Below are 57040 nucleotides of genomic sequence, written 5' to 3'. Positions count from 1 at the left end.
CTGACAAGGAATTTTTAAGGTAGTATATCATAAATAAGAAAATCGATGACCCCCGACCTTCTTCAGCTTTCCTACTCCGTCGCTGGCCTCTGCCGCCAGGCCGGCGCTTTCATCCGCCAGCAAGTGAGTAGCTTCGACCAATCAAAAATTGTGACCAAGGGCCTGCACGACTTGGTTTCCTACGTCGATAAGGAATCAGAAAAAATGCTGGTCGAAGGCCTGCAGAACCTATTTCCCGAGGCCGGCTTCGTGACCGAAGAAGGCACCGTGGCTAATTCCGATGCTAGCGTAGCCTACCGCTGGATAATCGACCCGCTCGACGGCACCACCAACTTCATTCACGGCCTGCCGTGCTTTGCCGTGAGCGTGGCCCTAGCCAGGGGCAACGAGCCGGTACTGGGTGTGGTGTACGAGGTGAGCCGCGACGAGTGCTTCCGCGGCGCGCAGGGCCACGGCGCGTTTTTGAACGACCAGCCTATCCACGTAAGCTCAGCCACGCAGATGGATGATACACTCATTGCCACCGGCCTGCCGTTCTACAAGTTTGACCATATGGATGCCTACCTGGCCATCCTGGCCGAGTATGCGCAGCACTCGCGTGGCATCCGGCGCTGGGGCTCGGCGGCTACCGACCTGGCCTACGTGGCCTGCGGGCGCTTCGACAGCTACTTCGAATTCAACATCAATGCCTACGACGTGGCGGCGGGCATTCTGCTGGTGCGCGAGGCGGGCGGCCGCGTCACGCAGTGGCTAGCCGACGGCGACCCCGTTTTCAACCGCGAAACCCTGGCCACCAACGGCCACGTGCACGACCAGATGCAGGCCGTGCTGAAGCAGCATTGGAAGGAAAGCTATAAGTCGTAGCTTAGGGCGCTCTTAATTCCGCGCCTTATGAAAACCCTGCTACCCCTGGCCTTAGCTGCGCTACTGGCTAGCCCTGCTTGTGCCCAAATCCAGCTCATCGGCGACATTACCGGCATGGGCACCCGCACGGCCGAGTATCACTACACCCGCCAAGGTAAAGATTACACCGATACGCTACGGGTGGTGAATGGCCATTTTGCGCAGGCCATCCCCGCGACCGACGACGGCATGGGCAATATCATATTTCGTAATGCGGGGGGGAGTTTTGAATCTCAATGGTTCTGGGTAGAGCCGGGCACCGTGCATGTGCGAGGCACGGCGCACCAGCTAAATCGGCTCGATGCCACTGGCACGCCCGAGAACAACGTGCTGAGCGCATATAACCACACCGTGGGCTGGAAGGACTACGGCAAATCACTTAAGCCGACAGCCGATGACCAGCCGCAACAAGCGCAGGCTGCCCGTCAGTTTATTAAGGCGCACCTGGCGGCCCGTACCAGCGCTTACCAGCTCTACCAGCAAACGAAGATGCAGCTTAATTACCCGGGGGCCGAATATGAAAGGCTGCTGCAGTGCCTGACGCCCGCCGTGCGCCAAAGCTGGTACGGGCAGCGGGCTGCCGAGCGCGTTGCTATTCTCCGCAACCAGCCTACTTTGGGCAAGGCAGTGACTACTTTCAGCATGGCCGATACGGCGGGCGTCCAGCATTCGCTGGCTACCTATCGCGGCAAATATGTGCTGCTTGATTTTTGGGGGCACTGGTGCCATCCGTGCCTAGAGGCTATGCCGAAGGTTAAGACCCTGCACCAGCAGTACGCCGACAAACTGACTATTATCGGTGTTGCGCTGGAAGGCCCTAATAGCGCGCCGCTATGGAAAAAGGCCATCCGACAGCACCAGGTGCCGGGCCTACAGCTCTCAGAGCTTCAAGGCACAGATGGTCCCGTTATCATCGGTTATAATATCAATTCCTTTCCCACCTACCTACTGCTCGACCCCCAGGGCAAGCTGGTAGCACGCACCAGCGACGTAGACGAAATCACGCAGAAGCTGGCGACCCTGGGCCGCTTGTAAGCGCGCAGTGCTCCGGCAAACTTTCCGCCCGTCTACGCCGTTTTGCTTGTATCATGGACGTTCAACTGCTCATTATCCTTGCTCTTTTCGCCGCTGCGCTTTTCTATATGGGCCGGCGCTTGTGGCTAGCCTTCGCCGCCAAAGGCCAGGCCGGTTGCGCCAAAGGCTGCGGTGGTGCCTGCGGCGCCGCGCTTGATGTGGAGGCTTTGCAACGCACCATTGAGGCGCGCTCGGTGGCCCGCTAGCTTGCCCATGCAAAAACTGTATCTGCTATTAACCCCCGACCGCCCCGGCTCCGTATAGCCGGGGCGGCCTGCTTCAGGCCAGCCTCATATTTTGCCATTTGAAATACCTATTGCCATGCAGGATAAAGAAGAAATGACTTCGATGACGACCGTCGAAAAGAAGCTCAAAAGCCAGGGCTACACCCACGATTTTACCGTGAAGGACGGCCGCCTGACCACGATGGACAACGACAGCGCCCGCACTTTTAGCCCCGAAGAAGCGACCATCGTCGATTATTTCCGCTTTGAGGGCGAAAGCAATCCCGACGATGCCGCCATCCTCTACGCCGTTGAAACTGCCGATGGGGCCAAGGGTACTATCTCGTCGGCCTACGGCGCCTACGCCAACGGGGACGTCGACCAGTTCATCCTGCAAATAGAGTCGCTGGGCAAAAACCTGATGAAAGGCAAGAAATAGCTCGCAGCTAATCTGCGGCCGGCGCTAGCCCCATACCTTGGTGCCTTCGGTGCAGTTGCGGCACATCTCAATCTGGTCGCGGCCCTTGAGCAGCGCCTGGCGGAAGCCCTGGTATTTCTGGCCGTGCCAGAGGGCACGGAAGCTTTCGTGCTGGCGGTCGCCGAGCCGGTATTCGGCATCTTTGTCGAAACAGCAGGGCACTACTTTGCCGTCCCAGGTGACCACGCACGAGTGCCACATCTTCCAGCAGCCGTTCACGAGTTTGTTTTTGAGGCTGAACGTGCCGTTGCCATTATTCGCGTAGCGTGAGTAATAATCGATGGTCGGAATTAGCGGTGAGCCCTGCTGGTAATCATAAATCTGAGCGGTTTTAAACCACACATCGTCCACGCCCATCGCCTGGGCTAGCGCCCGGGCATCTTCAATCTGGTGCTCATTAGGCCGCACTACCAAAAATTGAAAGATAATGCGCGGTGTGCTGCTATTGAGTTGTTTACGCCACTTCACTACGTTGCGGGTGCCGGCCAGTACTTTTTCCAGCTTGCCGCCCACGCGGTACTGCTGGTACACCTCCTGCGTGGTGCCGTCGAGCGAGATAATGAGGCGGTCGAGGCCACTCTCTACCGTGCGGCGGGCGTTGTCATCGGTAAGAAAGTGGGCATTGGTGCTGGTAGCCGTGTAGAGGCCTTTTTTGCTGGCATATTCTACTAAGTCAAGAAATTGCGGGTGCAGGTACGGCTCGCCCTGGAAATAAAAAATGAGGTACCACAGCCGGCTAGCCACCTCATCCATCGTTTTCTTGAACAGCTCGGCCGGCAGCATGCCCGTGGGCCGCGTAAATGAGCGCAGGCCACTCGGGCACTCGGGGCAGCGCAGGTTGCAGCTCGTAGTAGGCTCAAAGGCCAATGCCACCGGCAGGCCCCAGGCGCGGGCGCGCCCCGTGAGGCGGCTCAGCACGTAGGAAGCCACTACCTGGCTGCCGTTGAGCACGCGGGCAGGAGTGGCCTTGCGCAAAAAAGAAACGGCGTCGCGGAGAGTAGAGCGCATAAGGCAAAGGTCGGCACCAGCCGGCTAGCCCAACAGACACGCAATGCGGCCCGGAAGTTTTGGCCACTGCCCCGCGGCTAGCCTCGGCGGGCGGGCTACTTGGCCGTGTTGGGCAGCTGCGCCACGGCGGCGCTGTACACGCCGGCCCGGCCAAACGACTGGTTTATCTCATCCACGGCGGCGCGGCTGCTCAGGCGCTTGGGCTTGGGGTTGAGGATAGTACCATCTTCGCCGAGCAAAATGTAGGTCGGCACTTCTTGCAGATTATAGGCTTTGGCTACCTCCGAGCGCAGGCCGCCTAGGGCGCGCACGTGCACACCGGGCAGTTTCTTTATGGTCACGAGCTGGCGCCAGGGCAGCTCCATCTCATCAAGCGCTACGTTTACGAACACGATATTTTTGCCCTCGAAGCGCTTGGCTAGGTCCTGGGCGTAAGCTAAGTCGCGAAGACACAGGCCGTTGGTTGTTTTCCAGAAATTCAAATAAACCAGCTTGCCCTGGAAGCTGCTCAGGCGCACTGAGTCGCCGGTAGCGGATAGCAATTTGAAGTCAGGCGCCTGCGCACCGATGGCCAAGGCCTTATGCTTGGTAAAATCGTTGTCGAGCGCTGCGACGTAACGCTTGCGGGTATCGAGCGCGCGAAAATCGGCCAGCATGGCGGCCGACTGCCGCACGTGCCCAAAACGAAAAGATTCTTGCAGGATGCGGCCCAGCGTCAGCAGCTTCATCTGGCCGTTGAGGCGCTTGCTGGCCAAGGCGTAGCAAAACGGGTAAAAGTCGGGGTCGGTGCGCAGGTGCTTCTGCTGCGCGGCCATGTAATGCACATAGTTGAGCAAAAACTCTTGGAACTGCTCGTTGCCGACGGCCGTCTGGTCGTTCAGCAGGTTGGGGTCGCGCAGGTAGTCGAAGTAGCCGGGCGTCATAGTCATGCGGCCCTCGGTGCTCACTACCTGCTCGCGCAAATCGGGAAAAGTCAGGCGGTCATTGGCGTTGGAATAAGTAATCTCCGCCTTGGCATAGTTATAAAAATCTATGGTGAAAGACTGCCGGGCAGCGCGGTCTTCCAGGAAGTTTCGCTCGTGCTTAATGCGGTAGTCGAGGAAGGAGACGAACGGGGCTTCGTACAATTGAATGTTGTCGGGCAACACCTGAAAGCCATCGTTCGATACAAACTGCTCGTCAAACTCGGCCAGGTAAGAATTGGCATTGGCCATCTGCTGGCGGTGGCGCTGCGCGTCGGTTAGGTTAGCGCTGTTGCGAATGCGCGTGGCAAAGCCGGTCGGCACGTCATTGGCCTTGAATTTCACCGTGCCGGGCAAGTCCTCGGCCTTAAAGCGCACATCGAGGTCGGTGCCAGGGTCCAGGTACAAGTCGGCTACTGCGTCACCATACACCAAATCGGCCTTGGTAGAGCCCGCTACCGGGACGCTGAGTCGAAACTCACCTTTCTCATTCAGACGGGCATAGCTGATACGCTCCTTGCTGTCGAACGGGCTGTCGTGAATAGATACGGCGATGGTATCGTTCGTAGGGTTGGCCACGCGGCCCGTTAGCACTGCGGTGCCGCCTGCCTCGGCGGGCCGGCTCGCGGGCGCCTGTGCCTGCGCCGCCGCTACCAACGCCCAGCTTCCTACCCAGGTTAAAAGACACGTAAATGTTAGTTTCATATAGTAGCAGGACGGAGGCCGGAGGGTCTCGATAAGCTAAATAAACAAAAAGGCATAATACGTGTGCCTAGCTGTCTTCTCGGTAAAAGTCAATTATGGCACCGAAGATAAGGCACGTTACGCACTCACTTAGCACAACTTGAGGGCAAAAAAAAAATGCCCTCAAATTGTGCTATTAGCTATTTGATTCAGCCAAAAGATGCAGCAAAATTCTGGCCCTACCGGCTGGTCGTTCTGCTGCCGGTCTGGGCTAGCCAAAGAGCCCATTCAACACCTCATCGAGCCGGCTCACAGCCTGAATGCGCAGCCCGGCGCGGTCCTGCTCGGCCAGGTTGCGACCATTGAATTGCGACACGTACATTTCCCGGAAGCCCAGCTTCTCGGCCTCGGCCAGGCGCTGGTCGAGGCGGGGCACGGCGCGCATCTCGCCGCTGAGGCCCACCTCGGCCGCCAGGCACACATCGCCGGGAATGGGTAAATCGTTGAGGCTGCTGACTACGGCCGCGCACACGGCCGCGTCGAGCGCCGGGTCGTCGAGGCGCAGGCCACCCGCGATATTGAGAAACACGTCGTGCTGGCCTAGCCGCAGGCCGGCGCGCTTTTCGAGCACGGCCAGCAGCATTTGCAGGCGCTTGGCGTCGAAGCCGGTGCTGCTGCGCTGCGGGGTGCCGTAGGTAGCGGGCGTCACGAGGGCCTGCACCTCCACCAGCAGCGGGCGGTTGCCTTCCAGGGTGGCCCCGATGGCCATGCCGCTCAGGCTTTCGGCGCGCTGCGAAAGTAGGATTTCGGAAGGATTACTCACCTGGCGCAGGCCCGTGCCCTGCATCTCGTAAATACCCAACTCGGAGGTGCTGCCAAAGCGGTTTTTGATGGTGCGCAGAATGCGGTAGCTCAGGTGGCGGTCGCCCTCAAATTGCAGCACCGTATCCACCATGTGCTCCAATATTTTAGGCCCCGCGATGCTGCCATCTTTGGTAATGTGGCCGATGAGCAGCACGGGCACGCTGGTTTCCTTGGCATATTTGAGCAGCTCGGCGGTGCACTCGCGCACCTGGCTCACCGAGCCGGCGCCGCTCTCCACCAGCGTCGAGTGCATGGTCTGGATAGAGTCGATGACCACGATGTTGGGCTGCACCTGGTCTATCTGCCGGAAGATATTCTGGGTGTTGGTTTCGGTGAGGATGTAGCAGCCGGGGTGCTGGCCGTCGGCCAGCCGCTCGGCGCGCATTTTTATCTGGGCTTCGCTTTCCTCACCGCTCACGTACAGCACTTTCAGCTTTTTAAGGGCTAGCGCGATTTGCAGCATCAGCGTGCTTTTGCCGATGCCGGGCTCGCCACCGATGAGCACTAGCGAGCCCGGCACCAGGCCGCCGCCGAGCACGCGGTTGAGCTCGCCGTCGGGGGTAATGATGCGCGGCTCTTCTTCGTGCTGAATGTCGGCCAGCGGGCGCGACTTGGCGGCTTTTTGAAGGTTGCCGCCCGGCACCGTGCTGGCGGGTTTCCACTGGCCGGTGGTCGTGGCGGCGGTTTCTTTCTGCACCACCTCCTCCACATAGGTGTTCCACTCGCCGCACGAGGGGCAGCGCCCTATCCATTTTGCCGACTGCGCCCCGCAGTTCTGGCAGAAAAAAACCGTTCTTGCCTTCGCCATTTTTGCTAAAATAATTCGCAAAAATAAGGCGAAAGACGCTAAAAAAGTTGCGGCAGCCAGCCATTGCACCAGTTGCTGAAGCTGAATTTGAACAGCGCTAGCCCGCCACCACCGTGCGCCGGATACCCAGCTTTTTCATGCGGGCCTCCAGAGTCTTGGGGTTGATATCCAGTAAGCTAGCGGCGCCTTGCGTGCCGCTCACGCGCCCCCCCGTGCGGCGCAGCGCCGCCAAAATATGGTCGCGCTCCTGCTCGCGCAGGGTTTTGATGGGCGCCTCGCCAGCCTCATAATGCACCTCCGCGGCGGGGCTAGCCAGCAGCTCAATGGCCAAGCCGGGGCCGGGCGGCAGTGCCTGTGCCACCGGCCCGGCCGCAAAGCCGCCAAACTCCAGCCACTGGCCCTGGCTGACAATGATGGCCTGCTCCAGCACATGCTCCAGCTCGCGAATGTTACCGGGCCAGGCGTAGGCTAGCAGCGCGGCCATGTCGGCGGGCCGAATGGCGCGCGGCGGCCGGGCCAGCCGCTTGCTGAGGCTAGCCAGGTAGTGTTGCACCAGCGGAGCAATATCCTGCGGCCGCTCGCGCAGCGGCACCAGCTGAATCGGAAATACATTGAGCCGGTAGTACAGGTCGGCCCGGAAGCGCCCGGCGCGCACCTCGTCTTCGAGCACGCGGTTGGTGGCGGCCAGCACGCGGGCATCGGTCGTGAGCACGCGGTTGCCACCCAGGCGCTCAAATTCTTTTTCTTGCAGCACGCGCAGCAGCTTGGCTTGCAGGTCGAGGGGCAGCTCGCCCACCTCATCCAAAAAAATAGTGCCGCCATTGGCCAGCTCAAACTTGCCGATGCGCCGCTCCACGGCGCCGGTGTAGGCGCCTTTTTCGTGGCCAAACAATTCGCTCTCAATAAGCTGGGCGGGCAGGGCGGCGCAGTTGATTTTAACCAGCGCCCGGCCGTGCCGGGGCGAAGCCTGGTGCAGTGCCCGCGCTACTACTTCTTTGCCGGTGCCGGTTTCGCCGGTGATGAGCACCGTGGCGTCAGTACCCGCTACCTGGGCAATGCGCTGGCGCACCTGCTGCAGGGCCGGACTGGTGCCCACGAGCCCATCGGCGGGCCGGTCGGTGTTGATTTCGTCAATTAAATACGTGCGCTCTTGCTCTACCTGGGCCTTGAGCTCTTCAATCTGCTCGAAAGCGAACAGGTTTTCGAGGGCCAGGGCAATCTGGGGCACCAGGGCCTGCACGGTGGCCAGGTCGTCGGGGGTGAAGCCGTCGGGGGCGGGCGAGGCTAGCAGCAGCACCGCCGCGCCATCGGGCCGCTGCCAGATGGGCACGATGAGCATGGCCCGCACCCGGTGCTCGTCGTAGGCAGCGCGCATGGCGGGGTAGCGCACGGCCAGCTGCCGGAAATCTTCGCCGCTATACAGGCCCGCTGCTTGCAGTAAGGCGCTCATCTGCCGGTACATATCCACTATTTCGTGCGGGTGGCGGTGGTTGTGCCGGTTGGGGTCGAGCACCAGCAGGGCGCCGCTAGGGTCATCGTCGGGCCGGGCAAACTCGGCAAAACCCTCGAAGGCCTCACGCTGCCCCGCGCGCTGCACCCGAATGCCGAAGTAGTCGAACGGCACTACCTGGCCCAACTCTTCAGCAATGGCCCGAAACAGCGGCTCGCGCTGCTTGATGCTGAGCAAGGCATTGGTTACGTTGAGCTGGAGCGTGCGCTGCTGCTCACGGCGCGCTACTTCTTCAAAATCAAGCGAGTTGCGCACGGCTACCGCTACTAGCGACGTTATTTTTTCGAGCAGTTGCTCATCGGCGGCCGAGTAGGCTGGGGGACGGATGGTGGATAGGATGAGGTAGCCGGTGAGGTGGCCGCTGAGCCACATCGGCACCATCGTCATGTACTGAATGCCTTGGCGCAGTAACCGCTGAAAAGGCTCAAAATCAGTGTACTGGCGTAGGTATTCGCGCAACGCAATGTGCTGAATGCGCGGGTCTTGCAGCAGCAGCTCGACCGGCGAGCCAGCGATGGGCGTAAAAACTCCCACGTTGGCTGGCACAGGTTCGGGTGGGTTGATGGTTGTGTAATCTTTAAAAAACAGACGCTTATTAAGCAGCTCTTTATCAAAAATGCTAATGCCCATCATATCGAACGGAAAAATCAGCCGCAGCTTGCGGGCAATAATCTGAAAAAGCTGGTCTTTGTCGCGAATGGTGGCGATGGCCTCGTTCAGATGAAGCAATAGGGTTTCATCCTGGTTAGCGGTGGGCATCATAATGGTTTGAGAAATTCCTGATATGTAAGGAAACCCTGAAAAGACCATGAAGTTTATTTTCTTTGAGGAGGGTACCGATTATTTTTTAATTAACAGATAGCAAGTGGGTTAGTAGAGATAAACCCAACAATAACCAATTGGCACGGCATTCGGTAAGCTGAGGGCACACTACTACGCCACTTGGCTTATGTTTTCTAGATATCAACTTGCCGGCTTTGCGGGGCTGACGCTGGCGGGCGGCCTGCTTACCCGGCCGGCCTTGGCCCAGAACCTGCCCAGCGTGCCGGCGGCGGCGCAGCCCATCGGGCTAGTAAGCGACTCGCTGACACTCGGCGGCACGGTGCAGGCCGTGCTCGATGCCAACCCCGGTATTACTAACCTCACCGAGCTAGCCAACGCGGCCAGTAGCCGCCTGACTCAGACGCAGGCGGGCTTTCTGCCGCTCGTGACGGGTACCGTCACCTACACCCGCCTCGACCCGGTGGTGAAGCTGCCCTTTAACGGGGAGCTGCTGCAGTTTGCGCCCAACAATAACTTCGACGCGCACCTGACGGCGCAGTACGAGCTGCTGGATTTTGGGAAGCGTGACGCGACCACCAATCTGTCGCGCTCGCAGGTGCAGACGGCGCAGGACAATATTGTGGTGGCCCGGCGCGACCTGGCTTTCAGCGCGGCGCAGGTGTACTACAATATCCTGTTTATGCGCGAAAGTATCCGGGTGCAGGACCAGCAGATTGCCTCGTTGGTGGCGCACCGCGATGAGATGCAGAAGCGCGTGGATGCGGGCGTAAGCACCAAGTTTGACGTGACGACCACCGACGTGCGTATCACGCAGGCTCAGAATACCAAGCTCGACCTGCAAAACCAGCTGCGCAACCAGCAGGTGCAGCTGGCCCGCCTGCTGCACAAGCCCCAGCAGGCCGACGTGCCGGTGAAGGGCCGCCTCAGCTACGACCCCCAGGCCGTAAGCCTGGACGCCGAGCTAGCTAAAGCGGCCGAAAACCGCCCCGAGGTGAAGCTAGCCAAAGATGCCGAAACTACCGCCGAGCTTCAGGCCAAGCTCATTGAGAAAAGCAACCTGCCCAGCCTGGGCGTAGGGGCGCAGGTGGGCGGCAAAAATGGCTACATCTTGCCAAACATCAATACTATACGCTTTAATACTGTGGGTGTGGCGCAGCTTTCGCTGCCCATCTACGATGGCAATAAGAACAAGAAGCAGCGCGTGGAGGCCGCCGCTAACTACCGCGCCACCCAGGCCCGTACCCAGGACACGCAGGAGCAAATCCGGGCCGATGTGCGCCAGGCCGTGAACAACATGGAATTTAGCCGGGCGCGCTACGACAACGCGGTGCAGCAGGTGGCCCAGGCCACCGACGCCCTCAACCGGGCCCGGGGCCGCTACCAGTATGGCGTGGGGCAGAACCTCGACGTGCTCGACGCCGAAACCCAACTTGCCCAGGCCCGGCTAGCCCGCGCCCAGGCCATGTACAACTACACACTCGGCCAGTACCAGCTGCGCCGCGCCACCGGCGAGCAGATTTGGCAGTAATTAATGATAAATGTTAATGGTCAATGGTTAATAAAAGACTAGTGCTTTTAATTAACCGCTAACCATTGATAATTAACCATTACGAAATGACTCTCAGCACCATTCTCTGTCCGCTTGACTTCTCGGCTGCCTCGGTGGCGCTGGTGGCGTATGCCGCCGCGCTGGCCGTGGGCACCGGGGCCGAGCTGCGCCTGCTCTACGTGCAGGAGCCCGCCGTGCCCGCCCCGGCCGGGATGGAAGCGGAGCTGTTTGCCCACCGCGCCGCCGCCGAGGCCGCCGGGGCTAGCCGCGTGTATACCACCATGGCGCACGGCGAGGCTGCCCCCACCATCCTGGCCGAGGCCCAGCGCTACCACGCCGACCTTATCGTTATCGGGGCGCATGGCAAGACCTGCCTCAGCCGCTTTCTGATGGGTAACACCGCCGAAATGGTGGTGCGCACCGCGCCCTGCCCCACCTTACTCGTAAGAGAATAATCCCCTAGCCGCTTGTTGTTCTTCGCAATAAGCAGTCCTTCATTAACTCGTAATCAACTTCTCTTTTTAGTCTCATGGCTACCCAGACCGAACTCCAAGACGCCTCCCCGACCGCCGTGGCCGAGCCGCTGGAACCCGAAAAGAAGCGTAACCCGCTCGTCCTGATTATCGTGGCCCTGGCGCTGCTCGTAGGTGGCTACTTTGGCTGGCAGCGCTACCAGTTTGCCCAGGCCCACGAAAGCACCGACGACGCCCAGGTAGAAGGCGACATCTACCCGGTGCTGCCCCGCGTGAGCGGCCCGGTACTGAAGGTGTATGTTGACGACAACCAGCACGTGAAAAAGGGCGACACGCTCGTGACCATCGACCCGGCCGACTATCAGCAGCGCGTTGATGCCGCCCAGGCGGCCCTGCTGGCCGCCCGCGCCCAGGTAACCGCCGCCCGCGCCGCCGTGGGCACCGCCCAGGCCAACGTGCGCACCGCCCAAACCAGCATCGGGGTGAGCGCCGCCAACCGCACCCGCTTGCAGCAGGACCTGGCCCGCAGCACCAAGCTGCGCAATCAGGACATCATTCCGCAGAGCGAGTATGATGCCGTAGCCGCCAACCTCAAATCGACTACGGCCCAGCAGAGCACGGCCCAGGACCAGGTGAGCGTGGCCCGCAACCAGGTAACGGCCGCTCAGCAGCAGGTAGTCGTGGCCGAGGCCGTAGTGAAGCAGCGCCAGAATGACCTCAACAACGCCCAGCTTCAGCTGAGCTACACTACCATCGTGGCACCCGCCAATGGCATCGTGAGCCGCAAAAACGTGCAGCCCGGCCAGGTAGTAAGCCCCGGCCAGCAGCTAGTAGGCTTGGTGAGCAGCGCCCGCACCTGGGTGGTGGCTAACTTCAAGGAAACCCAGCTTGAAAACATGAAAGTGGGCCAGCCGGTGAAACTCGAAGTGGATGCCTACCCGAACGAAGAATTTGATGGCCACATCGAGTCGCTGTCGGCGGCTACGGGTGCCCGCTTTGCGCTGCTGCCCCCCGACAACTCGACCGGCAACTTTGTGAAAGTAACCCAGCGCGTGCCCGTAAAAATCGTGCTCAACAAAGAAGACCCCGCCCACCCGCTGCGCACCGGCATGAGCGTAAATGCCATCGTGGCGGTGAAGTAAGGCCCATTTTGGCATTGCGAGCGCAGCGAAGCAATCGCCCCAGAACGAAATCGTTCGGGTGCTGTTCGGATGCGATTGCTTCGCTGCGCTCGCAATGCCAAATTTTATACATTCAGTACTAGCTAAATAAGTACTATGGAAACCGGATTTAGAAAGTGGATTATCGTCGTGACGGTAGTTTTCTGCTGCTTGCTGGAGCTCATTGACACCAGCATCGTGAACGTGGCCCTGACCCAGATGATGGGCAACCTCTCGGCCACGCAGCAGGAAGTGAGCTGGGTAATTGCCTCTTACGCCATTGCCAACGTGATTGTGATTCCGATGACCGGCTTCCTGGCCGAGCAGTTCGGGCGCAAAAACTATTACCTGGCCTCGGTCATTTTATTTACGCTGGCCTCCATGGCCTGCGGCCAAAGCACCACGCTGCCCGAGCTGGTTATTTTCCGCTTTATCCAGGGCGTGGGTGGCGGAGCCCTGATGGCGACTTCGCAGGCCATTCTGATTGACACCTTCCCGCCCAAGCAGTTGCCGCTAGGGCAGGCGCTGTTCGGCATGGGTGTGATTATCGGCCCCACCATCGGCCCAACCCTGGGCGGCTACATCGTAGAAAACTACTCCTGGCCCTGGATTTTTTACGTGAACGTGCCGGTGGGCATTCTGGCTAGCATCTTCACCATCCTGTTTATCCGCGACCCCGAGCGCATCAAAAATGCCATTCCGCGGCCGCTGCGCGACATCGACTGGGCCGGTATCGGCCTGCTGATACTGGGCGTGGGCTCACTGCAATACGTGCTGGAGCAGGGTGAAACCAACGACTGGTTCGACGACAACATTATTAAGCTCTTTACCGGGCTAGCGGCCGTCGGGCTCATTGGCTTCGTGTGGCGCGAGCTCACGGCCAAGGCCCCGATTGTGGACCTGCGGGTGCTGGCCAAGAGCCGCAACCTGGCCGTAGGCGCTTTTCTGTCGTTCGTGCTGGGCTTCGGGCTGTTTGCCTCGGTGTTTGTGTTTCCGATTTTCACCCAGCGCATCCTGGGCTTCTCGGCCGAGCAAACGGGCTGGATACTGTTGCCCGGCGCCCTGGCTTCGGGCCTGATGATGCCCATTGTGGGCCGGATGCTGATGGCCGGCGTGCCCCAGAAATTTATGCTGCCGGTGGGCTTCGCCATCTTCTTCGGCTTCACGTTCTGGATGGGCAGCCGCATTTCGCCCACGGCCGGCGAGCACGACTTCTTTTGGCCACTCATCGTGCGCGGCGTGGGGCTAGGGTTGATTTTTATGCCCATCACCACCATGAGCCTGGCCGGCCTGCAAGGGCGCGATGCCGGGCAGGCCGCCGGCCTCACCGGCATGATTCGCCAGCTCGGCGGCTCGTTTGGCGTGGCCATCGTGGGTACTTACCTCGAGCGCAGCATCCAGAACAACCGCGTGGCCCTGCTGCCCAATATCTCGCTCTACAATACCGAAACGGCCCAGCGCGTGCAGGCCTTCACCCAGAGCTTTCTCAACAAGGGGCTAGCCCTCGACCAAGCCAAGCAAGCCGCCTACGCTGCCCTCGAAGGCACCCTGATGAAGCAGGTGTCGCTCATCACCTACACCGAGATTTTCTACGCGCTCGGCTTCTTCTTCCTGGCCTGTGTGCCGCTCATTTTGCTGGTCAAGCGCCCGAAAGTGGGCGAGAAAATCGACCTCAATGCGGCCCACTAATTCTGGCCCGCGTTTTGCAAAAGCCTATTTACGTGGCTTACTTAGGTGACGATTATTAGGCGCTAGGTTATAAAAAAAAGGCTTCCGGCATTATGCCGGAAGCCTTTTTTAGGTGCCAGGGCTAGTCCCGCGCCTATTGATACTGAATGTAAAGCGGCTTGGGGTTGAGCTGGGCCAGCACCTCGGGAGGCGTCATCATGTGGTGCGGCTTGGGCTTGATGTCGTATTCGTAGAAGAGCTTGAAGCCGGTAAACTGCACGGGCTCCTTCTCGATGTAAGCTTTGTACGAATCCTTTTTGAGAGTAGGGTCGCCCCAGCCGTCCATATCCATCACTACCTGCACGCGCGGGTCCAGCTTGATATTCTTAACGTTGGTCACCATCTTGCGAGTGAAGCGGTGCACCATCAGAATCTTGGGCGGCAGGTGGTTTTCGCTCACGATGCGGGCCAGGAAGTTGATGGCAAAATTCACGTCTTTGGCGTCGTAGGTGCCGATTTTCTTGTTGGGCCGCACGTGCATAGTACCCAGCGCAAATTCGGGGTCGATGCCCAGGTGCACCATCGGGTCCTTGAGGTATTCGGTGAGCTTGGGCAACTCGTGGGCGAGGTCGCTCCAGCCCACCTGCACATCCAGAAACAAAATGGCATTTTTCTCCCGGGCCCAGGCGCGGGTTTCCTCGATGGTGCTTTTCGAGTTCATGAGGCGCCACTTGCCATCGGCGCCCGGCGCGCCCTGCGCCGTGATGGTCACGCTGTGAAAAGCCGGCAGCACGGGTAGGCTAGGGTCGGCGGCCTGCCACTCCTTCAGCACACCGTCGAACTTGCGCATCATCTGGGCCTTGGGCTCGCGGCCCAGAATACCCATGCCCTTCGAGCGAATGTTGCCGTAAAACGCCACAATGCGGTGGCCCGGCAGCAGTGAGCCCGGCAGCTGGCCGGTTTTCTTGGCAATGCTGTCGGCCTTGAGCGAGTCGCGCTGCATGGCCAGGCGCTTAAGCTTCAGGGTATCGACGGGGGCCGGCTTGTTGGCGGCGGCTAGGGTGTCGGTTTTGTCGGTGGCCGCTTCGCCTTGCCCCGAGCGGTTGCAGGCCGAAAGGCCCAGGCTGGCCAGCAGCCCCAGGCCCAGCGCGCCGCGCCAAGCCGAATAAAAACGTGAACGCACTACAGTTGAGATAGGTAAATGAGGGCGCAAGTTACGGCCCAGCCAGGGGCCGGCAAGCCCAGCGGGTGAAAGGCTGGTGAAGCCAGCCGGTTAGGTGCTGCTTTTCGCCAATCTCTTACTTTGACTGGGCGCCCGCCGCTAGCCCTGCCGCAGTTGCCGCTTATACAGCTGCACCGTGTTTTCTAGGCCCAGATACAGCGCATCGGCCACCAGCGCGTGGCCGATGCTCACTTCCTGCAAGCCGGGCAGCTCCTGGGCTAGGTAGGCTAGGTTGTCGAGGTCGAGGTCGTGGCCAGCATTCAGGCCCAGGCCGGCGGCCACGGCGGCGCGGGCGGTGTCGCGGTAGGGCAGCACGGCGGCGGCGCGGTCGGCGGCGTAGTAACGGGCGTAGGCTTCGGTATAGAGCTCCACGCGGTCGGTGCCGGTGTGGGCGGCGGCATCGACCAGGCTAGGGTCGGGGTCGAGGAAAATACTGACGCGGGCACCGTAGCCCTTAAGCTCGGCCACTACCTCGCGCAGAAAGCCTTGGTGCTGAATGACATTCCAGCCGGCATTGGAAGTAATGGCGTCGGGGGCGTCGGGCACCAGCGTCACCTGCTCGGGGCGCACCTCGCGGCACAGGGCCAGGAAGTCGGGCGTGGGATTACCCTCCACGTTTAGCTCGGTGGTCACGATGCTCTTCAGGTTGCGCACGTCGTCATAGCGAATGTGGCGCTCATCGGGGCGCGGGTGCACCGTAATACCTTCGGCCCCAAAGCGCTCGATGTCGCGAGCGGCTTGCAGCAAGTCGGGGCGGGCGTGCAGGCCGCGCGCGTTGCGCAGCGTGGCAATTTTGTTGATGTTAACGCTTAGCTTGACCACAGATTCAAACAGATTAAACAGATTTAACGGATGCGCTTGGCGGCGCCAAGCTGGCTACGTAAGTGGGCGCGGCGGGCAGGCTAGGGCGGCGCAGCAGTGCAAGGTACCTTTGCCGGGCCGCTGCGCCGCCTGACTTTTTCCTCCCTAAACCACGCTGCCCATGACTAGTTCGTTGCGCCCACCCGTTCGCCTGGGCCCATTGCTATGGTTCGGGGCGCTGGCCAGCCTGCTGCTGGGTATCGAAAACCTTGTCATTCACCAGCCTGTCTTCAGCCAGCGCCCGGCCCTGCCCGTGGGGGTAGCCTTTGACCTGCTAGTTTGTTTGCCGCTGCTATTCTATTTCCTAGTGATGCGGCCCTATCGCCTGCCTCTTACCAGCCTGGTAGCCGTGCTGGGGGCGTGTTTAGGGCTAGCTAGCTGGCTGCTGCCTGCGGCCCAGCAGGCCCCGTTGCGCGCCCTGCGCCTGCTGCCCGCGTTGCTCGAAGCTGCGGCCCTGGGGCTAGCCGCCACTCGGGCCCGCCGCTTGGTGCATACCTACCGAGCGGCCTACGCCCGGGAGCCCCACGTGTGGCCTAGCGCCCAGGCCGCCATGCGCTCGCTGGGCGCGGTGGGCGAACTGCTGCTGGCCGAGCTCACCGTGCTGCGGTATGCTGGCCTGGGCTGGTGGGCCCGCCCCGAAAGACCGATTCGTGCCACGGCCTTCAGCAGCTACCGCGAATCGGGCTTTGTGGCGCTGGTGGCTACGGCCGCGGGTGTGCTCGTGGTGGAGGCTACCTGCGTACACCTGCTGGCCCAGCACTGGTGCCCCGCGCTCGCGCCCTGGCTGCTGCTGGCCGATGCATACGGCTTGGTATTCTTGCTGGGCCATGCCCAGGCGGTGCGCCTGCGGCCCGTGTTGCTGAGCCCCGACGAGCTACGCCTCCGCATTGGGTTTGTGTGGGAGCTAGCCGTGCCGCGCACGGCCTTGGTAGCTGCCGAAGCCCTGCACGAAGCCCCGGCTGCGGGCTCCGGCGTGCTAGGCCTGAGCAAGCTCTTATTCGCTAGCCCCAATCTGTTGCTCACCTTTGCCAAGCCGGTAGTGGTTGTGGGGCCGTATGGCCTGCGCCGCACGGCCCGTCGCCTAGCCGTATACCTCGACCAGCCGCAGCAATTTATTGCCGCATCCCGGCTTCACTCCTAATTTTTACTGCGCTAACCCGCTCTTTCCCTTTCCCAATGGCTCTCAAAGACACCATCGACGCCGGCATCAAGCAAGCTATGCTGGCCAAAGACAAAACCCGCCTCACCGCCCTGCGCTCCATCAAATCGCAGATTTTACTGGCCGAAACGGCTGAAGGCGCCAGCACCACCGGCCTCAGCGCCGACCAGGAGCTGAAGCTGCTCAACAAAGCCGCCAAACAGCGCCGCGAGTCGGCCGCTACCTACAAAGAGCAGTTCCGCTCCGACCTCGAAGAAACCGAGCTGGCCGAGCTGGCCATTATCGAAGAGTTCTTGCCCCAGCAGCTTAGCGAGGGCGACCTAGTGCAGAAGCTCGTAGACATTATTCAGCGCACGGGCGCCAAAGGGCCTTCTGACCTGGGCAAAGTAATGGGCGTAGCCGCCCGCGAGCTCAGCGGCCAGGCCGACGGCAAGCGCATTTCGGAAGTGGTGAATATGCTGCTCAACAACACAGACTTCTAGTTAGCTTAGCGTGAGGAATGGAAAATTAGCAGAAAGTACTTCTTCATTCCTCATTCCAAATACCTGTAACATGGCTCCGCTCGACGTGCTGTTGCTGTTGCCGCTGGCCGTGGGCACCGTCAAGGGTTACCGGCACGGGCTGGTGCTGGAGGTGGTGTCGCTGCTGGCCTTCGTGCTAGGGGTAGTGGGTGGGCTGTGCTTGCTGAGCGCGGCCATTCCGGTGGTGCGCTCCTACCTGGGCGAGCTGTGGGGCATGCTGCCGCTGGTATCGTTCCTGCTGGTGCTGGTGGGTATTATGTGGGGCGTGCACCTGCTGGGCGGGCTGGTAAAAAAGGCCGTGCACCTCACCCCACTGGGGGTGCTCGACCACCTGCTGGGCGCGGCGGCCGGCGGTCTTAAGTGGCTGCTGGGCCTGAGCCTGCTGCTGCACGGCACGGCCCTGGCCGGCCTGCCGCTGCTGGCGCCCAGCCTCACGGCCGGCTCGGTAGTGCTGCCCTGGGTGGTGAAAGCCACGCCGCTAGCCCTGCAACTAACCGGCTACGTGCTGCCCTTTGCCCAAAACCTGCTGGCTAGGCTCAAAGGGGCAATGTGAATTACTTTGAAATAATAGAATGAGAAATGAAGAATTGTTAGCGGCATAATTTCTCATTCTAACTTCTTCATTCCTCATTTCAACTTGAAAATTCTGCTGCTCGATAGCTTCGATTCCTTTACCCACATGCTGGCCGACTACCTGCGCCAGCTGGGGGCCGAGGTGCTGGTGCGCCGCAACGATGTGCCGCTGGCCGAGCTGCGGGCGCTGGTGTTTCAGGGCATCGTGCTGTCGCCCGGCCCCGGCTCACCCGCCACGGCGGGCAACCTGCTGGCCGTTGTCGAGGCTTACCACCAAGAGCTGCCCATGCTGGGCGTGTGCCTGGGCCAGCAGGCGCTGGGCGAGTTTTTTGGGGCTAGCCTGCGCCGCGCGGCCCGGCCCTGGCACGGCAAGGTGACCGACATTGAGCTGCTCGATGACGACCCCTGGCTGGCTGGCCAGCCCCGGCGCCAGCCCGTAACGCGCTACCACTCGCTAGCCTTAGACGTCGATACGCTGCCCGCTAGCCTGCGCCCACTGGCCGTGACCGCCGATGCCGACCGCGAGCTAATGGCCCTGCGCCACACTGCGTTGCCGCTCTACGGCGTGCAGTTTCACCCCGAAGCGCTGCTCACCACCCACGGCCTGCGCTGGCTGGCAAATTGGATGGCCTGTTGTAACATTGCATAGGTTGACTTTTTATTACGCAGGCTGGTTTCGGGCTGCCTGTCGTTTGGGCAGTTGAGTGCCAGCCCTCAAAAGCGAAAACCTAGAAACGCTAAACCAGAAATTATGGAGCTTCGCCGCCAGCAGCAGCACGGGTTTGACTATGTCGACGAAGGCCAGGGGCCGGTGTTGCTGCTGCTGCATGGGCTTTTCGGCGCGCTCAGCAACTGGCAAGACGTGGTGGCCGAGTTTTCGGCCCAGTATCGCGTAATTATTCCGGTGCTACCCGTCTACGACATGCCGCTGTTGCAAGCCACCGTGCCGGGGCTGGTCGCCTATGTGGAAAGCTTTGTGGATAAGTTGCAGCTGCCCACTGAGTTTACTCTGCTGGGCAATTCGCTCGGCGGCCACGTTGCGCTGGTGTACACGCTCAAAAACCCCGGCCGCGTGCGTCGGCTGGTGCTCACCGGTAGCAGCGGCTTATTTGAGGACGGCATGGGCGGCTCTTTCCCGAAGCGCGGCGACTACAATTTTGTGCGCGAGCGGGTGGGCTACACGTTTTACGACCCTAGCGTGGCCACCAAGGAATTGGTCGATGAAGTATTTGCCGTTACCAATTCCAACGCCAAGTGCCTGCGCATGATTAGCATTGCGCGCTCGGCCCAGCATCACAACTTGGCTGGCGACCTGCACCGCATCACGGTGCCGGTGCTGCTGGTGTGGGGACTGAACGACACCATTACGCCGCCCTCCGTGGCGCACGATTTCGAGCGCCTGCTGCCCCAGGCCGAGCTGCGGTTTCTTGACCACTGCGGCCACGCCCCCATGATGGAGCGCCCGGCCGGCTTCAACCGCTGGCTGGCGGGCTTCCTGCAGCGCACTACCAACCAGCTTTCGCCGATGCTGGCCGCCAGCTCGGCGCGCTAGCTGGTATATTGGCCGAGGCTGGGCTTGGTTTTTGCCTTTATTTAGCAACCTTTCCCACCCGTTAGTAGTCCTATTCGTGGCTTGCCGCGCCATGTGCGGCGTCCTGCTGCTTTTGGCGGCAGTTGGCCCGAATCTAGGCTGGTATGCTGTTGACTGCCCGCTTTCTTAGCTTATGTATTTATGCCTGCTCTACTCGCCGAAGACCTTCTCAATCAGATGATTCCGCCGCTGAAGGGCACCGACACGACCGCCAAGGCCGCGCGGTGGCTGGAAGAGTTTCACGTGGGGCAGCTGCCCGTGCTCACCGGCCGCAGCTACCGCGGCCTCGTCACCGAGCAAGACCTGGCCGACTACGAAAACCCCAATACCCAGCTGGCCGAGCTGCCGCTAGGCTACGCCAACGTGCACGTGCAGCACGACCAGCACTTCTACCGGGTGATGGAGCTGGCTATTGAGCAGAAAATCCAGCTCGTGCCCGTGCTCGACGAGCAGCAGGAATACGCGGGCGTGGTAACGGTGAGCGATGCCCTGGCCGCCTTCGGGCCGGTGCCCGGCGTGGCTGGCCAGGGCAGCATCCTGGTGCTCACGATGGAGGAGCGCGATTATTCGCTCTCGCAAATCAGCCGCTACGTGGAGGAAAACAACGCCAAGATTCTCTCGGCCCACGTCATTGCCGACGAGCACGACCCCTACCGCATCCGCCTCACGTTGCGCCTCAATACCGATAATCTGGCCCGCATCACGGCCACGCTCGAGCGGTTTGGCTACGTGGTATCGGCCCAGTTTAGCGGTACACCCGTGGCGAGTGAAGACGAGCAGGAGCGCTTCGACGCGCTGCTGCGCTACCTCAGCGTCTAACTTTGCGGGGTGAAGCACCACGCCCGGCTTTCTGTTGCTACTGCCGTAGGTTGGCTGCTCCTTACCATGTTGCTGGGGTCGGCGGGCTTATTGGCAGCTCAAACGCCGCTACCGCCGGCCCCGCCCGATGGCTTGCCTCCGCTGCGCCGCGAGGCTCACCCGCCAGCGTTAGCCCCCGTGGTGGTTCCCACCGACACGCTGGTGCGCGTGGGCTCCTGCCCCGGCGCCCGCGTGCGGGTATCGGCCGTTCTTTTTGTGGGCAACAACCGCACCCGTGAGCGCACGCTGCGCGCCGAGCTCGATTTTCACGAAGGCGACTCGCTGACGGTGGCCGACTTGGCCACCCGCCTCGAAGCCAACCGCCGCCGCCTCTACAACTTGCAACTCTTTCATACTGTGCTGGCGCAGGGCAGCTGCGGCGGCACGGGGCAGCTTACGGTGCTGTTCAGCATGCAGGAGCGCTGGTATATTTTGCCTAGCCCTATTTTGTCGCTGGGAGAGGATTTTAACCGCTGGCGCACCCGCCTCGACCGCTGGCAGCGCATTGACTACGGCCTGCATCTGGTCGATGCTAATTTCCGGGGGCGCGCCGAGCAGCTAACGGCCAACATCCAGCTCGGCTTCAACCGCAAGTACGAGTTGTTTTACGAGGCGCCCGGCCTGGGGCGCCGCCGCCGGATAGGAGTGGGGCTAGCCATCTCGTACTACCAAAGCCGTAATCTCGACTACAACACGTTCTTCGACCGCCTGCGTAGCCTCAGCGATGCCGAAACCGATGCCTTTCCTATTCAGCGCTTCTACGTGTCGAGTGGGTTGCGGCTGCGCCACACCGTGCAGCTAGCCTCGGCGTTCGACGTGTCGTATCACCGGGAGCAAATCAGTAACCTTATTGGCCAGCTTAACCCGGACTACCTGCTAGGCTTGGCGCAGCGCGCGTACCTGGATGCCAGCTTCGTCACTACAAACAACCAGCGCAATACTTTTGCCTATCCGCTTACCGGGCAGTTTTTTCAGGCCGGGCTCAATTTTCGCCAGTTTGTAGGCGCCGAGCGTTCGCCGGCCTACGCCACAGTGCGGCTGCGCTACGCGCGCTACCTCAGCCTGGGCCACGGTTTTTACTACGCCGGCGGCCTGAGCGCCCAAACCCGACTCTTTGCCCCCAGCCTGGCTTATGCCGATGCGCGTAGCTTCGGCTACGATGCACTGGTGCGCGGCTACGACATCTACGTGGTCGAGGGCCGCTCCTATGCGCTCGTGCAGCAGGGCCTGAGCCTGCGCGCCTGGGCCCCCCCGCCGCTGGCTCTGCCATTTATTCACAATCCGAAAGTAGGTACGCTGCCCTTGGCCGTATACCTCAACGCTTTCGCCGACGCGGGCGTGGCGGGGGGCAGCGTCGGCCGCTACCAGTCGCCTACTAACCAGCTGCCCGGTCAGTTGCTGGCATCGGTGGGCCTGGGCCTACATTTGGTGACCTACTACGACCGTGTTTTCTGCGTCGAGCTCACTCGTACCCTCACCGTTTACACAAGCACGGGAGTCTTTTTCCGCACGGCTTTCCCCATCTGATTTGCAAGGGTGCCGCAGTATTAAGTTTTTGTTATGAAAATTGCTATCCTGGGTAAGCCATTTGACGAGGCCGTAGCCCCTTTCCTGCAAACTCTGCTCGATGAACTAGTGGCCCGGGGGGCCGAGATGATGATAGTCGAGGCTTTTTGCGACTACCTAGCCAGCCACCTGCGCCTGCCACCCGACATCAGCACTTTTCGGCGCGGCGACTCCTTGCGGGGAGTTCAATTTGTGCTCAGCATCGGCGGCGATGGCACCCTGCTCGATACGGTCACCTATGTCGGCGCGCTTCAGATACCGATTTTGGGTATCAACACCGGCCGGCTAGGCTTCCTGGCTCCCATCAATCCCGACTATATTCCGCAAGCTATCGATGCCTTGTTTAAGGGGCACTTCACCCTCGAAGACCGCAGCCTGCTCCGGGTCGAAACCGACCCCGATGTATTTGGTGCCCTTAACTTTGGCCTCAACGAATTTAGTATTTTAAAGCGCGACACCTCCGCCATGATTGTCGTGCACACCTACATCAACGGAGAATATTTAAACTCGTACTGGGCCGATGGGCTCGTTGTTTCTACGCCTACGGGCTCTACGGGCTATTCTTTGAGCTGTGGTGGACCAGTAATGCTCCCGCAGACAAACAATTTTATCATCGCTCCCGTATGCCCCCACAATTTGAATGTTCGCCCACTTGTTGTATCCGACCAAAGCATTATTTCGTTTGAGATAGAAGGCCGCGCCACCAGCTACTTGCTTGCCCTCGATTCGCGCTCTGTACCGGTCGAAGCAAGCATACAAATGGCTGTTCGGCGTGAAAACTTTAACGCTCGGCTGGTTAAATTAAACCACGTCAATTTCTTAAGTACTTTGCGAAATAAACTAAATTGGGGCCTTGACCGCCGTAATCCAGCTGTTGCATTACAGTTAAAATAGTGCTGAAAAGCTACTAAAAAAAGGCTTGGTTTTTTTTAGTTACCTTTAACTCTTACTTTTGCATTCGTTGCGAACCACGTCCTGTCGCGTTTGCATCCATCTAGCTCGACCAACTCCTTACTCTACGCCTTATGACTAAGTTTTTCACGTACTCAACGGCCGTGCTCGCCGGTCTAGCATTGCTAGGCTCTACGCAACATGCCGATGCCCAGCAGTTCAGCAAGCGTAAGCAGTATACCTCTATCGGGGTGAGCCTGAATGCAATGAACTATTTTGGTGACTTAAACCCACTCACCAACTTCGCCTCATTTCACTTGGGCGATACCCGGCCTAATATTGGCCTTAATATTACGCACCGCTTCTTTCCGCGCGTGTCGGGCCGCTTTGCTATTGCCTATGGCCGCATCACGGCCGATGACAACACCAATGCCAGCAAAGACGATGTGAACGCCCGCTTCCGCTACACGCGAAATATGAATTTCCGCAATGATATCTACGAAGCTTCGGCCGTAGTTATCGTTGACCTGATTGAAAACCGCAACAATTACCTAAAGCGTCCTGACTTCGTACCCTACCTGTTCGGTGGCGTTGCTGGTTTCCATCATTCTCCGCAGGGCAAAGATGCCAGCGGCAACTATGTTGACCTGCAAGCATTGAAGACGGAAGGGGTTGATTACAGCAAATTCCAATTTTCGCTGCCCTTCGGTGTTGGCGTGCGCTACCGTATCAATCGCAACCTGGATGCTGCTTTCGAGATAGGCTTGCGTAAAACCTTTACTGGTTACCTAGACGATGTGAGCGGAAACTATGCTAGTTTGTCGGGTGCTAGCGCTGCTGCACAATATTTTGGCGGTTACGGCGGTGGTACTGCGCCCGGTGGTATCACCAATACGTCGACTGGGGTAGCTGGCGGTTTTCTCCCTGGCGCCAAGCGCGGTCAGGGTAAAAGCGACTGGTACACCGTTACCGGCTTCTCGCTCAACTACATCCTGAACCCGAAAATTAAGAACCCCAAGTTCCGCTAGGCTATTGCTAGCTGGCTGGACCTTACCCTTACAGTCTGCTGCATGACCGTTTTTAGGTTTCTCTTCGCACTTCCCGCTAGTAGCTTACTAGTGGGAAGTGCGTTTTTTTTAGCTACTCCTGCTTTTGCTCAGCATACCAGTGAGGTAGGCATTGGAGTGGGCGCTACCAACTATAAAGGCGAAGTATCGCCGCAGTTTCAGTGGCAGAATAGCCGCCCGGCCTTAACTATCTTTTATCGCCGTGATGTGTCGGTGCCCGTTACGCTGCGGGCTAGCCTGACGACTGGCTTTCTGCGTGCCACCGATGCTAATGTACAAGGCGTGAACGGTGGCGTGCCACCCTTGCAGAGCTATCGGCAACTCAGCCTGAGTGGGGGGCTAGCGGAAGCCGCCGGCGTGGTGGAATACAATTTTTTGGACTATCATGACCGTAGGGACCAGCACCGCGTGCATGTGTCGCCTTATTTATTCGCCGGACTAGGGCTGTATTATGTCAGCACCACTGTTAGCAGCGCCAATGATGCCCTTAAAGCCGATTTTGACCGCAAAGGTGCTAAAGTGGGCCTAGCCATTCCCGCTGGTGCCGGCCTAAAAATCGCGCTCACCGAACACTTCAACCTGGGTTTGGAGATGGGCGCGCGCAAGACCTTTACTGACCAGCTCGACCACACCGGCGACCAGACCCCTCTGCTCGTAAATAGCCACGACCAGGATTGGTACTATTATTCCGGCATCAGCCTGTCGTATACCTTCTATAAAATCCTCTGCCCGGCACCTTACAATAAAAACAAACGCCTCTTGAAATAAGGGTTTGTGCAGTGCTTTTATGGGGTTAATATCTTGACAAATAGTCAATTAAAATCTAACGGCTTTGTTGTCTGCCTCGCTTATAGGGGCGCGGCCGAAGCCAGACTGCAACCCTTTGCGTAACTTGCGGCCTCTTATACGCAAACCGCAAAGATGGCCGAACGGTCCGAAATAGACCTCTCTAATATTCCTGCCCACGTAGCCGTTATCATGGATGGTAACGGGCGCTGGGCCAAGCAGCGGGGAGGACTACGCGTGTTTGGGCATCAAAGTGCTATTACGGCGGTGCGCGACACGGTAGAGGAGGCCGCCGAGTTGGGGGTGCACTACTTAACGCTTTACGCGTTCTCAACCGAAAACTGGAACCGTCCGGCTTTTGAGGTGACTGCGCTAATGCAACTACTGGTGCATACCATTCGACAGGAAACACCTACGCTACTAAAAAACAGTGTGCGTTTGCAAGCAATTGGCGAAGTTGGCAACCTACCTGCTAACTGCCAGCGCGAGCTAGCCGAAGCTATTGAGCTAACGAAGGCTGGTACCCGCATGACCCTGGTGCTAGCCCTGAGCTACAGCGGGCGCTGGGACCTGGCCCAAGCGGCCCGGCGGTTGGCCACTGATGTGGCGGCTGGCCGCCTGCAACCGGCTGAAGTAAACGAAAACACCATAACCAGCTATTTGTCAACGGCTGGTATTCCTGACCCCGAATTACTTATTCGCACCAGCGGCGAGCAGCGCATCAGCAATTTTCTGCTCTGGCAGCTCGCCTATACGGAGCTTTATATTACCCCCGTTCTGTGGCCTGATTTTCGGCGCAGTCACTTTCGCGATGCCTTGCGGGCCTACCAGGGCCGGGAGCGCCGCTTTGGCAAAACCAGCGAACAGCTGTCGGCCTCCTGATTTTATTATTTAGTTAGAATGATGCGTACCTACCTACGTAGTGGATTGTTGAGTGTACTACTGCTGGCTACTGTGCTGGTAGCCCGGCCGGCGCATGCGCAGCAGGTAGAAGCGGCCGCTGAAGAGCCGCGCAAGTACGAACTGGGGGGCATCACGGTGAGTGGCGCCCGCTCACTAGACCCTAATACGTTAATTAGCCTGTCAGGTTTGCGGATTGGGGACGTGATAAATGTGCCTGGCGATGACCTGGGCAAAGCCATCCGCAAAATTTGGGCGCAGGGACTGGTGGCCGATATTTCAGTAAGTGTTGCGCGCACCGAAGGCAGCAAGATATTCCTGGATTTCAACGTGCGCGAGCGGCCGCGCCTCTCCAAGTTTTCGTTTGAGGGTATTAGTAAGGGGCAGGCCACGGATATTGAGAAGAAAATCAAGCTCATCCGGGGTAAGGTCGTGACCGATGCCCTGCTGGCTAACACCCGCACGCAGGTACGCAAGTTCTACACTAACAAAGGTTTCCTAGATACCAAAGTAGTTATCCGCCAAGTAGCTGACTCGGCGCTTTCCAACAGTGTAGCGCTGAAAATTGACGTGGATAAGGGCCAGAAGGTACGTATTCACGACATTGAGTTTGAAGGCAACAAAGCATTCAAGGACGGTAAGCTAGCCAGTCAATTCAAGAAGACCAAGGCCCGCAAGTCGTACAAAATCCTGACGCCTGGTAAATTTCAGCGCTCTGATTTTGAAGATGATAAGAAGAAACTGGTCGATTTTTACAACAACCAGGGCTACCGCGATGCCACCATCCTGTCCGATACCATTGAGCGTGATGCGAAGGGCCTGATTGTAAAACTGAAAGTAGACGAAGGACCAAAATACTACTTCCGCAATATCACCTGGTCAGGCAATTACCTCTACGATAGCAAAACGCTGTCGTCGGTGTTGGGCATCAAGCGCGGGGCACCTTATAGCCACGAAAACCTCGACAAGCGGCTGCATTACAACCCCACGGGCCAGGATGTGGAGTCGCTCTATATGAACGACGGCTATCTGTTCTTTCAGCTCGACCCGGTAGAAACCAAGGTCGAAGGCGATTCCATCGACATTGAGATGCGCATCTCGGAAGGGGTGCAGGCGCGGGTAAAGGACATCAACATCGCGGGCAATACCAAGACCAGCGACCACGTGCTGCGCCGCACGCTGCGCACGCTGCCCGGCGATAAGTTCAACCGGGAGTTGCTCATTCGCTCGCAGCGTGAGATTGCCACGCTAGGGTACTTCGACCCGGAAAAAATTGGTATCAACCCCGTGCCGAACCAGGCCGATGGGACGGTGGACATCAATTATACGGTGGTGGAAAAGCCTTCGGACCAGATTACGCTGTCGGGCGGCTGGGGTGGCTATGCCGGCTTTATTGGTACGGTGGGCCTGGTCTTCAACAACTTCTCGCTGCGTAAGGCCCGTGACTTTCACAACTGGACGCCCGTACCGGCCGGCGATGGCCAGCGCGTGGCCCTAAATGTGCAGGCCAATGGCTTGCAGTACCAGGCTTATTCGTTCAGCTTCACCGAGCCCTGGCTAGGGGGCCGTAAGCCTAATTCCTTATCGTTTAGTCTGAACCGCAGCGTGTCGCGCCTGGGGGTCAATTTTAACCCCACTACGGGCAGCTTTATCAAGGTAAATAGTGCTACCATCGGCCTGGGCCGCCAGCTGCGGGTGCCGGATGACTATTTTTCGCTTAGCAACTCGCTCTCGTTCAGCCAGTATCAGCTGCAAAATTATTCGATTTTCTCGGATTTCAGCACCGGCCGCGCCAATAACATTACGCTCAATACCACGCTGTCGCGCAATAGCATCGATAACCCGACCTACACCCGCCGGGGCTCGTCGCTGAGCCTGAGCGTAAGCCTGACGCCGCCGTACTCGGCCTTCCCCGGTGCGCACCCCAACGTGTACGAGTGGGTAGAATTTCACAAGTGGATGTTTGACGCCTCGTGGTTTACACCCATCGTGGGTAAGCTGGTGCTCAACACACGGGCGCACTTCGGCTACATCGGCACGTATAGCAAGGACCGCACTCCTGGACCGTTTGAACGCTTCAAGATGGGCGGCGCGGGCCTGGGCTACGGCGGCGGCGGCTCATTCCTGGTGGGTACCGACTATATTGGTCTACGCGGCTACGACGACCCCAATGGTGCTTACGCCATCCCGACGGCTCAAACGGGTAAGAGCGGCGGCGTGGCTTATAATAAGTACGTGGCTGAGCTGCGCTATCCGGTGAGCCTCAACCCGGCCGCTACGGTCTACATCCTGGGCTTTGCCGAAGCGGGCAACGCGGTAGATGTGTACAGCCAGTACAACCCCTATAAGCTGTACCGCTCGGCTGGCTTCGGGGCCCGTATTTTCATGTCGGCGTTCGGTTTGCTAGGGTTTGACTACGGCCGGGCATTCGATACAGTAATTCCGCCTCCTGGTACTACAACGGCACAGGATTTCAATCACTTCCACTTCATCATCGGCCAGCAGATTCGCTAGGCTTGCGCTGGGCTGAACGTTTTGGCTAGCCCAAGTGGTTTAAGAACAGCCTGGCAGCTTGCTGCTTAGACTAAAGAAGCTGGCTTGGTCGTTGTAGCCGACGCGCCGAAGCTGGTTCGGATTGCGCTCCTTTTTTCCCGCATGACTCACGTTGCTCGTTCTGTATTGGCACTGTTGCTACTGGTGGCCTGTGCGCCGGCCTGGGGCCAGAAATTCGGTTATATCGATACCGAGTACATTATGAGCAAGATGCCGGAGTATGCCCAGGCCCAGGTGGAGCTAGCCAAGCTCACTGATACCTGGCAGAAGGAAATCGAGGCGCAGAAGAAAGACCTCGACAAGCTCTATCGCACCTACCAGGCCGAGGAAGTCGTCCTGACTGAGGAAATGAAAAAGAAGCGCCAGGACGAGATTCTGAAAAAAGAGCAGGAAGTTAAAGCCTACGAAACCAAGCAGTTTGGCTACGAAGGCCAGCTATTTAAGAAGCGTGTGGAGTTAAATAAGCCCGCGCAGGACAAGATTTTTGACGCGGTCGAGAAGGTTGCCAAGGCCCGCAAACTAGATATGATTATTGACAGAGCCGGGGATTTGACGCTAATTTATGTCAATCCCACGCACGACTATACTGAGTTTGTGCTGGAAGCGCTGGGGCTAGGCTCGCCCACCCGCAACCAGCCCGGCCCTAAAGGCCCGGTAAAAACTGTGAAGCCGCCCAAAACCCCGACCACTAGCACCGACCCTAACTTTGAGTCGGATTCGGGCACGCCCGACCCCGCTATTCCGGCCAAAACGCAGTCTACCAGGGCCTCAAAAACCTCTGCTGGCAGAAAGCCCTAGTATCCTTACCTTTGCAACCGAAATTTTTTTAGACCCTTGACTTTCTTCGTAAACCGCGTGAAAAAACTTCACCTGACCTTCGCCGCCGTCGCACTCGCAGCCGCTTCGTTTTTCGCTCCGAGCGCTCAGGCGCAGGCTCCCCTTAAAATTGGCTTTACCAGCGTGGAATACGTGCTGAGCCAGATGCCCGAAAGCAAGCAGATTGAGTCGGACCTGAAAGCTTACGGCACGCAGCTGGAGGCCCAGCTGAAAACCAAGACGACTGAATACCAGACAAAGTTGGATGCTTACCAGAAGGGTGCTCCGACTATGACGCCCGTTATCAAGGCTGATAAAGAAAAGGAACTGCAGACCCTGGGCCAGAGCATCCAGGAGTTTCAGCAGACGGCCCAGCAATCGATGCAGCAAAAGCAGCAGACGCTGCTGCGCCCGGTGCTCGACAAGATTCAGAAAAACATTGATGCCGTAGCTAATGAGCAGGGGTATACCTATATCCTGAACTCGGATTCGGGCAGTAACCCTATCCTGCTGCACGGCCCCAAAGACGGCGACGTATCGGATATCATCTTGAAGAAAATGGGCATCACGCCTACGGCTCCTTCAACGGCTCCGGTAATGCAAGCTCCCAAAGCTCAGGCGCCTATGGTACCCGCCGCGCCGGCTGGTAAGACCAAAACCAAGAGCAAATAAATATTGCCCACCAGTGGCCAAAAAGCCGGAGCCTGTGGCTCCGGCTTTTTTCGTGTCAGCTACTCCGCTCCGCTTTTACCCATGCTGCTTCCGCCCCCCGCTAGCCCCGACTCCGATTTAGAGCCCGACGACGCGGGCGAAGGCGATGAGCTTTATGAGCACCACCGCATTGTGGCCGACCGGGGGCAAGAGCTGCTGCGCCTCGATAAATTTTTGCTCAATCGGCTAGCCAACGCCTCGCGCACCAAGATTCAGGACGCTATCCGGGCCGAGGCGGTGCAAGTGAATGGGCACGTAACCAAGTCCAACTACCGGGTGCGGCCGGCCGATGTCATTACCATCACGCTGCCCGAGCCGCCGCGCACCGGCAAGGTCGAGCCGCAAAAGATGAACCTCGATATCCGCTACGAGGATGCCGACTTGCTCATCGTGAATAAGCCGGCCGGGATGGTGGTGCACCCCGCTTATGGCAACTGGGAAGGTACGCTGGTGAATGGGCTTGCCTACCACCTCGAAAACCTACCTACGGGCCGCAATGGTGAAATCCGCCCCGGCCTCGTGCACCGCATTGATAAGGACACTTCCGGCCTGCTGGTGATTGGCAAAACTGAGTGGGCCATGACGCATCTCTCGCAGCAGTTTTTTCACCACACCATCGAGCGCAGCTACCTTGCGCTGGCCTGGGGCAAGTTTGACGACGACGCAGGTACTGTGCGCGGCCACATCGGGCGCAGCCTGCGTGACCGCAAGGTGCAGGCCGTGTACCCCGACGGCGAGCAGGGTAAGCACGCCGTGACGCACTACCGGGTGCTCGCGCGCTACGGCCCCGTCTCGCTGCTCGAATGCCGCCTCGAAACCGGCCGCACGCACCAAATTCGGGCGCACATGCAGCACATCGGCCACCCCCTATTCAGCGATGCTACTTACGGCGGCGACCGCATCCGCGTGGGACCGGCTAGCGGCGCCTACAAGGCATTTGTGGAACAGTGCTTCGCCCGGATGCCCCGGCAGGCGCTCCACGCCCGCTCGCTAGGCTTTGTGCACCCTAGCACCGGCGAGCGAATATATTTCGAGGCCGAGCTACCCGAAGACTTTGCCGCAGTGCTGGCGAAATGGGAAGCCTGGGCTGTTACGCAAGAATGAAAAAAGCCCCGCTGCCAAGTGGCAGCGGGGCTTTTTTTGCAGGACCACGAATACTACTTCTTTTTAACAGTCGTAGTGGTTTTCTTGGTCGTCGTCGTCTTTGCCGGCACGCCCTTGATAATCTTCATGGCGTTGGTGGCATCGGCGTTGGTGGGGTCCATTTCCAGAATCTTCTGGTAGTAGGGCGTAGCCGCTAGCTTGTCACCTTTTTGCAGATTATAGTAACCGAGGTAATTGTTGGCCTCAATTAGACCGCTGCGGTACTTGGTTGGGTCGGCGCTAGTCAGTTCAATATATTTCTCATAGTAAGGCTTTGCCAAGCCCTTCTTTGAGTCGGGGTCGAGGCGGAAGTTAGCCTGAGCGCGCGCCTGGTAAGCCGGTGCGTAAGTTGGTTTGGCAGTCGTGATAATATTGTATACGCTATCAGCCTGGGTGTACTGCTTGTTGCCGCTATAAGCACTACCAATACGGAACTGGTCAGCCAAGTCAAGGTTCCCTTTCGACTTGTAGATACGAATGGCGGCCGGGTAGTCCTTCTTAGCCAAGTATACCGAAGCAAGGTCGTTTTGCAAGTCGGCTTTCTTAGCAGGGTCAGTCGTGCCGGCAATAGCCTTCTGTAACACGCTCAATGCCTCATCGTTGCGGCCATTTTTTAGCAAAATCTTGCTCTGGTAAGAATAATCATCAACCAGGATTTTATCGGCCGGAACCACTTTCATAAACTGGTCCATGGCAGTCGCGGCACCGGCGTAATCGCCAGTTTCATACAGCGAAGTGGCCTTGATGCGATTCATGGTCGGGTTATTGGGCTCCTTGGCTAAGGCTTCATTGGCCTGCGCCAGCGCTTCTGGGTACTTCTTCGAGAGGTAGAGGAATGCAGCATACTTCTCCGTAGTCGAAGGCGACTTCTCCGCTACGTTGGTGTACTGCTGAAATGCTGCGAGCGCCTTATCATACTGGCTAGCCGATGCATACATGGTAGCCATGTCGAGGTAAGCCGGTGCATAGCCCGAATTCAAGGCAATGGCTTTATTGAAGTTCTCCTGGGCGCCGGCGCCGTTTTTGCTGCGCACATTCAAGACACCCCGTTTGTAGTAAGCTTCCGTGTAATTCGGATTAGCCGCGATGGCGCGGTCGTAGCTGCTCATTGCCTCGCCACCGCCGGCATCGCTGTGCAGGTAAATGTCACCACGCGCTACCATCAGGGCCGGGTCGTCCTTACCCTTGCTCAGTACCTCAGCTGTTTTAACGTAAGTCAGCGGCTTGGTAATGTCCAGGCTTTTGCCGTCGTACTCGCCATATGCCTGCGCAATCATGGTTAGCACCTTGGGGTCTTTATTCTTGGTGGCGGCAGCGGCAGCCGAGAACTTAGCATCGGCTTCGCTAGCCCGGCCTTTAGCCAGCAGGGCGCGGCCTTCGGCTACCTGGCCAAACGGCGTGGGGCCGGCGGCACGATTGAAGAAGTAGCTAGCCGAGTCGGGCAGGTCGCGCATCTGGTAAAGGCGCCCAAGTTCAAAGTTGGCTTCGGGCGAGCTGTTGCCGCGCAGCGCAGCGCGTGCCTCATTGTAGCGGCCTAGCTCAATGGCTTTCTGAGCAGTGGCTATGTTTTGGGCGGTGGCGGCCGTAGCGCCGGCCCCTACGGTGAGGACGGTCAGCAGCAGCGGTTTCCAGGGCTTGTAAGACATAAGAGGGAAGGAAAAAAAGAAAACTTCAGGTGAAAGATTGGTGGGTATACTACGCGATGCGGCGCAAGGTAGTTCACTGGCGTTTATTCGTGGTTACAATACGGGCCTGCATATTGGCGGGCATCAAGCCCGATTTTTGAAAAATCAACTGCCCTTTCTGGCCCGCCACGAACGAAACAAAGCCCGAGCCCAGCCCCGCCCGCGCCTCGCGGCTAATGGCGTAAAGGTTGCGGCGCAGCGGGTAGTTCTGCAACTCAGGGTGCTGCTTGAGCAGCTCCGGTGTTTTTTGGGCCAGGTACACTTGGTCGGGCTGAATGTAGTCGTCCTTGGTCGGGTTGGGGCGGGCGGTAATGCTCGCCACCCGGATGCCCCGGCGGTACCGGCGCACGGTAGGGTCGTCGGCATCCGAAATCCAGTTCACTCCCACCACGCCCACGGCCGTGGGGTGGCTAGCCACGTAGTCGAGCAGCTTGGTATTGGACTGCGCCGCGAACGCCTTGGGACTGAGCACCGCACCGTGCAACAGCGAGTCGCGCATGAAACGGCTGGTGCTGCTTCGGTTGGCATCAAATACCACATTGATAGCGCCTAGCTTTTTCTGACCGCTCACCTGGCTCCACTGCGTAGTCTGGCCCCCGAAAATGCCCCGCAGCTGGGTTATGGTCAGCAGCGAGTCGGGGTTAGACGGGTTCAGAATGATGGCTAGCCCGTCGATGCCTACTTTGGTGGTGATAGGCAGCATATTTTGCTTGTCCAGCGTCTTCTTCTCGTCGGCCGTTAGCTCGCGGGCTGTCACAATAGCCTTTACCTTATCATTGAGCAGGTCGAGAAACACGTTGTCCTCCGGCTGATACGATACCTTGAGGTGGGCATCGGGATACAGCTTCTGAAACGTATCGACCTGCGACTCCAGGATGGGCGCAAACGTCTCATCGACGCTAATGCCGACGTGGCCACTGGTGGGCGTGTCGGTAGCGTCTTCGCTGGTGCCCGCCGAGCGGTCGGGGTGGCAGCCGGGCAGCATGCAGGCGGCTAGTAACAGCGTGCCCAAAGCAGAGCGGCCGGGCCGGTAAAACAGATTAGCTAAAGTCATCGGGAGTAGGTTTGCGAAACTGCGTGCGGATGGTACGCACAAAGCGAATGAGGCCGTACAGAATAAACACGGAGCCCAGCACCATGCGGGTTTTGGGGCCTAGCGGCAGCAGGGCGCCCGCCGCCGAGGGCCGGTGCGCCGTCAGCCAGAGCCAAATGCCCAGTGCGGCATATACCAGCGACATGATGAGGGTAAAAAAGCGCACTATTCGCTGGGGCGAGCCCAGGCGCTCTTCGGTGGTGGGAAGGGCCATGAAACGAGGGGAGTAATAGAATACTCATAACCCGCGCCGGACCCCAATTTGTTCGGGTCCGGCGCGGGCGCGTAATCAGCCTGCAAAAAAGGGCACAAAAACCTGATTTCTCCTACTAAGCCTCGTAATCCTTATTGAATGCTGAAGGTGATAGGCAGGGTAAAGCGCACCGGTACCGGGTGCTTGCTCTGGTAGCCGGGCATCCATGTTGGCATCTGGCGCACCACGCGCAGCGCTTCCTCTTCCAGCCCGTAGCCCAGCCCTTTCAGAATCGTGACGTCGGAAATAGTACCGTCTGCCCCCACCACGAAGCTCATAAATACCTTACCGCCCACGCCGGCTGCCAGCGCCGAGTTGGGGTAGCGCAAATGTTGCTGTAAGTAGCGCAATAAGGCTGCCTGCCCACCGGCGAACTCCGGCATTTTTTCGACGACCACGAAGGGCTCATTCGAGGCGGGTGCCGTAGCGGGGCCAGTTGTGGCATCGCCGCCCGGGCCAGCTACAGCGCTAGGGTCAGTGACAGCTACCGAACCGGGAACGACGGGGCCAGTAGCGCCGTCCACTATTTCCGTGTGCGTCACCGGCGTAATGTGCGGCTGCGGCACATTGTCTTTCGCTACCTCAGTGGGTATGCTAGGGGCAGGGTGGGTAACTGCTGGGCGGGCGGGCGGTGGGCTAGCGGGAGCCACCTTGGGATGTTCAATTACGACTTCCTTAGGTATTATGATAGGACACGCAATAACAGGATGGGTTAGCGGTGCCACGGTCGCCGGATGCAGCCGGCTCCATCCAGCGGCACCCAGAAAAAGCAGCGCACCAAACAGCAGCGTATAGCCCCCAGCCGAGGCCAGGTGCTGCTGGTAGTCTTGGCGCAATTGGTAGGCGCCGTATGCCTGATTACGGCCTTCGAAGACAACGTCGTCGAGGCTATCGGTAAGAAACGCGGGAAGTAATGACATTGAGCAGGGGTAGAAAAAATGAGAAGAAATTCTACCGGTGGCCACCAGTATTTTACTGATGCTAGCCCGCAATTTTTTCCATACAACTACCCTGTACTTTGCTCAAATAATTTTATAGATAGCACAAAAAAGCCCTGACTAGGGGATTAGTCAGGGCTTTTAAGTAAGTAGGCAGAAGCTACTGAATCTTGTACGTTACGGGCACGGTAAACGAAACTTTTACCGAGCGGCCGTTCTGCTTGCCAGGGATAAACTTCGGCAGGGCTTTGATAGAGCGGATGGTTTCAGCATCAATCGTGCTGCTGATGCCTTTCACGATTTTAACGTCCGAAATATCGCCGTTCTCATCCACCGTGAAGCTAGCGAATACCTTGCCTTCTACTTGGTTGCGCAGGTCAACGGCGGGGTAGCGCACGTTTTTCTGAATGGCCGATACGATGGCGCCCATACCGCCGCCGCCGGGCAGCGAAGGCATTTGCTCAACGTAGGTATAGACTTTATTGGTTTCTACTACTTCCTCTACCGGTTTGGTGCCTTCGCCGCTCAGGTCACTCAGGTCGGGAGTATCCGTGTTGCCTTTTACGGTCACGGTAGCTACCGTCTTATCCTTAAGCTCTTCCTGGTCAGGCACCTCCTCTTTCTTCACTTCCTCGTCTTTCTTTACTACGGGCGGCGTGAATTTTACCGTCGTGAGTTTGGGCGGCGGGGGCGGGGGTGCCTCGGGGGGGGCGGCGGGGGCGGGGGCTTGGTTTCGTCCAGAGGCGGCGCGTCCATCAGTACGTTCTCCTTCAGGTTGAGCACCTCCTTGGGCTTGCGGTCTTCCAGCATTTTAGCAATGGCCGGAATAAACACCAGCAGCGCCAGCAAAGCAGCCCCAATGATGAGGGCCCGCGTGACGTTGCGCCCGTAGATGCGCCGTAGCTCGAAGGCTCCGTAAGCTTTGTTGCGACCCTCAAATACGATGTCGTTCAGGCTGGCACTAGCCAGCTGCGCATTATCCATCATAGCAGGTTCTGTTTTTTAATGAGGTCCACGTCTTTCTTCGAGATATCAATCAACGCGTACTTCTTTTGGTCGGTGATGTTCATCTCGTCCAAGATGTCTACCATATTCTTGTACTTGGACTCCTTACCGTCGTAGACGTAGGGCTCAATCAGAATGATAGGCTCGGGCTGCTGCTTCTGGCGGTCGAGCAGCACTTTGCGGATGCCGTTGGCCGAGAAGTCAGTTACCTTGATTTCGGGTACGGGCACGCTCTTGTCAGCGGGCTCGTTCAAGCCAAAGTAGTAAAAAACCTTATTGTCGGGGGCCAGGATAATCGTCATGGCCTGCGACGCTTTGATTTTAGTCTGCTCCTCGGGCTTGGGGTTCTTGTCTTTCACCGGCATCGTGAGCTGCATCACGTTGGGCTTGGCAAAAGTGGTGGTGAGCATGAAGAAGGTCAGCAGCAGGAAGGCCAAGTCCACCATGGGCGTCATGTCGATTTTGGTCGACATTTTCTTTGCCCGTTTCTTGCCTCCCTTACCGGAGTCGCCGCCTTTTTGTTGGATTTCTGCCATGATTCAAACAGGTTATTTCACAAACGAAGGCTTCATTTCGAGGCTCGTCAGCAGGTTAAAACGATTGATGTCTTTTTCCTGCAAGTCCTTAATCACCGTTTGCACGGTTTTCACATCAGCGTCACCATCCCCTTTAATAACAAGGAAAGTGGGCTTGTGAAACAACGCAGCATTGGCTTTCCGGGCTTCCATTACCCAGTCAATCATCTGGTTGTTAAGCGAGTCGTAGGGGATACCCGGCAGGCCCTTATTCAGCGCTTTGCGCTGCTCAGTATCCTTATCCAGGTAGCTACCCAGCTGCGTAATCGGCACCCCAAAGTTGGGCAGCAGCGAAAACTGCTTAACCTGGGTAGGCGTGAAGTTGACGCCGTATTTGGCGCCGACGGCTTTAAGAGCAGCTTCCTTTACAGGCGCTTTATCATAGCCGAAGAATACGCGCTTGTTGGCGTCAATCGTGAGCGTGAGGATGTCGCTATCGGGGGCCTGCAGGTCCGACGTCGAAGACGGCGGGTCTACTACCACAGCTTCATCGGGGCGAAACTGCGTGGTCAACATAAAAAATGTTACCAGCAGAAACGCCAGGTCCACCATCGGCGTCATGTCGAGCGACGGCGAGGTGCGGTGCGGTTTTACTTTAGGCATTGCCGGGAGAAGTTAAAATGACTGGACGGGCCAATGGGCAGGGGCTAGGGGTGTTACCATCAGCGGGCCGCCGGGGGCGGGAGCCGCTCAGTGGTACTGATGCCGCAGGCTAGCCAATTGCACACGTACCCAGAAAAAAAGTTGGGGCGGGGACGGCAAAACGCCTCCGCCCCCCTTTTCGTGCCAGCAGCTACTACGACTCCTGACCTTTGGCGCCGTGCTGGGCCGCGAAGGTCTGAATGATGCTGAAGCCAGCCTCGTCGATGCTGTAAGTCAGCTCGTCAATCTTGCTGGTGAAGAAGTTGTAGCCTACGATGGCCAGGGCCGAGGTACCGATACCGAGGGCCGTGTTGATAAGCGCTTCCGAGATACCCGTTGCCAGGGCCGTAGCGTCGGGGTTACCAGCCTGAGCAAGAGCCGAGAAGGCCTTAATCATGCCGAATACCGTGCCGAGCAGACCGGTCAGCGTGGCGATAGAAGCGATGGTCGAGATGATAACCAGATTCTTTTCCAGCATCGGCAGCTCCAGGGCGGTGCTTTCCTCGATTTCTTTCTGGATGGCCAGCACGCGCTGGTCGGTTGCCATCGTGGTTTCGCGGCCCATTTCCTGATATTTCTTCAGGCCGGCGCGTACTACGTTGGCTACCGAGCCTTTCTGCTGGTCGCAGAGGGCGATGGCACCGTTGATGTCGTTGGTGTTCAGTTTCTGGCGCACGCCGCGCACAAACGACTCAATGCTCTTGCTGCCTTTGGCTTTCGAGATGGTGAGGGCACGCTCGATAGAGAAGGTGATAACGCACAGCAGCATGGTCATCAGGGCCGGTACGATTACCCCACCCTTGTATACAATGCCGAGATAGTCACCGGGCTTGGGGTTGTTCTCGGGGTTGTTGCCCAGGAAGTGGCTAGGGTCACCCAGCACAAACTTGTAGATGAGCAAGCTGATAATGAAGCCGAGAACGATAACCAATACCGCAAACAGCGAAGCTCCACCGCTGCTTTTAGCGGCGGGGGCGGCTTTGGGGGCGGCCGGCGCAGCGGGGCGGGCGCTCGGGTTTACTGCATTTTTCTGTTCCATGTGTCCGGTAAGTGTAGGAGGTGGGGGTTGGTTGAAGGTAAAAAAGAAGGCGATACAAAAGTGTCTGTGGCCAGATAAGCACTGGCGACAGCGGGCCAAACAGGTGTTTCGGGGCCGAATCTACGCCGAAGCCGGTAAAATCCGGACTTAGCAAAGTTTTTTTTGGATAAGCCCTGCGGAAAAGTACCCCAAAAGAGGGAGACAATATCCAGCCCGATTAGTGCTGAATTCTATACGAATAGCCAACGTAAGAACCGGGTGCGAGGTTAATTTGCAAAAGGCGAAGAAAGATGAAAAAGGAGTCGCCTCAGTTGAAGGCAGCGCTGCCTTACTCAATCGATTATGCTGCGTAGGCTGGCGCTTGGCTAGGCCCCGGCCTGCTTAGCCTCATTCCAATATACGTCCATTTGGGCTAAGGTCAGGTCAGGTAAAGATTGGCCGGCCTGCCTGGCGGCCGTCTCCAGGTACTGGAAGCGACTAATAAATTTTCGATTTGTGCGCTCCAGGGCCTCCTCGGGGTTGATACCGGCAAAGCGGGCGAAGTTGACCAGCGAAAAAAGCAGGTCGCCAAACTCCTGGGTGGCGCGTTCGGCCTGCGCGGTATCGGCGGGCGGCTGGCCGTGGCCATACTCAGCGCCAAATTCGGCTAGCTCCTCCTGCACCTTCAGCCACACCTGGCTAGGGTCGTCCCAGTCGAAGCCCGCGCCGCGCGCTTTTTCCTGAATGCGCATGGCCTTTACCAGGGCTGGCAGCGAGGTGGGCACCCCACCGAGCACGCCGCCGGTGTTGCCTTTTTCCTTAAGCTTGAGCTGCTCCCAGTTGCGCTTCACGGTGGCCTCGTCGTCGGCCTGCACATCGCCGTAGATATGCGGGTGGCGGTAGATGAGCTTCTCGCACTGTGCATTAAGGGCGTCGGCAATGTCGAAAGCACCCTGCTCGGCGGCAATGCGGGCGTAGAACACGAGGTGCAGCATCACGTCGCCGAGTTCCTTTTTCAGGTCGGGCAGGTCGTGGCGCAAGATGGCGTCGCTCAGTTCGTAGGTTTCCTCAATAGTGAGGTGGCGCAGGCTGTCGAGCGTTTGTTTTTTGTCCCAGGGGCACTCTTGGCGCAGGCGGTCGAGCACGTCGAGCAGGCGGCCAAAGGCTTCGAGCTGCGCCGGGCGTCGGGAAGGAGAAAGCAACGGATTTTCCATAAAAAATAGGGCAGAAGAACAGGCGCACTCGTCGTTAAAAAAGCCAGAAGGCGTCGGCTAGGGTAGCCCAATGGCCGATTACGAAAGCTGATGGCAAGGGCTGGTGAGGGAGCAGCCTAGGGGGCTAACAAGCAAACAAACGAGTAGGCTAGCTACTTTTGCAAAGCTAAAGAGACAAACAGTGACCCTCATAAAATCTATTTCCGGCATTCGTGGCACCATTGGTGGCCCCGCCGGGCAGGGGCTGACGCCCCTCGACGTGGTGAAATATACGGCAGCCTACGGTGCCTGGGCGGCGGCTCAGCCGGGGGCCGGCAAGCTAATAGTAATTGGGCGCGATGCCCGCCTCTCGGGCGAGATGGTGAGCCGCCTCGTGGCTGGCACGCTGCAAGGCCTGGGGTTTGATGTACTTGACCTGGGCCTGAGCACCACGCCCACGGTGGAGATGGCCGTGCCCGCCAAAAAAGCGGCCGGCGGCATCATCCTCACCGCCTCGCACAACCCCAAGCAGTGGAATGCGCTTAAGCTACTCGACCAGCACGGCGAGTTTTTGTCGGCCGAAGCCGGTGAGCGCGTGCTAGCCTTGGCCGAGAGCGAAAGCGTTGATTTTGCCTCCGTTACGAAGCTGGGTAACTACACCACCGACGATGCTTTTCTGGCCGAGCACATTGCCGCCATCCTGGCTTCGCCGCTGGTTGATGTGGCGGCCATCAAGGCCAAGAATTTCCGGGTAGTGGTCGATGCCGTGAACAGCAGCGGGGGCATTGCGGTGCCGCAGCTGCTGGCCGCGCTAGGGGTCGAAACGGTGGAGAAAATCCACTGCGAGCCTACCGGCGACTTCGCCCATAACCCCGAACCGCTGCCCGAGCACCTGCGCGACATTGCCAAGGTGCTCGAAAAAGGCGGCTTCGACCTTGGCATCGTGGTTGACCCCGACGTGGACCGGCTAGCCTTGGTGAGCGAAAACGGCGAGATGTTTGGCGAAGAATACACCCTGGTAGCCGTGGCCGACTACGTGCTGGGCTACCACGGCGGTGGCAACACCGTGAGCAACCTCAGCAGCACCCGCGCCCTGCGCGACGTGACCGAGAAGCACGGCGGCACCTACACGGCAGCGGCCGTGGGCGAGGTAAACGTGGTTACTAAGATGAAGGAAACCAACGCCGTGATTGGTGGCGAGGGCAACGGTGGCATCATCTTTCCCGAGCTGCACTACGGCCGCGACGCGCTGGTGGGCATTGCGCTATTTTTGACGCACCTCGCTAAGTCGGGCCTGGCCATGAGCCGCTTGCGCAACTCGTATCCGAGCTATTTCATCTCCAAGAATAAGATTGAGCTGACGCCTGAAATCGACACCGACCAAGTGCTGGTGCAGATGGAAAAGCGCTACGCTAAGCAGCCCGTAAATACGATTGATGGGGTAAAAATCGAGTTTGACAAGGAGTGGGTGCACCTGCGCAAGTCCAATACCGAGCCCATTATCCGCATCTATGCCGAGTCGGACTCCAACGCCACAGCCGACCACCTGGCGCAGAAGATTATCGCGGATATCAAAGAGATTATCTCCGCAAAATAGAGCCTTAGCCAGGAGCCAACTGAACGTCATGCTGAGCTTGCCGAAGCATCTCGCTCGCGCCGCTAGGGACCCAATCCCAACGATGCGGTAGAGATGCTTCGGTAAGCTCAGCATGACGTTCTTTTATTCTTCGTGGCTGTTGCAGAAGTAGCTGCTTGGCCAGCGGTATCTTAGGGGTATGCAGGGCCACAAGCAGTTCGTCGATAAAGTCGTGCTACGCTTCCGCTTGTCGGAGCGCGTGCCGAAACAGAATCTCTACCGCCGACTAGCCGAGCTGCTCAACTGGGACTTTCTCTACCAGCAGACCCGGGCCCTCTATAGCCACACCGGCCAGCCCTCGCTCGACCCCGTGGTGTTCTTTAAGCTGGTGCTCGTGGGCCGGTTGGAAAACATTGCCAGTGACCGCCGCCTGGTCGAGCACTGCAGTCTGCGGCTCGACATCCTCTATTTTCTGGGCTACGAGGTGGACGAGGACTTGCCCTGGCACTCGACTATTAGTCGGACCCGCCAGCTGTATCCAGTCACCGTCTTCGAGCACCTGTTTGACCAGGTTTTCGGCCAGTGCGTGGCCGCTGGGCTCGTCGCGGGCGATACGCAAACGGTGGATTCCGCGCCCGTCAAAGCCAATGCCTCACTCGATAGCTTACGCGAAAAAGCGCCCGTCGCCCCCCTGCACGTGACCCAGGAAACGGCGTTCCCCACTGAGTTACCCTCCGCCAAGACGGCGTTGCAGTTGCGGCGTGTCGCGGCGCGTCAAGCCAAACGTCAAGCCGCGCCTGGGGGACTGGGCGCCCACCATGCCAAGGCGCAGTTACTCAGCAACAAGACGCACTACAGTCCCACCGACCCCGAAGCCCGCATCTCGGTTAAACCCGGCAAAGCGCGGGCCCTGAATTACCTCTGTAGCCTGGCCGTGGATACGGCCACGGGCGTCATTAGCCACATCCAGGCTGATTTGGCTGACAGTCGCGATTGCCTGCACTTACCGGCCCTGGTGCCGCGGCTACAAGCCCGGCTCAGGGCCCAGGAGTTAACGCTCCGCGATTTCGTCGCCGACACGGGTTATTCCAACGGCTTCAATTATGCCTTTCTAGAGCAGCAAGGCATCACCCCTTGGATTCCCGTGTTTGGTCCCTACAAGCCCACGGTCGAGGGGTTTATCTACGAGCCGGCGGCCGATGCCTACCGCTGCCGAGCCAATAAGCTCTTGCCGTTTCGCTCCTTTCGCACGACTGAGAACGAGACGTGGGTCAAGCAGTATCGCGCGGCTTATAAGGATTGTCAACAGTGCCCGCTCAAAGCGAGCTGTGTGCCGCATAGCCAGTTTAAACAGGTGGTTCGCTCCGCCTTTGACGCGGCGTATCGCCGGGCGTGGCAGCGGCAGCGCACGCGCCAAGGCCAGCACATGCGCCGAGTCCGGCAACGCACCGTCGAACCCGTCTTTGGTAGTCTACTGCAGCATTATGGCCTGCGTCGGGTCAACACCAAGGGGCGAGCAGCGGCGCATAAAACGATGCTAATCACGGCTATCGCCTACAACCTCAAGAAGCTGCTGAAGCAGCAATCAACTCGGATGCTGAGCCTAGCACTAGCCCTGCGACCAGCGCAACACGGGCTCATGCAGGCTTTGTTTAGCCGCCGCTTGTTGACTGGCTATCGCTTTCAGGGCGCGCTCGAAAGTGGGCGCCAAATAGCGTGGAGTTCTGCAACAGCCACCTTCCATTACCAAACGCTAGTACCATGCACGCCTACTTCGATAACGCCGCCACCACCCCCCTCGACCCCGAAGTGCTGGATGCCATGCTGCCCTACCTAGCGCAGTACTACGGCAACCCCAGCTCGCTGCACGGGCCGGGCCGGCAGGTGCGTTCGGCCATCGAGCAGGCCCGCAAAACGGTGGCCCACTTGATAAACGCCGCTCCTAGCGAAGTTACGTTCACGTCGGGCGGCACCGAGGCCGATAACTACGCCATCTTCGGCAGCGTGCGCTCGCTGGGGCTGCAGCACGCCATCACCTCGCCCCTGGAGCACCACGCCGTGCTGCACCCGCTGCAAGCGCTGACTAAAAATGGCGAAACCACGCTGAGCTACCTGCGCCACGATGCCCAGGGGCGCCTCGACCTCGGGCACCTCGAAGAGCTGCTGGCTAGCCACCCGCGCACCTTTGTGAGCCTGATGCACGGCAATAATGAGCTGGGCAACCTCAACGATATCAAGGCTATCGGGGAGATATGCGCCCGGCACGACGCCGTGTTCCACACCGATACGGTGCAGACGATGGGCCACTACCACCACGATGTGCAACAGCTCAGCAACCACTTTTTGGTGGGCTCGGCGCACAAGTTTCACGGGCCCAAGGGCGTGGGCTTTCTCTACCGGCGCGGTGGGGTGGAGGTGGCGCCGCTCATCCACGGCGGCTCGCAGGAGCGCAACGTGCGCTCGGGCACCGAGAATGTGTATGGCATCGTGGGGCTAGCCAAGGCGCTCGAAATTGCCTGCCGCGACATGGCCGACCACCAGCGCCACGTGCAGGGATTGAAAGACCGGTTTATCGGCCAGCTCGCGGCGGGCATCGAGGGCGTGCGGTTCAATGGTCTTTCGGCTGAGGCCGACCAGAGTCTCTACACCGTGCTCAGCGTGAGCCTGCCGCCGTCCAGCATCAGTGAAATGCTGCTTTTTAGCCTCGATATCAATAAGGTAGCAGCCTCGGGCGGCTCGGCCTGCACCAGCGGCGCCCAGCTGGGCTCGCACGTGCTCGAAGCCCTCGGTGCCGCCGCCGACCGGCCCACCGTGCGCCTTTCCCTGAGCAAGCTCAATACCGAAGCCGAGGTAGACTATGCCGCTGCCCAGCTCATCAAGCTCTACGAGCCGGTGGCCGCGCGGGCCTAGCTCTTAAGCCAAACCGGGGAGCTAGGCTGCGTTAGAATCAGTTACTTGCCCTATACTTGTAGTCGGCCAGATATACGTGTTGTAATCTGGCTGCCTATTTATGCCCGTTACTTCGCCGCCGCCTGCTCGCCCACCCGGTAATCGCTGGTCGGTCTGGCGCTGGGTGCGGCGGTATTTTGGTTTCTCGCGGGCCGAAACGCGAGGCTTTGTGCTCTTGCTGCTTGTAGCATTGGCCATAGCCGTAGCGCCGCTGTTGCTGCGCCCCACCGACCCCGCCTACCTGCCCGCCGCCGACCAGCGCCAACTCGACGCCTGGGGCCAGGACCTCACCGCCCGCCTCGACTCGAACCGCGTGGCCCACGACCGGGCCTATGCCGCGCGCTACCCAGCCCGCGGGGCTAGCCGCTACCCCGCCGTGCCGCAGGTGCGGCTAGCCCCTTTTGACTCTAATGCCCTCACCGCCGAGGGGTGGGAGGCGCGCGGCGTGCCGCACTTTGTGGCCGGCCGCATCGTCAACTACGGCCAGAAGGCGGGGGGCTTTCGGGCCAAAAGCCAGGTGCAGCGCATCTACGGCCTGCCCGACTCGGTGTATCAGCGGCTGGCGCCCTTTATGCAATTACCCGAGGCGCTGCCTGGACGTGAGCGACCCGACTACGCCGCCAGCCGGCCGTCTTTTGGCGATAACGGGGCTCGCTTGCCGGGCCGCTTTGCGCGCAAGCCGGCTCACTTGCAGCCCTTCGACCTCAACCTGGCCGATACCACCCAGCTGATGCAGATAAGGGGAATCGGGCGGGGCCGGGCCAAGTGGATAGTCAGGCGCCGCGACGAGCTGGGGGGCTACCTGGTTGAAAATCAGTTAGCCGAAGTATATGTGCTGCAAGATGCGCCTGACCTCGTCGATAGCCTGCGCAAATACACTTTTGTGGCGCCCGGCTTTGCCCCCCGGCCAGTGCACGTGAACTCGGCCAGCTTCGATGAGCTGTGGCCGCACCCTTACGTAGGCAAGCCGTTGGCCCGTCTTATCGTAGCTTATCGGAAGCAGCACGGCCCCTTCGCCACGCCCGACGACCTGCGCCAACTCAAATTGCTGAAAGAGGAAAACTTCGTCAAACTTCGCCCCTACGTGCGCTGCGACTAGGCGTCCGTCGATAAAAGAGCTGCTGCGTATTTAAAATCGTTCTAAATTGCGGCCTGATTTAAATGCAGCCGCTTGATGAAAATATTTTTTCGCCGTCTTCACCTTTACCTAGCTCTGGTGGCCGGCCTGGTGTTTTTTGTGCAGTGCCTCACCGGGACGGTGCTGGTTTTTGAGGAAGAAATAACCCATGCGCTACACCCCGAGCGCTACGCGGTGGCCGTGCCGGTGGGGCAGTCTCGGTTGGCGCTGGCTCAGCTGGCTAGCCAGTTTGAGCAGGCTAATCCAAAAAGCAGCGTGTTGGGCTTCAAAGTATACGCCGACCCGGCGCGTACCGTGGAGCTGATGTATCGCGATGGCAACGCCCGCCCCGATGGCCCCCGGCACAAAGGCGGCGCTAGGGGTGAACTGGGCCGTGACCCGGCGCAAAGCAAGCGGGGCACCGATAGGGGCCGGCCCGAGCGCGGCAGCACGGCCTATCTCAACCCTTACACCGGCCAGGTGCTGGGGCTACAAACCGAAAAGCAGCTGCCCGTTTTCAAATTTGCCGAAGACCTGCACCGGCGCCTGCTGGCCGGGGAGGTGGGCAAGGCCCTGACCGGGTTGTCGGCCATTTTTATTCTCTTTATCACCGGCACGGGCCTGGTACTGTGGTGGCCCAAAACGCGCGCTATACTGCGGGGCCGCCTGCGCATCAAGTGGGGAGCTAGCGGCAAGCGCCTGACCCACGACTTGCACGTGGTGCTAGGCTTTTATTGCTCGCTGTTTCTGTTTGGATTAGCATTCACGGGCGTCATTATGTCGTACCGCTGGGCTACCGAGACTTTATTCACACTTACCAATTCGCGGCCCACGGCGGGTTTGCTAGCTCCGGTTTCGGCCCGGCCCAGCAGCCGCCGCCAGGTGGCCTACGATGCGGCCCTGCGCACCGGCCAGGCCACGTACCGCACCGCTGAATATTGGCGGGTGGGCGCGCCCAAAGATTCCGCCGCCGCCATTACCGTGAGTGCCCCCAGCACCCTGCCGCTACGCTCGGCGGGCCTCGATACGTTGTTTGCAGACCGCCGCACGGGCGTGGCGCTGGGCCAGCATCTGTACACCCGCCAAACGGCCGGCGCGCAGCTGCGCCGCCTCGCCAAGCCCTTGCACACCGGCGAAATCGGGGGCATCTGGACCAAGGCGCTGGTCCTGGTCGTGACCTTGTGCAGCCTCACTTTCCCGGTTACGGGCGTGCTGCTGTGGCTGAACCGGACCCGCAAAAAGTCGGGTAAGGCCCGCCGCCGCACGGTGGCGCAGCCAATAGCGGGCTAGAGGTGCCAAAACTAACAAGCAGCAAAAGCCCTGCACCTGCAGCCGGTGCGGGGCTTTATGCGTTGCCATAAAAGGCGCTATTTCTTCCCGGCTCCCATTTCGAGCTTGCGTAGCTGGTCGGCCCGCCAACTCGTGATGGCCACCACGAGCATAGTCATCAGGCCGCCGAAAACTACGCTCGGCACGGTGCCGAGGAGCTTGGCCGCTGCCCCGCTCTCAAAGGCCCCAATTTCGTTGCTGGAGCCGATGAAAATGCTGTTCACCGCCGATACGCGACCCTTCATGTACTCGGGCGTGTAGGTATGCACCAACGTCTGGCGCACGATAACCGACACCGAATCGAATACGCCCGTGAGGAAAAGCAGGAACAACGACAAGTAAAAATTGGTGGACAGCGCGAAGGCCACGGTAGCCGCGCCAAAACCCGCCACGGCCCACAGCATTTTGCGGCCCGCGCCTTTTTTGAGGGGCGAAAAGGTGAGAAATACCGCCATCAGCACCGAGCCCACGGCCGGTGCGGCGCGCAGGTAGCCAAAGGCATCGGGGCCGCCGTGCAAAATATTTTCGGCAAAGAAGGGCAGCAGCGCCACCGCCCCGCCAAAGAGTACGGCAAACATATCGAGCGAAAGCGCCGCCAGCACCAGCTGATTGCTGAAAATGAACTTGATGCCGCTCAGAATGCTCTCGCCCATGCTCAGCTTTTCGCCCTCGATGGGCGGTAGCTCGCGGCTGGCAATACTAATGAAAAAGAGCAGCGCTAGCCCCTCCATCACCATATCGACCCCGTAGGCAAACTCGACACTGAGGTGCAGCAGCAAGCCCCCAATGGCCGGCCCTATCACCGCCGAGCCCTGCCAGGTGGTCGAGCTCCAGGTCACGGCATTGGCCAGAACGCTGCGGTCGGGCAGCAGCTGCGGCATAAAAGCAAACAGCGCCGGCCCCATAAAGCCCCGGGCAATGCCGCTCACGAAAATAACCAAGTACAGCGGCCACACGATGGTGGCGTGGGCAAAATTCAGGTGCAGGCGACCTTTTTCTAGCAGGGCTGCTTGCAGCGGGTGCGCCAGCCACCAGAGCGTAACGGCGCACAGAAACAGCACCACCACGGCTGGCACCACAATGCGCTTGCGCCGCACCGAGTCGGCCACGTGCCCGGCGTAGAGCGACACCGTGATGCTCGGAATGGCCTCGGCCAGCCCAATGAGGCCCAGGGCCAGCGGGTCGCCGGTAAGCTTAAAAATCTGCCAGCTCACTACTACGCCTTGAATTTGGGTAGCTATTGAAAACAAGGCGCGAGCCGTAATGTAGCGGCGAAAATCGGGGATACGTAGGGCGGCGTAGGGGTCGTGCGGGGTAGCGGCTGGGGCACTGGGGCTCATAGATGACGAAAGGGGCAAAAGAAATACTAACTGCCCAACGGGGCAAAAGTATGGCCGTTTGTGACCGGAAGTGGCTTAACTTGCAGGCAGGCCGGCAGTTGCCGGCGGCCCGGCTTTTATGACTAACCACGGCCTCGACCTGCTGCATCGCCCTGACCTGCCGGCGCTTATCGCGCGCTGGCACCGCGAGGTGACGCCCGCCGAGCTGCAAGCCGGCTACGAGTCGTTGCTAGCTGCGGCCGATGCGGCCGCCTGTGCCCGCTGGCTGCTCGACCTGCGCCGCCGCGAAGACCTCACCGAGCCCACCGTCAACACCTGGTTTGGCCAAACCTTCGCACCGGCTTTGCGCGGGCGCTACCACGAGGCCGTCCGGCTAGCCTTCCTGGTGTCGCCGCTGCGCGCCGGGCAGCCGGTAATGGCCGTGGTTTCGGCCGCCGATACCGATTGCCAGATTGCCACTTTCATCGACGAAGCCGCCGCGCACGCCTGGCTGGCCGGGGGCTGAGGCCACCTTATTTTTTGCCCGCCCCGGGCTTATGCACGTCTTCGCGGGTAAGCGCCTCGTTGAGACAGATACCGGCTTTGTTGCCCTCGGCGGCGGCTAGCATAGCCTGCTGCTGGCCGGGCACCATGTCGCCGGCCGCGTACAGGCCGGGCACGGAGGTCTGGGCATTTTTATCTACCCAAATGGCTCCTTTGCTGGTTAGGCGCGCCCCTAGCTCGGCAGCCAGGGGGCTGCGCTGCTCCTGTGGGGCGTGCATAAACAGGGCGGTGCGCTCCAGGTAGGTGCCATCGGCAAATTCGACGCAGCGCAGGGTGCCGTTGGGCTCGCCCACCAGCCGCGCCACTGGCTCTTCGCGCACGCCAATGCCGTGCCGATGCAGCCGCTGCCGGCCGTGGTCGGTGAGGTGGCCGGGGCCATCGGTGACCACCACCAGGTCGCGGCTCCAGTTGGTGAGCAGCAGCGCCAGGCCCAGCACGGTTTTCCCCTGCCCATAAATAGCCAGCGGCTGGTCGCGCACCTCATAGCCGTGGCAGTAGGGGCAGTGCAGCACGCCCGTGCCCCACAGCTCGCGAAAACCCGGCAGCGGCGGTAGCATATCGTCTACCCCGGTGGCCAGCAGCACCCGGCGGGCGGTGCCGGTCCAGGCGTGGCCCTGGCTGGTGGTGCCGGTGGCCTCAAAGCCCGGCCCTTGGCGAACAATGCGGTCGATTTTCAGTTCGCGTACTTCCGCAGTAGGGTAGGGGGCGAGTTGCGCGCGGCCCAGGCGCAGCAGCTCGGCCGGTCGGATGCCATCGTGAGTCAAAAAGCCGTGCACGCCCCCGAGGGCGCATTGCGCGGGGCTCCGCCATCGGCCACCAGTACGCGGCGGCGGCAGCGCGCCAAAGTAAGGGCGGCGCTCAAGCCGGCGCTGCCAGCGCCTACTACCAGCACATCGTACTCCATAAAAATATCGTTTGCCAAAGGCTAGCCGTGAAGCCGGCGGCCGCCTACTATACCGTGCCGGGCCGCCGCAGGTTTGCGGCGGCCGGCTGCCGGTGGGCTATTTTTGCGCTCCTGCTGCTTTTTACTGCTTGCTTCTTATGCACAAGCTTTTTGCCGAAAATCAAGCCTTCCGCGCCAACGGCCGCCTCTGGATAGAAGGCCCGGCCGACCGCTTTCTGGGCATCGGCCGGCTGGAGCTGCTGGAGCGCATCGAGGCCACCGGCTCCATCTCGAAGGCGGCCAAGGAAATGGGGATGTCTTACAAAAAAGCCTGGGATTTAGTGAGTTCCATGAATGCGCAGGCGCGGCAGCCCCTGGTGGGGGCCCACGCCGGCGGCGCCCACGGCGGCGGCGCCACCCTCACCGAAGCCGGCGCGCAGGCCGTGGCCGAGTTCCGGGCTATGCAAACGCGCTTCGCGCAGTTCCTGGCCGACGAGACAGCTCGACTGTACCAGTAATTCCGAAAAAAGATAAACAATCGGCTGCGCCCTCCGTTATATTCGTTGAAATATAACGAGCTTTCCTATTCCCCCACATGCTACTTTTTCCTGCCGGCTGCCAAAAACTTGTGGCCGCCGCTCTGGTGCTGACGGGTGCTAGTCTCACTGGGCCAGTGATTTATGCGCAGAGCGCCACGCCGACCGCCGCCGCGCAGCTACGTATCGAAGGCCTGGTCGCTACCCCACGCACGCTCAGCGCCGCCGAAATCGCCGCCTTGCCTCACCGCGAGCAAACCACTACCGACAAAGACGGCAAAATGCACGCGTACCGCGGCGTGGCTCTGCGCGACGTGCTGCACCTGGCCGGCGTGCCCGAGGGCAAGGGCATTCACGGCGCGGTGCTGGCCGAGGTGGTGCTGGCCAGCGCCGCCGACGGCTACCAGGCTGTGTTTGCGCTGCCCGAAATCGACGCCGATTTCTCGCCCCAGACTATCCTACTGGCCGACCTGCGCGACGGCCAGCCCCTGCCCGCCCACGACGGCCCCTACCAGCTCATCGTGCCGCTCGAAAAAAAGCCCGCCCGCTGGGTGCGCCAGCTCACCGGTCTGCGCGTGGTGAAAGTGCAATAAACAGTTCTTAAGCAAGAAGTAAGCAAGAAGTAAGCATGAGCAATAAGCTACGCATGCTGCGCGGCTCGGTGGCGTGCGCCTCGGTGCTGGCGCTGGCCCAGGCTGCCGCCGCCCAGGCTACCAAGCCGCAGCCGGGGCTAGCCCGCCGCCCGCCGCCCGCCGACACGCTGCGCACCGACCTCAAAGAGGTGGTTGTGACGGCCTCGCGGGTGGAGGAGAGCTTTTTGCAGTCGCCGGTGACGGTGGAGAAGCTCAACGCCCGCGCCATTCGGTTGTCGCCCGCGCCCTCGTTTTTCGACGCCATCGATAATCTGAAGGGCGTGCAGGTGATTACGCCCAGCATTGGGTTTAAGGTGATTAACGCGCGCGGCTTCACCAATACCACCAACGTGCGCTTTGCCCAGCTCGTGGATGGCGTGGACAACCAGGCGCCGCACATCGGCGGGCCCATCGGCAACGTGCTGGGACCGAGCGACCTCGATATTCAGCGCGTGGAGCTGGTGCCCGGCACCGCCGCCGCGCTTTATGGGTTGAATGCTATTAATGGGCTAGCCAACTTTCAGACGAAGAATCCTTTCAACTCGGAGGGGCTGAGCGTGCGCCAGCAAACGGGCGTCAACCACGTGAACGACCCCAATGCCAAGACGTTTGGCGAGAATGGCTCGCCGGTGAAAAGCTATTCCGAAACCAGCGTGCGCTACGCGAAGGTGCTGGTGACTGACCGGCTAGCCTTCAAGGTGAACGCCAGATACCTGCGGGCCTACGACTGGATTGCCAACGACCAGACCGACATCAACCCCACCGGCAACGCCACCACCGGCCTGTTTGGGGCCGACAACCCGGCCCAGGACCAAGTGAGCCGCTACGGCAACGAGTCGTCGGACCGCAAGAATATTACGCTGGGGGGCAAAAGCTACCAGGTGGCCCGCACCGGCTACGACGAGCGCGACCTGGTGGACTACAACGTGCGAACGCTCAAGGCCGACGGTGCGCTGCACTACCGCTTCCGGCCCGGCACCGAGCTGGCCTACACCTACCGCGTGGCTAGCTTCGACAACGTGTACCAGCGCGCGAACCGCTTCCGGCTGCAAGACTACCTCTTGCAGCAGCACGCGCTCACCTTCACCTCGCCAGTGGTGCAGGCCCGCGCCTATTTTACCGAAGAAAACACCGGCAAGAGCTACAACCTGCGCTCGATGGGCGAAAACATCGACCGCAGCTACAAGCCCGACACCCAGTGGTACGGCGATTATACCACGGCCTGGAACAATGCTACCAAGAGTGGCTTGGGCGTGGCCGAGGCCCACCGCGCCGCCCGCGCGGCTGCCGATGCCGGCCGCCTCCAGTCCGGCACCGATGCCTTCAACCAGCGCCTGAGCCAGCTCCAGGACATCAACAACTGGGACGTGGGCGCCGCCCTGCGCGTGCGCGCCAACCTGGCCCACGCCGAAGCCCAGGTAAACCTGGCCGAGGCCCTGCGGCGCGGCGGCACCGCCCTGCCGGCTAGCCTCGACCTACTGGCCGGGGCCGACCACCGCACCTACCTCGTGGTGCCCGATGGCAACTACTTCATCAACCCCAACCCCGGCAAAGACCCGCTCAACGACAACCTCACGTACTCCAAAACCGGCGGCTTTGTGCAGGCGGGCGGGCGGCTGTTTGAAGAAAAGCTGCGCCTCACGGCCACGCTGCGGGTCGATAAGAACGACTGTTTCAACGTGAAATTCAACCCGCGCTTCACGGCCGTCTACTCGCCCACGCAGCGCCAGAATTTCCGCCTCAGCTACCAGAGCGGCTACCGCTTTCCGAGCTTGTTTGAAGGCTTTTCCAACGTGAACAGCGGCCAGGTAAAGCGCATCGGCGGCCTGCGAGTGATGAGCGACGGCGTGTTTGAGAACAGCTACCTGCGCAGCAGCATCGACCGCTTCAACGCCGCCGTGACGGCCGGCATCAACGGCACGCCGGCCCAGACCCGCGCCCAGGCCGTGGCGGCCAATCAGGGCTTGCTCGTCAAAAACCCCTACACCTACATCAAGCCCGAGTATATCCGCTCGCTTGAAGCTGGCTACAAGGCGGCGCTGGGCCCGGGCGGCCGGCTGCTGGTCGATGTCGATTTCTACTATAATTCGTACCGCGACTTCATTGCCCAAGTCGAAGCCTACGTGCCGCAGACCACCAGCGGCGTGGCGCTGAACACCGGCACTGACCTCAATGCGATAGCTACGGCGCTGAATACTACGACTATACCCGCGGGTAGCACCACCACCGGCCAGGCCCGCTACCGCCTCTGGACCAACTCGCAGAGCCAGGTGTACAACTACGGCGGCTCGGCCGGCCTGCGCTACAACATGGCCAGGGGCTACCTGGCCGGCGCCAACGCCACCTACACCCGCCTCGACCGCACCGAAAACGGCGATGGCCTCGAAGACGGCTTCAACACCCCGCAGTGGCTATACAACCTGAGCCTGGCCAACGAAAACGCCTACCGCAACTTCGGCTTCGGCCTTAATTTTCGCCACCAAGTCAGCTACTATTCCCAAACCTTCCTCGTGAACGGCAGTGTGCCCGCCTTCAGCTCGCTCGATGCGCAGCTGAGCTACTACGTGCCCGCGGCCCAGGTGCGGTTCAAGCTGGGGGCCAGCAATGTGTTGAACAGCTACTACGTGACTTATCTCGGCGGGCCCAGCGTGGGTGGGCTGTACTACCTCACGGTGAGCTACGGGCTGTGAGGCCCCACCCCCGCGGGGCCAGGGGGGCTGCAACTTTCCGGCGCTAATCTTCTTTTGCAAAAAAGAAACGCCATGTCACACCCATTCTCCGCCGCCGAGCGCCAGCGCTACCGCCGCCACCTGCAGCTGGCCGAAGTCGGCGAAGCCGGCCAGCAGCGCCTGCGCGCGGCCCGCGTGCTGGTGGTAGGCGCGGGCGGCCTGGGCTGCCCCATTTTGCAATACCTGGCCGCTGCCGGCGTGGGCACGCTAGGCCTCGCCGACGCCGACAAGGTGGAGCTGACCAACCTGCCCCGCCAGATTCTCTACGGCCCCGCCGATGTGGGCCAACCTAAGGTGGAAGCCGCCGCCCGCGCCCTAAAACGACTCAACGAGCTGAATACCTACAACCTGCACCCCATTCGCGTAAGTCCTGAAAACGTGCGCGAGCTGGTGGCCGGCTACGACGTAGTGGTCGATGGCTCCGATAACTTCCCCACGCGCTACCTGCTCAACGATGCCTGCGTGAGCCTGGGCCGGCCGCTGGTGTCGGGCGCCATCTACAAGTTTGAGGGCCAGGTTTCGGTGTTTAATTATGCGGGCGGGCCTACTTACCGCTGCCTGTTCCCCGAGCCGCCGAGCGCCGCCGAGGCACCCGACTGCAACACCACCGGCGTGCTCAATGTGCTGCCCGGCCTCATTGGCACGGTGCAGGCCACCGAGGCCCTGAAGGTGGTGCTGGGCCTGGGCGACGTGCTCAGCGGCCGCCTCTGGCTGCTCGACACGCTCACTTTCCAGAGCCGCACGCTGCGCTTCAAGCGCGACGCGGCGCAGAGTCAAATTAACCTCGACACCGCTAGCCCCGCCGACTACTTCGACGTGAGCTGCGCCCCCGAAGTCCAGGCTATCAGCCTCTCGGCCGACGACCTGCGCCAGCGGCTGGCCTCGGCCGCGCCGCCGCTGCTGCTCGATGTGCGCGGCCCGCTCGAATACCAGCGCCGCCACCTGCCGGGCGCCGTGCTGCTGCCCCTGCCCGAGCTAGCCGCCCGCGCCGCCGAGGTGCCCCGTACCCGCCCGGTGGTGGTGTACTGCCAGAGCGGCGTGCGCAGCGCCAAAGCCGTGGACCTGCTGCGCCGCGAGCTGGGCTACGATAATGTGCTGACCCTGCGCGGCGGCCTCGAAGACTACCCCGGCTAGCCTCCTTCGCCGCGTGGTGGAGCTGAGCATTAGCTTAGTGGCCGCAAGTGCAACAATTCCTCCCGGAAAAGACTTCTACTAGCCAAGGGCGCATCAACCTGCCCGGCCGTGGCCGCGTAGGCAGGGCTGGTGCGGCCGGCCGCTTTCGGGCCAGCTAGCCCCCGCAGTATATTTGGCTAGATGTCTTTTCCCTCCTCCTCCGTGCTATACGACGCCCACGGCCGGCCGCTCGAATACGTGCGCCTGGCCATTACCGACCGCTGCAACCTGCGCTGCTTCTACTGCATGCCCGAGGAAGGTATTAAGTACATGCCTAAGCACGAGCTGCTTAGCTGCGAGGAAATGCTACGCCTGGTCGGTATTCTGGCTGGCCTGGGGGTGCGCAAGGTGCGTCTCACCGGCGGCGAGCCCTTCGTGCGGCGCGACCTGGTGCCCTTCATGGAGCGCCTGGCCGCCCTGCCCGGCATCGACGACCTCAGCCTCACGACCAACGGCGTGCTCACCGCGCCCCACGTACCGGCCCTGGCCCGCATGGGTGTGAAAGCCGTCAACCTCAGCCTTGATACGCTGGACCGCCAGCGGTTTTGTGAGATAACCCGCCGCGACGAGCTGCCGCAGGTCATGCGCACGTTCTACGCGCTGCTCGACGCTGGTATCCAAGTGAAAATCAATGCCGTGGTAATGGATGGCCGCAACATCCAGGACCTGGTGCCCCTGGCCGAGCTCAGCCGCGGCCTGCCCGTCGAAGTGCGCTTCATCGAGGAAATGCCCTTCAACGGCGGTAGCCACGTGGCCACGCCCGAGTCGCTGCCCTGGAACCACCGCCGCATCCGGCAGCACCTGGAGGCGCACTTAGGCGACCTTGTGCCGGCCTATACCGCCACCGGCGCCACGGCCAGCGAGTATACTATTGCCGGCCACCAGGGCCGGGTGGGCATCATCGCGGCCTACTCGCGCACCTTCTGCGGCACTTGCAACCGCCTGCGCCTCACGGCCGAAGGCGGCATCAAAACCTGCCTCTACGACCAGGGCGTGCTCGATGTGCGGGCCCTGCTGCGCGGCGGCGCCACCGATACGGCCATTGCCGAAGCGCTGGCCAGCGCCTTTTACCACCGCGCCGCCAACGGCTTCGAGGCCGAAAGCCAGCGCCCGGTGCACCAACTCAATTTTGAGAGCATGGCCACGATTGGCGGCTAGCCTTCGTCAAGTATCAGTTATCAATTACCACTTATCAGGTGATGACTTAGCTGATAACTAACAACTGACAATTGATAACTGATAATTGACAAGATGAACCTTACCGTTGCCCTTTTTGGCATTGCCCGCGAAATCGTGGGGCAGTCGTCGCTGCAAGTGGCTGCACCAGCTGGGCAGTCGGCTGCCGGCCTGCTGGCCGACCTACGCACCCAATACCCCGCACTGGCCGGCCTGCGCAGCCTGGCCGTGGCCGTCAACAATGAATACGCTGCCGAAGATGTGCCCTTGCACGAGCGCGATGAAATCGCGCTGATTCCGCCCGTGAGCGGGGGCTAGCCGTTGTTCGAGCTTTAGAAACTGACCAATGCTTATCGACTTAGTTGACCACGCTATCGACGTGGCTGCCGTGCTGCAAGCTGCCGAATCGGACGAGGCCGGCGCCGTAAATGCTTTCATCGGCACCGTGCGCAGCCGCAGCGACGGCCGCCGTGTGGTGCGCCTGCACTACGAGGCCTATCCGCCCATGGCCGTGCACCAGCTGCGCCGCGTGGCCGAAATGGCCCAGGAAAAGTGGCCCATGCTGCGCCAGGTAGCCGTGGTGCACCGCCACGGCACCCTCGAAATCGGCGACGTGGCCGTAGTAGTGGCCGTGTCTACGCCGCACCGCGCCGACTCCTTCGCCGCCTGCCAATACATTATCGACACGCTGAAGGAAGTGGTGCCCATCTGGAAGAAGGAGGAGTATGAAGACGGTACCGTGTGGGTAGCCGCCCATCCCTAGCACAAACGCCGCGCACTCTCAGAGTGCGCGGCGTTTGTGTTTAAAATGATATTAACCCGAAATGCTGGGCTAGCCTTCGTGGTGAAAGTCCGACTTGCCGCCCGTTTTCTCCACCAGCCGCACTTGCTCAATTACGATGTTGTGCGACATGGCTTTGCACATATCGTACACCGTGAGGGCCGCCACCGAGGCGCCGGTGAGAGCTTCCATCTCGATGCCGGTTTTGCCCGTGACGCGGGCCGTGCACTCAATAATAATAGCATCGGGCTGCACTACTTCGATGGTGAGCTGGCAATCGTCGAGGCCCAGCGGGTGGCAGAGGGGGATGAGGTCGGCCGTCTTTTTAGCTGCCATCACGCCGGCAATAATGGCCGTTTGAAATACCGGGCCCTTGCGGGTGGGCAGGTCGCCGGCCTGCACTAGCTTCAGAATTTCGGCCCCGAGCACGACCCGGGCGCGGGCGCGGGCTAGCCGGGCCGTCACGGCCTTGCCGCCGACGTTGACCATGGCGGGCAGGCCGCCGGGA

At 60.1% G+C, this 57040-nt stretch carries 56 protein-coding genes (1 of these 56 running past the window's edge); 36 read left to right on the top strand and 20 right to left on the bottom strand.

The window, feature by feature from the left end:
* The first annotated feature begins 45 nt into the window (after window positions 1–45).
* The 4 genes from GKZ68_RS15390 (at window position 46) to GKZ68_RS15375 (ending at window position 2640) form a co-directional block, all read left to right on the top strand.
* Entirely contained in the window at window positions 46–864 is an 819-nt protein-coding gene (locus GKZ68_RS15390; RefSeq protein ID WP_173116318.1) for an inositol monophosphatase family protein, read from the top strand.
* Between the two features lie 27 nt (window positions 865–891).
* Window positions 892–1938 (top strand): TlpA disulfide reductase family protein, encoded by a 1047-nt coding sequence (locus GKZ68_RS15385; RefSeq protein WP_173116316.1) that lies wholly within the window; start codon window positions 892–894, stop codon window positions 1936–1938.
* Between the two features lie 53 nt (window positions 1939–1991).
* Complete coding sequence (locus GKZ68_RS15380) at window positions 1992–2183, top strand: FeoB-associated Cys-rich membrane protein (RefSeq protein ID WP_173116314.1); 192 nt, start codon at window positions 1992–1994, stop codon at window positions 2181–2183.
* 115 nt (window positions 2184–2298) lie between these two features.
* Window positions 2299–2640 carry a hypothetical protein gene (locus GKZ68_RS15375; protein WP_173116312.1) on the top strand — a complete coding sequence of 114 codons (342 nt, stop codon included), beginning with the start codon at window positions 2299–2301 and terminating at the stop codon, window positions 2638–2640.
* 24 nt (window positions 2641–2664) lie between these two features.
* On the opposite strand, the gene GKZ68_RS15370 is transcribed toward GKZ68_RS15375, so the two are convergent.
* The 4 genes from GKZ68_RS15370 to GKZ68_RS15355 form a co-directional block, all read right to left on the bottom strand.
* Window positions 2665–3687: an SPASM domain-containing protein gene (locus GKZ68_RS15370; RefSeq protein WP_173116309.1), complete on the bottom strand. Its 1023-nt coding sequence runs from the start codon at window positions 3685–3687 to the stop codon at window positions 2665–2667.
* A gap of 95 nt (window positions 3688–3782) precedes the next feature.
* Window positions 3783–5354 (bottom strand): redoxin domain-containing protein, encoded by a 1572-nt coding sequence (locus tag GKZ68_RS15365; RefSeq protein ID WP_173116307.1) that lies wholly within the window; start codon window positions 5352–5354, stop codon window positions 3783–3785.
* 250 nt (window positions 5355–5604) lie between these two features.
* Window positions 5605–7005 carry a DNA repair protein RadA gene (gene radA, locus GKZ68_RS15360; RefSeq protein WP_173116305.1) on the bottom strand — a complete coding sequence of 467 codons (1401 nt, stop codon included), beginning with the start codon at window positions 7003–7005 and terminating at the stop codon, window positions 5605–5607.
* Between the two features lie 97 nt (window positions 7006–7102).
* A complete protein-coding gene (locus tag GKZ68_RS15355) occupies window positions 7103–9277 on the bottom strand; it encodes a sigma 54-interacting transcriptional regulator (protein ID WP_173116303.1) in 2175 nt (724 codons plus the stop codon).
* A gap of 187 nt (window positions 9278–9464) precedes the next feature.
* Here GKZ68_RS15355 and GKZ68_RS15350 point away from each other — a divergent pair, with 187 nt between their 5' ends.
* The 4 genes from GKZ68_RS15350 to GKZ68_RS15335 all read left to right on the top strand — a co-directional run bounded on the left by GKZ68_RS15350 (window position 9465) and on the right by GKZ68_RS15335 (window position 14169).
* Window positions 9465–10826, top strand: coding sequence for a TolC family protein (locus tag GKZ68_RS15350; RefSeq protein ID WP_173116301.1), 1362 nt, complete (start codon window positions 9465–9467; stop codon window positions 10824–10826).
* Window positions 10827–10912: 86 nt separating this feature from the next.
* Complete coding sequence (locus GKZ68_RS15345; protein ID WP_173116299.1) at window positions 10913–11302, top strand: universal stress protein; 390 nt, start codon at window positions 10913–10915, stop codon at window positions 11300–11302.
* A gap of 74 nt (window positions 11303–11376) precedes the next feature.
* Window positions 11377–12462, top strand: a complete 1086-nt coding sequence (locus tag GKZ68_RS15340) for an HlyD family secretion protein (RefSeq protein WP_173116297.1) — start codon at window positions 11377–11379, stop codon at window positions 12460–12462.
* Between the two features lie 135 nt (window positions 12463–12597).
* Window positions 12598–14169: a DHA2 family efflux MFS transporter permease subunit gene (locus GKZ68_RS15335; protein WP_173116295.1), complete on the top strand. Its 1572-nt coding sequence runs from the start codon at window positions 12598–12600 to the stop codon at window positions 14167–14169.
* Window positions 14170–14302: 133 nt separating this feature from the next.
* Here GKZ68_RS15335 and GKZ68_RS15330 read toward each other — a convergent pair whose 3' ends face one another.
* Together GKZ68_RS15330 and GKZ68_RS15325 are read right to left on the bottom strand one after the other, a co-directional pair.
* Window positions 14303–15331, bottom strand: a complete 1029-nt coding sequence (locus GKZ68_RS15330) for a hypothetical protein (RefSeq protein ID WP_254244026.1) — start codon at window positions 15329–15331, stop codon at window positions 14303–14305.
* Window positions 15332–15469: 138 nt separating this feature from the next.
* Window positions 15470–16192: a pyridoxine 5'-phosphate synthase gene (locus GKZ68_RS15325; protein WP_173116293.1), complete on the bottom strand. Its 723-nt coding sequence runs from the start codon at window positions 16190–16192 to the stop codon at window positions 15470–15472.
* Window positions 16193–16352: 160 nt separating this feature from the next.
* On the opposite strand from GKZ68_RS15325, the gene GKZ68_RS15320 reads away from it, so the two are divergent.
* From GKZ68_RS15320 to GKZ68_RS15250, 15 genes are all read left to right on the top strand, one after another.
* Entirely contained in the window at window positions 16353–17372 is a 1020-nt protein-coding gene (locus tag GKZ68_RS15320; protein ID WP_173116291.1) for a hypothetical protein, read from the top strand.
* A 35-nt stretch (window positions 17373–17407) separates the two neighbouring features.
* Window positions 17408–17872: a GatB/YqeY domain-containing protein gene (locus GKZ68_RS15315; RefSeq protein WP_173116288.1), complete on the top strand. Its 465-nt coding sequence runs from the start codon at window positions 17408–17410 to the stop codon at window positions 17870–17872.
* Window positions 17873–17942: 70 nt separating this feature from the next.
* Complete coding sequence (locus tag GKZ68_RS15310; protein ID WP_173116286.1) at window positions 17943–18464, top strand: CvpA family protein; 522 nt, start codon at window positions 17943–17945, stop codon at window positions 18462–18464.
* A gap of 84 nt (window positions 18465–18548) precedes the next feature.
* Window positions 18549–19133, top strand: coding sequence for an aminodeoxychorismate/anthranilate synthase component II (locus tag GKZ68_RS15305; protein ID WP_173116284.1), 585 nt, complete (start codon window positions 18549–18551; stop codon window positions 19131–19133).
* A 102-nt stretch (window positions 19134–19235) separates the two neighbouring features.
* Window positions 19236–20036: an alpha/beta fold hydrolase gene (locus GKZ68_RS15300; protein ID WP_173116282.1), complete on the top strand. Its 801-nt coding sequence runs from the start codon at window positions 19236–19238 to the stop codon at window positions 20034–20036.
* Window positions 20037–20216: 180 nt separating this feature from the next.
* On the top strand, window positions 20217–20894 hold the full coding sequence (locus tag GKZ68_RS15295; RefSeq protein ID WP_173116280.1) for a CBS domain-containing protein: 678 nt from the start codon (window positions 20217–20219) through the stop codon (window positions 20892–20894).
* Between the two features lie 9 nt (window positions 20895–20903).
* Entirely contained in the window at window positions 20904–22460 is a 1557-nt protein-coding gene (locus tag GKZ68_RS15290) for a POTRA domain-containing protein (protein WP_173116278.1), read from the top strand.
* A 33-nt stretch (window positions 22461–22493) separates the two neighbouring features.
* On the top strand, window positions 22494–23393 hold the full coding sequence (locus GKZ68_RS15285; RefSeq protein ID WP_173116276.1) for an NAD kinase: 900 nt from the start codon (window positions 22494–22496) through the stop codon (window positions 23391–23393).
* Window positions 23394–23524: 131 nt separating this feature from the next.
* The gene (locus GKZ68_RS15280) at window positions 23525–24418 is read left to right on the top strand and encodes a DUF6089 family protein (protein WP_173116274.1); all 894 of its coding nucleotides are present in this window, start codon (window positions 23525–23527) and stop codon (window positions 24416–24418) included.
* 42 nt (window positions 24419–24460) lie between these two features.
* Complete coding sequence (locus GKZ68_RS15275) at window positions 24461–25225, top strand: DUF6089 family protein (RefSeq protein WP_254244025.1); 765 nt, start codon at window positions 24461–24463, stop codon at window positions 25223–25225.
* A gap of 153 nt (window positions 25226–25378) precedes the next feature.
* The gene (locus tag GKZ68_RS15270) at window positions 25379–26125 is read left to right on the top strand and encodes an isoprenyl transferase (protein WP_173116270.1); all 747 of its coding nucleotides are present in this window, start codon (window positions 25379–25381) and stop codon (window positions 26123–26125) included.
* 18 nt (window positions 26126–26143) lie between these two features.
* A complete protein-coding gene (gene bamA, locus GKZ68_RS15265) occupies window positions 26144–28657 on the top strand; it encodes an outer membrane protein assembly factor BamA (RefSeq protein ID WP_254244024.1) in 2514 nt (837 codons plus the stop codon).
* Window positions 28658–28798: 141 nt separating this feature from the next.
* A complete protein-coding gene (locus tag GKZ68_RS15260; RefSeq protein ID WP_173116268.1) occupies window positions 28799–29494 on the top strand; it encodes an OmpH family outer membrane protein in 696 nt (231 codons plus the stop codon).
* 57 nt (window positions 29495–29551) lie between these two features.
* The gene (locus tag GKZ68_RS15255; protein ID WP_173116266.1) at window positions 29552–30184 is read left to right on the top strand and encodes an OmpH family outer membrane protein; all 633 of its coding nucleotides are present in this window, start codon (window positions 29552–29554) and stop codon (window positions 30182–30184) included.
* 81 nt (window positions 30185–30265) lie between these two features.
* Entirely contained in the window at window positions 30266–31327 is a 1062-nt protein-coding gene (locus tag GKZ68_RS15250) for an RluA family pseudouridine synthase (RefSeq protein WP_173116264.1), read from the top strand.
* A 53-nt stretch (window positions 31328–31380) separates the two neighbouring features.
* Here GKZ68_RS15250 and GKZ68_RS15245 read toward each other — a convergent pair whose 3' ends face one another.
* From GKZ68_RS15245 to mazG, 10 genes are all read right to left on the bottom strand, one after another.
* Window positions 31381–33012 carry a lipopolysaccharide assembly protein LapB gene (locus GKZ68_RS15245; RefSeq protein ID WP_173116262.1) on the bottom strand — a complete coding sequence of 544 codons (1632 nt, stop codon included), beginning with the start codon at window positions 33010–33012 and terminating at the stop codon, window positions 31381–31383.
* A gap of 73 nt (window positions 33013–33085) precedes the next feature.
* Window positions 33086–34105, bottom strand: coding sequence for a PstS family phosphate ABC transporter substrate-binding protein (locus GKZ68_RS15240; RefSeq protein ID WP_173116260.1), 1020 nt, complete (start codon window positions 34103–34105; stop codon window positions 33086–33088).
* Window positions 34092–34358, bottom strand: a complete 267-nt coding sequence (locus GKZ68_RS15235) for a hypothetical protein (protein WP_173116258.1) — start codon at window positions 34356–34358, stop codon at window positions 34092–34094. Before GKZ68_RS15235 ends, GKZ68_RS15240 begins: the two co-directional genes overlap by 14 nt.
* A 131-nt stretch (window positions 34359–34489) precedes the next feature.
* Window positions 34490–35317, bottom strand: coding sequence for an energy transducer TonB (locus GKZ68_RS15230; protein WP_173116256.1), 828 nt, complete (start codon window positions 35315–35317; stop codon window positions 34490–34492).
* A gap of 178 nt (window positions 35318–35495) precedes the next feature.
* The gene (locus GKZ68_RS22185) at window positions 35496–35963 is read right to left on the bottom strand and encodes an energy transducer TonB (RefSeq protein ID WP_254244023.1); all 468 of its coding nucleotides are present in this window, start codon (window positions 35961–35963) and stop codon (window positions 35496–35498) included.
* Between the two features lie 35 nt (window positions 35964–35998).
* Complete coding sequence (locus GKZ68_RS22180) at window positions 35999–36322, bottom strand: hypothetical protein (protein WP_254244022.1); 324 nt, start codon at window positions 36320–36322, stop codon at window positions 35999–36001.
* Window positions 36319–36876, bottom strand: a complete 558-nt coding sequence (locus GKZ68_RS15220; RefSeq protein WP_173116254.1) for a biopolymer transporter ExbD — start codon at window positions 36874–36876, stop codon at window positions 36319–36321. Before GKZ68_RS15220 ends, GKZ68_RS22180 begins: the two co-directional genes overlap by 4 nt.
* A 12-nt stretch (window positions 36877–36888) precedes the next feature.
* Complete coding sequence (locus GKZ68_RS15215) at window positions 36889–37518, bottom strand: biopolymer transporter ExbD (RefSeq protein ID WP_173116252.1); 630 nt, start codon at window positions 37516–37518, stop codon at window positions 36889–36891.
* Window positions 37519–37711: 193 nt separating this feature from the next.
* Window positions 37712–38596, bottom strand: coding sequence for a MotA/TolQ/ExbB proton channel family protein (locus GKZ68_RS15210; protein WP_173116250.1), 885 nt, complete (start codon window positions 38594–38596; stop codon window positions 37712–37714).
* A 365-nt stretch (window positions 38597–38961) separates the two neighbouring features.
* Window positions 38962–39789 carry a nucleoside triphosphate pyrophosphohydrolase gene (gene mazG / locus GKZ68_RS15205; RefSeq protein WP_173116248.1) on the bottom strand — a complete coding sequence of 276 codons (828 nt, stop codon included), beginning with the start codon at window positions 39787–39789 and terminating at the stop codon, window positions 38962–38964.
* A 181-nt stretch (window positions 39790–39970) separates the two neighbouring features.
* On the opposite strand from mazG, the gene glmM reads away from it, so the two are divergent.
* The 5 genes from glmM (at window position 39971) to GKZ68_RS15180 (ending at window position 46700) form a co-directional block, all read left to right on the top strand.
* On the top strand, window positions 39971–41365 hold the full coding sequence (glmM, locus tag GKZ68_RS15200; RefSeq protein ID WP_173116246.1) for a phosphoglucosamine mutase: 1395 nt from the start codon (window positions 39971–39973) through the stop codon (window positions 41363–41365).
* 178 nt (window positions 41366–41543) lie between these two features.
* Window positions 41544–43181, top strand: a complete 1638-nt coding sequence (locus GKZ68_RS15195; protein WP_173116244.1) for an IS1182 family transposase — start codon at window positions 41544–41546, stop codon at window positions 43179–43181.
* A complete protein-coding gene (locus GKZ68_RS15190) occupies window positions 43106–44254 on the top strand; it encodes a cysteine desulfurase family protein (RefSeq protein ID WP_173116242.1) in 1149 nt (382 codons plus the stop codon). The genes GKZ68_RS15195 and GKZ68_RS15190 overlap by 76 nt, the downstream gene beginning before the upstream one ends.
* 100 nt (window positions 44255–44354) lie before the next feature.
* Window positions 44355–45392: a helix-hairpin-helix domain-containing protein gene (locus GKZ68_RS15185; RefSeq protein ID WP_173116240.1), complete on the top strand. Its 1038-nt coding sequence runs from the start codon at window positions 44355–44357 to the stop codon at window positions 45390–45392.
* A 75-nt stretch (window positions 45393–45467) separates the two neighbouring features.
* On the top strand, window positions 45468–46700 hold the full coding sequence (locus tag GKZ68_RS15180) for a PepSY domain-containing protein (RefSeq protein ID WP_173116238.1): 1233 nt from the start codon (window positions 45468–45470) through the stop codon (window positions 46698–46700).
* A 77-nt stretch (window positions 46701–46777) separates the two neighbouring features.
* Here the strand turns inward: GKZ68_RS15180 and GKZ68_RS15175 are convergent, their stop codons facing one another.
* Window positions 46778–48079, bottom strand: coding sequence for an MFS transporter (locus GKZ68_RS15175; RefSeq protein WP_173116236.1), 1302 nt, complete (start codon window positions 48077–48079; stop codon window positions 46778–46780).
* A 118-nt stretch (window positions 48080–48197) separates the two neighbouring features.
* Here GKZ68_RS15175 and GKZ68_RS15170 point away from each other — a divergent pair, with 118 nt between their 5' ends.
* Window positions 48198–48584 carry a hypothetical protein gene (locus GKZ68_RS15170; protein ID WP_173116234.1) on the top strand — a complete coding sequence of 129 codons (387 nt, stop codon included), beginning with the start codon at window positions 48198–48200 and terminating at the stop codon, window positions 48582–48584.
* A 7-nt stretch (window positions 48585–48591) separates the two neighbouring features.
* Here GKZ68_RS15170 and GKZ68_RS15165 read toward each other — a convergent pair whose 3' ends face one another.
* Window positions 48592–49398 carry an NAD(P)/FAD-dependent oxidoreductase gene (locus tag GKZ68_RS15165; protein WP_217275266.1) on the bottom strand — a complete coding sequence of 269 codons (807 nt, stop codon included), beginning with the start codon at window positions 49396–49398 and terminating at the stop codon, window positions 48592–48594.
* On the bottom strand, window positions 49383–49544 hold the full coding sequence (locus GKZ68_RS21740; protein ID WP_217275265.1) for an FAD-dependent oxidoreductase: 162 nt from the start codon (window positions 49542–49544) through the stop codon (window positions 49383–49385). The genes GKZ68_RS15165 and GKZ68_RS21740 overlap by 16 nt, the downstream gene beginning before the upstream one ends.
* Window positions 49545–49663: 119 nt before the next feature.
* Here GKZ68_RS21740 and GKZ68_RS15160 point away from each other — a divergent pair, with 119 nt between their 5' ends.
* From GKZ68_RS15160 to GKZ68_RS15130, 7 genes are all read left to right on the top strand, one after another.
* The gene (locus GKZ68_RS15160) at window positions 49664–50023 is read left to right on the top strand and encodes a winged helix-turn-helix domain-containing protein (RefSeq protein WP_173116232.1); all 360 of its coding nucleotides are present in this window, start codon (window positions 49664–49666) and stop codon (window positions 50021–50023) included.
* Window positions 50024–50133: 110 nt separating this feature from the next.
* Window positions 50134–50634 (top strand): molybdopterin-dependent oxidoreductase, encoded by a 501-nt coding sequence (locus GKZ68_RS15155; RefSeq protein WP_173116230.1) that lies wholly within the window; start codon window positions 50134–50136, stop codon window positions 50632–50634.
* A gap of 35 nt (window positions 50635–50669) precedes the next feature.
* Window positions 50670–53363, top strand: coding sequence for a TonB-dependent receptor (locus GKZ68_RS15150; protein ID WP_217275264.1), 2694 nt, complete (start codon window positions 50670–50672; stop codon window positions 53361–53363).
* 72 nt (window positions 53364–53435) lie between these two features.
* Window positions 53436–54536: a HesA/MoeB/ThiF family protein gene (gene moeB / locus GKZ68_RS15145; RefSeq protein WP_173116228.1), complete on the top strand. Its 1101-nt coding sequence runs from the start codon at window positions 53436–53438 to the stop codon at window positions 54534–54536.
* A 201-nt stretch (window positions 54537–54737) separates the two neighbouring features.
* A complete protein-coding gene (gene moaA / locus GKZ68_RS15140) occupies window positions 54738–55733 on the top strand; it encodes a GTP 3',8-cyclase MoaA (protein ID WP_173118467.1) in 996 nt (331 codons plus the stop codon).
* Window positions 55734–55826: 93 nt separating this feature from the next.
* Window positions 55827–56069, top strand: a complete 243-nt coding sequence (locus tag GKZ68_RS15135; RefSeq protein ID WP_173116226.1) for a MoaD/ThiS family protein — start codon at window positions 55827–55829, stop codon at window positions 56067–56069.
* A gap of 28 nt (window positions 56070–56097) precedes the next feature.
* Window positions 56098–56514 carry a molybdenum cofactor biosynthesis protein MoaE gene (locus GKZ68_RS15130; RefSeq protein WP_173116224.1) on the top strand — a complete coding sequence of 139 codons (417 nt, stop codon included), beginning with the start codon at window positions 56098–56100 and terminating at the stop codon, window positions 56512–56514.
* A 69-nt stretch (window positions 56515–56583) separates the two neighbouring features.
* Here the strand turns inward: GKZ68_RS15130 and moaC are convergent, their stop codons facing one another.
* Window positions 56584–57040, bottom strand: the 3' portion of a protein-coding gene (gene moaC, locus GKZ68_RS15125) for a cyclic pyranopterin monophosphate synthase MoaC (protein ID WP_173116222.1). The gene runs 38 nt beyond the window's last position; only the last 457 of its 495 coding nucleotides appear in the window; the start codon falls outside the window, past its right edge — the gene reads right to left on this strand; the stop codon is at window positions 56584–56586.

Source organism: Hymenobacter sp. BRD128, from assembly GCF_013256625.1.
Taxonomy (GTDB): domain Bacteria; phylum Bacteroidota; class Bacteroidia; order Cytophagales; family Hymenobacteraceae; genus Hymenobacter.
This window is presented reverse-complemented; position numbering and strand designations above follow the sequence as displayed.

Coding starts and splice junctions, on each gene's coding strand:
- GKZ68_RS15390 (WP_173116318.1), top strand. CDS start 46: ATGACCCCCGACCTTCTTCAGCTTTCCTACTCCGTCGCTGGCCTCTGC.
- GKZ68_RS15370 (WP_173116309.1), bottom strand. CDS start 3,687: ATGCGCTCTACTCTCCGCGACGCCGTTTCTTTTTTGCGCAAGGCCACT.
- bamA (WP_254244024.1), top strand. CDS start 26,144: ATGATGCGTACCTACCTACGTAGTGGATTGTTGAGTGTACTACTGCTG.
- GKZ68_RS15240 (WP_173116260.1), bottom strand. CDS start 34,105: ATGACTTTAGCTAATCTGTTTTACCGGCCCGGCCGCTCTGCTTTGGGC.
- GKZ68_RS15285 (WP_173116276.1), top strand. CDS start 22,494: ATGAAAATTGCTATCCTGGGTAAGCCATTTGACGAGGCCGTAGCCCCT.
- GKZ68_RS15300 (WP_173116282.1), top strand. CDS start 19,236: ATGGAGCTTCGCCGCCAGCAGCAGCACGGGTTTGACTATGTCGACGAA.
- GKZ68_RS15195 (WP_173116244.1), top strand. CDS start 41,544: ATGCAGGGCCACAAGCAGTTCGTCGATAAAGTCGTGCTACGCTTCCGC.
- GKZ68_RS15245 (WP_173116262.1), bottom strand. CDS start 33,012: ATGTCTTACAAGCCCTGGAAACCGCTGCTGCTGACCGTCCTCACCGTA.
- moeB (WP_173116228.1), top strand. CDS start 53,436: ATGTCACACCCATTCTCCGCCGCCGAGCGCCAGCGCTACCGCCGCCAC.
- mazG (WP_173116248.1), bottom strand. CDS start 39,789: ATGGAAAATCCGTTGCTTTCTCCTTCCCGACGCCCGGCGCAGCTCGAA.
- GKZ68_RS15180 (WP_173116238.1), top strand. CDS start 45,468: ATGAAAATATTTTTTCGCCGTCTTCACCTTTACCTAGCTCTGGTGGCC.
- GKZ68_RS15380 (WP_173116314.1), top strand. CDS start 1,992: ATGGACGTTCAACTGCTCATTATCCTTGCTCTTTTCGCCGCTGCGCTT.
- GKZ68_RS22180 (WP_254244022.1), bottom strand. CDS start 36,322: ATGATGGATAATGCGCAGCTGGCTAGTGCCAGCCTGAACGACATCGTA.
- GKZ68_RS15175 (WP_173116236.1), bottom strand. CDS start 48,079: ATGAGCCCCAGTGCCCCAGCCGCTACCCCGCACGACCCCTACGCCGCC.
- GKZ68_RS15190 (WP_173116242.1), top strand. CDS start 43,106: ATGCACGCCTACTTCGATAACGCCGCCACCACCCCCCTCGACCCCGAA.
- GKZ68_RS15335 (WP_173116295.1), top strand. CDS start 12,598: ATGGAAACCGGATTTAGAAAGTGGATTATCGTCGTGACGGTAGTTTTC.
- GKZ68_RS15310 (WP_173116286.1), top strand. CDS start 17,943: ATGGCTCCGCTCGACGTGCTGTTGCTGTTGCCGCTGGCCGTGGGCACC.
- GKZ68_RS15365 (WP_173116307.1), bottom strand. CDS start 5,354: ATGAAACTAACATTTACGTGTCTTTTAACCTGGGTAGGAAGCTGGGCG.
- GKZ68_RS15355 (WP_173116303.1), bottom strand. CDS start 9,277: ATGATGCCCACCGCTAACCAGGATGAAACCCTATTGCTTCATCTGAAC.
- GKZ68_RS15280 (WP_173116274.1), top strand. CDS start 23,525: ATGACTAAGTTTTTCACGTACTCAACGGCCGTGCTCGCCGGTCTAGCA.
- GKZ68_RS15210 (WP_173116250.1), bottom strand. CDS start 38,596: ATGGAACAGAAAAATGCAGTAAACCCGAGCGCCCGCCCCGCTGCGCCG.
- GKZ68_RS15185 (WP_173116240.1), top strand. CDS start 44,355: ATGCCCGTTACTTCGCCGCCGCCTGCTCGCCCACCCGGTAATCGCTGG.
- GKZ68_RS15170 (WP_173116234.1), top strand. CDS start 48,198: ATGACTAACCACGGCCTCGACCTGCTGCATCGCCCTGACCTGCCGGCG.
- GKZ68_RS15230 (WP_173116256.1), bottom strand. CDS start 35,317: ATGTCATTACTTCCCGCGTTTCTTACCGATAGCCTCGACGACGTTGTC.
- GKZ68_RS15340 (WP_173116297.1), top strand. CDS start 11,377: ATGGCTACCCAGACCGAACTCCAAGACGCCTCCCCGACCGCCGTGGCC.
- GKZ68_RS15235 (WP_173116258.1), bottom strand. CDS start 34,358: ATGGCCCTTCCCACCACCGAAGAGCGCCTGGGCTCGCCCCAGCGAATA.
- GKZ68_RS15295 (WP_173116280.1), top strand. CDS start 20,217: ATGCCTGCTCTACTCGCCGAAGACCTTCTCAATCAGATGATTCCGCCG.
- GKZ68_RS15375 (WP_173116312.1), top strand. CDS start 2,299: ATGCAGGATAAAGAAGAAATGACTTCGATGACGACCGTCGAAAAGAAG.
- GKZ68_RS15350 (WP_173116301.1), top strand. CDS start 9,465: ATGTTTTCTAGATATCAACTTGCCGGCTTTGCGGGGCTGACGCTGGCG.
- GKZ68_RS15150 (WP_217275264.1), top strand. CDS start 50,670: ATGAGCAATAAGCTACGCATGCTGCGCGGCTCGGTGGCGTGCGCCTCG.
- GKZ68_RS15315 (WP_173116288.1), top strand. CDS start 17,408: ATGGCTCTCAAAGACACCATCGACGCCGGCATCAAGCAAGCTATGCTG.
- GKZ68_RS15345 (WP_173116299.1), top strand. CDS start 10,913: ATGACTCTCAGCACCATTCTCTGTCCGCTTGACTTCTCGGCTGCCTCG.
- GKZ68_RS15135 (WP_173116226.1), top strand. CDS start 55,827: ATGAACCTTACCGTTGCCCTTTTTGGCATTGCCCGCGAAATCGTGGGG.
- GKZ68_RS15215 (WP_173116252.1), bottom strand. CDS start 37,518: ATGCCTAAAGTAAAACCGCACCGCACCTCGCCGTCGCTCGACATGACG.
- GKZ68_RS15270 (WP_173116270.1), top strand. CDS start 25,379: ATGGCCGAACGGTCCGAAATAGACCTCTCTAATATTCCTGCCCACGTA.
- radA (WP_173116305.1), bottom strand. CDS start 7,005: ATGGCGAAGGCAAGAACGGTTTTTTTCTGCCAGAACTGCGGGGCGCAG.
- GKZ68_RS15130 (WP_173116224.1), top strand. CDS start 56,098: ATGCTTATCGACTTAGTTGACCACGCTATCGACGTGGCTGCCGTGCTG.
- GKZ68_RS15275 (WP_254244025.1), top strand. CDS start 24,461: ATGACCGTTTTTAGGTTTCTCTTCGCACTTCCCGCTAGTAGCTTACTA.
- GKZ68_RS15220 (WP_173116254.1), bottom strand. CDS start 36,876: ATGGCAGAAATCCAACAAAAAGGCGGCGACTCCGGTAAGGGAGGCAAG.
- GKZ68_RS15250 (WP_173116264.1), top strand. CDS start 30,266: ATGCTGCTTCCGCCCCCCGCTAGCCCCGACTCCGATTTAGAGCCCGAC.
- GKZ68_RS15320 (WP_173116291.1), top strand. CDS start 16,353: ATGACTAGTTCGTTGCGCCCACCCGTTCGCCTGGGCCCATTGCTATGG.
- GKZ68_RS15260 (WP_173116268.1), top strand. CDS start 28,799: ATGACTCACGTTGCTCGTTCTGTATTGGCACTGTTGCTACTGGTGGCC.
- GKZ68_RS15385 (WP_173116316.1), top strand. CDS start 892: ATGAAAACCCTGCTACCCCTGGCCTTAGCTGCGCTACTGGCTAGCCCT.
- GKZ68_RS15160 (WP_173116232.1), top strand. CDS start 49,664: ATGCACAAGCTTTTTGCCGAAAATCAAGCCTTCCGCGCCAACGGCCGC.